52 protein-coding genes (2 of these 52 only partly in view) are annotated in these 55,716 nt (G+C 60.0%); 35 read left to right on the plus strand and 17 right to left on the minus strand.

Features of this window, described 5'->3' with window-relative positions; all coding sequences use genetic code 11:
* Nucleotides 1–306, minus strand: the 5' portion of a protein-coding gene (locus tag ACSAMW_RS18350; protein ID WP_500591500.1) for a PAS domain-containing protein. 150 nt of this gene lie to the left of the window's left edge; 306 of the gene's 456 nt are visible here — the first part of the coding sequence; its start codon is at nt 304–306; its stop codon lies beyond the left edge, outside the window.
* A gap of 123 nt (nt 307–429) precedes the next feature.
* On the opposite strand from ACSAMW_RS18350, the gene ACSAMW_RS18355 reads away from it, so the two are divergent.
* On the plus strand, nt 430–891 hold the full coding sequence (locus ACSAMW_RS18355) for a flavodoxin (protein ID WP_500591501.1): 462 nt from the start codon (nt 430–432) through the stop codon (nt 889–891).
* 224 nt (nt 892–1,115) lie between these two features.
* On the opposite strand, the gene ACSAMW_RS18360 is transcribed toward ACSAMW_RS18355, so the two are convergent.
* Nucleotides 1,116–1,922, minus strand: coding sequence for a SirB1 family protein (locus tag ACSAMW_RS18360; protein WP_500591502.1), 807 nt, complete (start codon nt 1,920–1,922; stop codon nt 1,116–1,118).
* Nucleotides 1,923–2,089: 167 nt separating this feature from the next.
* Here ACSAMW_RS18360 and ACSAMW_RS18365 point away from each other — a divergent pair, with 167 nt between their 5' ends.
* Entirely contained in the window at nt 2,090–3,109 is a 1,020-nt protein-coding gene (locus ACSAMW_RS18365; protein ID WP_500591503.1) for a Glu/Leu/Phe/Val dehydrogenase family protein, read from the plus strand.
* Between the two features lie 7 nt (nt 3,110–3,116).
* On the opposite strand, the gene ACSAMW_RS18370 is transcribed toward ACSAMW_RS18365, so the two are convergent.
* Nucleotides 3,117–3,362, minus strand: coding sequence for a YebG family protein (locus tag ACSAMW_RS18370; protein ID WP_500591504.1), 246 nt, complete (start codon nt 3,360–3,362; stop codon nt 3,117–3,119).
* Between the two features lie 150 nt (nt 3,363–3,512).
* Here ACSAMW_RS18370 and ACSAMW_RS18375 point away from each other — a divergent pair, with 150 nt between their 5' ends.
* Complete coding sequence (locus ACSAMW_RS18375; protein WP_168082515.1) at nt 3,513–4,010, plus strand: phosphate-starvation-inducible PsiE family protein; 498 nt, start codon at nt 3,513–3,515, stop codon at nt 4,008–4,010.
* 1 nt (nt 4,011) lies between these two features.
* Here ACSAMW_RS18375 and ACSAMW_RS18380 read toward each other — a convergent pair whose 3' ends face one another.
* Nucleotides 4,012–4,329 (minus strand): DUF3509 domain-containing protein, encoded by a 318-nt coding sequence (locus tag ACSAMW_RS18380; RefSeq protein ID WP_168082513.1) that lies wholly within the window; start codon nt 4,327–4,329, stop codon nt 4,012–4,014.
* Nucleotides 4,330–4,666: 337 nt separating this feature from the next.
* Here ACSAMW_RS18380 and ACSAMW_RS18385 point away from each other — a divergent pair, with 337 nt between their 5' ends.
* From ACSAMW_RS18385 to ACSAMW_RS18395, 3 genes are read left to right on the plus strand one after another with little or no spacing between them, the layout of a single operon-like run.
* Nucleotides 4,667–4,969, plus strand: coding sequence for a DUF3649 domain-containing protein (locus ACSAMW_RS18385; RefSeq protein WP_500591505.1), 303 nt, complete (start codon nt 4,667–4,669; stop codon nt 4,967–4,969).
* Complete coding sequence (locus ACSAMW_RS18390) at nt 4,966–6,519, plus strand: PepSY domain-containing protein (RefSeq protein WP_500591506.1); 1,554 nt, start codon at nt 4,966–4,968, stop codon at nt 6,517–6,519. The genes ACSAMW_RS18385 and ACSAMW_RS18390 overlap by 4 nt, the downstream gene beginning before the upstream one ends.
* Complete coding sequence (locus tag ACSAMW_RS18395) at nt 6,519–6,839, plus strand: DUF3325 domain-containing protein (protein ID WP_500591507.1); 321 nt, start codon at nt 6,519–6,521, stop codon at nt 6,837–6,839. Before ACSAMW_RS18390 ends, ACSAMW_RS18395 begins: the two co-directional genes overlap by 1 nt.
* Here the strand turns inward: ACSAMW_RS18395 and ACSAMW_RS18400 are convergent.
* Nucleotides 6,836–7,723 (minus strand): helix-turn-helix domain-containing protein, encoded by an 888-nt coding sequence (locus ACSAMW_RS18400; protein ID WP_500591508.1) that lies wholly within the window; start codon nt 7,721–7,723, stop codon nt 6,836–6,838. The two genes, ACSAMW_RS18395 and ACSAMW_RS18400, sit on opposite strands and share 4 nt — an antisense overlap.
* A gap of 139 nt (nt 7,724–7,862) precedes the next feature.
* Between ACSAMW_RS18400 and ACSAMW_RS18405 the strand changes: the two genes are divergently transcribed.
* A complete protein-coding gene (locus ACSAMW_RS18405) occupies nt 7,863–8,768 on the plus strand; it encodes a DMT family transporter (protein WP_500591509.1) in 906 nt (301 codons plus the stop codon).
* Here the strand turns inward: ACSAMW_RS18405 and ACSAMW_RS18410 are convergent.
* On the minus strand, nt 8,765–9,739 hold the full coding sequence (locus ACSAMW_RS18410) for a 2-hydroxyacid dehydrogenase (RefSeq protein ID WP_500591510.1): 975 nt from the start codon (nt 9,737–9,739) through the stop codon (nt 8,765–8,767). The two genes, ACSAMW_RS18405 and ACSAMW_RS18410, sit on opposite strands and share 4 nt — an antisense overlap.
* Before the next feature lie 122 nt (nt 9,740–9,861).
* A complete protein-coding gene (locus ACSAMW_RS18415; RefSeq protein WP_500591511.1) occupies nt 9,862–10,815 on the minus strand; it encodes a LysR family transcriptional regulator in 954 nt (317 codons plus the stop codon).
* A 245-nt stretch (nt 10,816–11,060) separates the two neighbouring features.
* On the opposite strand from ACSAMW_RS18415, the gene ACSAMW_RS18420 reads away from it, so the two are divergent.
* From ACSAMW_RS18420 to ACSAMW_RS18435, 4 genes are read left to right on the plus strand one after another with little or no spacing between them, the layout of a single operon-like run.
* A complete protein-coding gene (locus ACSAMW_RS18420) occupies nt 11,061–12,593 on the plus strand; it encodes an efflux transporter outer membrane subunit (protein WP_500591512.1) in 1,533 nt (510 codons plus the stop codon).
* Nucleotides 12,590–14,758, plus strand: a complete 2,169-nt coding sequence (locus ACSAMW_RS18425) for an FUSC family protein (protein WP_500591513.1) — start codon at nt 12,590–12,592, stop codon at nt 14,756–14,758. Before ACSAMW_RS18420 ends, ACSAMW_RS18425 begins: the two co-directional genes overlap by 4 nt.
* Nucleotides 14,748–14,948: a DUF1656 domain-containing protein gene (locus ACSAMW_RS18430; RefSeq protein WP_500591514.1), complete on the plus strand. Its 201-nt coding sequence runs from the start codon at nt 14,748–14,750 to the stop codon at nt 14,946–14,948. Before ACSAMW_RS18425 ends, ACSAMW_RS18430 begins: the two co-directional genes overlap by 11 nt.
* A 10-nt stretch (nt 14,949–14,958) precedes the next feature.
* Nucleotides 14,959–15,807: an efflux RND transporter periplasmic adaptor subunit gene (locus ACSAMW_RS18435; RefSeq protein WP_500591515.1), complete on the plus strand. Its 849-nt coding sequence runs from the start codon at nt 14,959–14,961 to the stop codon at nt 15,805–15,807.
* Nucleotides 15,808–15,871: 64 nt separating this feature from the next.
* Here the strand turns inward: ACSAMW_RS18435 and ACSAMW_RS18440 are convergent, their stop codons facing one another.
* Nucleotides 15,872–17,266, minus strand: a complete 1,395-nt coding sequence (locus ACSAMW_RS18440) for a PhoH family protein (protein WP_168082489.1) — start codon at nt 17,264–17,266, stop codon at nt 15,872–15,874.
* Nucleotides 17,267–17,547: 281 nt separating this feature from the next.
* Complete coding sequence (locus tag ACSAMW_RS18445) at nt 17,548–18,651, minus strand: polysaccharide deacetylase family protein (protein ID WP_500591516.1); 1,104 nt, start codon at nt 18,649–18,651, stop codon at nt 17,548–17,550.
* Nucleotides 18,652–18,937: 286 nt separating this feature from the next.
* On the opposite strand from ACSAMW_RS18445, the gene yaaA reads away from it, so the two are divergent.
* The 16 genes from yaaA (at nt 18,938) to moaE (ending at nt 38,392) form a co-directional block, all read left to right on the plus strand.
* Entirely contained in the window at nt 18,938–19,708 is a 771-nt protein-coding gene (gene yaaA, locus ACSAMW_RS18450; protein ID WP_500591517.1) for a peroxide stress protein YaaA, read from the plus strand.
* Nucleotides 19,709–20,552: 844 nt separating this feature from the next.
* The gene (locus ACSAMW_RS18455) at nt 20,553–21,872 is read left to right on the plus strand and encodes a nucleotide sugar dehydrogenase (protein ID WP_168082483.1); all 1,320 of its coding nucleotides are present in this window, start codon (nt 20,553–20,555) and stop codon (nt 21,870–21,872) included.
* 103 nt (nt 21,873–21,975) lie between these two features.
* Nucleotides 21,976–23,457 (plus strand): mannuronan synthase, encoded by a 1,482-nt coding sequence (gene alg8, locus ACSAMW_RS18460; protein ID WP_500591518.1) that lies wholly within the window; start codon nt 21,976–21,978, stop codon nt 23,455–23,457.
* A gap of 36 nt (nt 23,458–23,493) precedes the next feature.
* Nucleotides 23,494–24,657 (plus strand): alginate biosynthesis protein Alg44, encoded by a 1,164-nt coding sequence (locus ACSAMW_RS18465; protein ID WP_168082479.1) that lies wholly within the window; start codon nt 23,494–23,496, stop codon nt 24,655–24,657.
* 15 nt (nt 24,658–24,672) lie between these two features.
* Nucleotides 24,673–26,127: an alginate biosynthesis protein AlgK gene (locus ACSAMW_RS18470; protein ID WP_500591519.1), complete on the plus strand. Its 1,455-nt coding sequence runs from the start codon at nt 24,673–24,675 to the stop codon at nt 26,125–26,127.
* Entirely contained in the window at nt 26,124–27,614 is a 1,491-nt protein-coding gene (locus ACSAMW_RS18475) for an alginate export family protein (RefSeq protein WP_500591520.1), read from the plus strand. The genes ACSAMW_RS18470 and ACSAMW_RS18475 overlap by 4 nt, the downstream gene beginning before the upstream one ends.
* A 27-nt stretch (nt 27,615–27,641) precedes the next feature.
* On the plus strand, nt 27,642–29,246 hold the full coding sequence (gene algG, locus ACSAMW_RS18480; RefSeq protein WP_500591521.1) for a mannuronan 5-epimerase AlgG: 1,605 nt from the start codon (nt 27,642–27,644) through the stop codon (nt 29,244–29,246).
* 11 nt (nt 29,247–29,257) lie between these two features.
* On the plus strand, nt 29,258–30,700 hold the full coding sequence (locus tag ACSAMW_RS18485) for an alginate O-acetyltransferase (RefSeq protein ID WP_168082449.1): 1,443 nt from the start codon (nt 29,258–29,260) through the stop codon (nt 30,698–30,700).
* A 13-nt stretch (nt 30,701–30,713) separates the two neighbouring features.
* Nucleotides 30,714–31,895, plus strand: a complete 1,182-nt coding sequence (locus ACSAMW_RS18490) for a mannuronate-specific alginate lyase (protein WP_500591522.1) — start codon at nt 30,714–30,716, stop codon at nt 31,893–31,895.
* 152 nt (nt 31,896–32,047) lie between these two features.
* Nucleotides 32,048–33,610 (plus strand): MBOAT family O-acyltransferase, encoded by a 1,563-nt coding sequence (locus tag ACSAMW_RS18495; protein ID WP_168082445.1) that lies wholly within the window; start codon nt 32,048–32,050, stop codon nt 33,608–33,610.
* Nucleotides 33,611–33,621: 11 nt separating this feature from the next.
* Nucleotides 33,622–34,770, plus strand: a complete 1,149-nt coding sequence (locus ACSAMW_RS18500; protein ID WP_500591523.1) for an alginate O-acetyltransferase — start codon at nt 33,622–33,624, stop codon at nt 34,768–34,770.
* A 50-nt stretch (nt 34,771–34,820) separates the two neighbouring features.
* A complete protein-coding gene (locus ACSAMW_RS18505; protein ID WP_500591524.1) occupies nt 34,821–35,489 on the plus strand; it encodes an alginate O-acetyltransferase AlgF in 669 nt (222 codons plus the stop codon).
* A gap of 112 nt (nt 35,490–35,601) precedes the next feature.
* Nucleotides 35,602–37,053 (plus strand): mannose-1-phosphate guanylyltransferase/mannose-6-phosphate isomerase, encoded by a 1,452-nt coding sequence (locus ACSAMW_RS18510; RefSeq protein WP_500591525.1) that lies wholly within the window; start codon nt 35,602–35,604, stop codon nt 37,051–37,053.
* A gap of 178 nt (nt 37,054–37,231) precedes the next feature.
* Nucleotides 37,232–37,705, plus strand: coding sequence for a cyclic pyranopterin monophosphate synthase MoaC (gene moaC / locus ACSAMW_RS18515; RefSeq protein ID WP_500591526.1), 474 nt, complete (start codon nt 37,232–37,234; stop codon nt 37,703–37,705).
* Nucleotides 37,702–37,944: a MoaD/ThiS family protein gene (locus ACSAMW_RS18520; protein ID WP_500591527.1), complete on the plus strand. Its 243-nt coding sequence runs from the start codon at nt 37,702–37,704 to the stop codon at nt 37,942–37,944. Before moaC ends, ACSAMW_RS18520 begins: the two co-directional genes overlap by 4 nt.
* Before the next feature lies 1 nt (nt 37,945).
* Complete coding sequence (moaE, locus tag ACSAMW_RS18525) at nt 37,946–38,392, plus strand: molybdopterin synthase catalytic subunit MoaE (protein WP_500591528.1); 447 nt, start codon at nt 37,946–37,948, stop codon at nt 38,390–38,392.
* Between the two features lie 141 nt (nt 38,393–38,533).
* On the opposite strand, the gene rhlB is transcribed toward moaE, so the two are convergent.
* Complete coding sequence (gene rhlB / locus ACSAMW_RS18530; protein ID WP_500594073.1) at nt 38,534–39,952, minus strand: ATP-dependent RNA helicase RhlB; 1,419 nt, start codon at nt 39,950–39,952, stop codon at nt 38,534–38,536.
* Between the two features lie 109 nt (nt 39,953–40,061).
* The gene (locus tag ACSAMW_RS18535; RefSeq protein WP_500591529.1) at nt 40,062–40,718 is read right to left on the minus strand and encodes an alpha/beta hydrolase; all 657 of its coding nucleotides are present in this window, start codon (nt 40,716–40,718) and stop codon (nt 40,062–40,064) included.
* A gap of 391 nt (nt 40,719–41,109) precedes the next feature.
* On the opposite strand from ACSAMW_RS18535, the gene ACSAMW_RS18540 reads away from it, so the two are divergent.
* From ACSAMW_RS18540 to ACSAMW_RS18570, 7 genes are all read left to right on the plus strand, one after another.
* On the plus strand, nt 41,110–42,135 hold the full coding sequence (locus ACSAMW_RS18540) for an amino acid ABC transporter substrate-binding protein (protein ID WP_500591530.1): 1,026 nt from the start codon (nt 41,110–41,112) through the stop codon (nt 42,133–42,135).
* Nucleotides 42,136–42,300: 165 nt separating this feature from the next.
* Nucleotides 42,301–43,491 carry an amino acid ABC transporter permease gene (locus tag ACSAMW_RS18545; RefSeq protein ID WP_500591531.1) on the plus strand — a complete coding sequence of 397 codons (1,191 nt, stop codon included), beginning with the start codon at nt 42,301–42,303 and terminating at the stop codon, nt 43,489–43,491.
* 9 nt (nt 43,492–43,500) lie between these two features.
* Entirely contained in the window at nt 43,501–44,598 is a 1,098-nt protein-coding gene (locus tag ACSAMW_RS18550) for an amino acid ABC transporter permease (RefSeq protein ID WP_500591532.1), read from the plus strand.
* A gap of 15 nt (nt 44,599–44,613) precedes the next feature.
* Entirely contained in the window at nt 44,614–45,378 is a 765-nt protein-coding gene (locus ACSAMW_RS18555; RefSeq protein WP_168082421.1) for an amino acid ABC transporter ATP-binding protein, read from the plus strand.
* Between the two features lie 159 nt (nt 45,379–45,537).
* A complete protein-coding gene (locus tag ACSAMW_RS18560; protein WP_500591533.1) occupies nt 45,538–46,761 on the plus strand; it encodes a CynX/NimT family MFS transporter in 1,224 nt (407 codons plus the stop codon).
* The gene (locus ACSAMW_RS18565) at nt 46,754–47,041 is read left to right on the plus strand and encodes a GIY-YIG nuclease family protein (protein WP_500591534.1); all 288 of its coding nucleotides are present in this window, start codon (nt 46,754–46,756) and stop codon (nt 47,039–47,041) included. The genes ACSAMW_RS18560 and ACSAMW_RS18565 overlap by 8 nt, the downstream gene beginning before the upstream one ends.
* An 80-nt stretch (nt 47,042–47,121) precedes the next feature.
* Nucleotides 47,122–48,054, plus strand: a complete 933-nt coding sequence (locus tag ACSAMW_RS18570) for a glutathione S-transferase family protein (RefSeq protein WP_500591535.1) — start codon at nt 47,122–47,124, stop codon at nt 48,052–48,054.
* A 96-nt stretch (nt 48,055–48,150) separates the two neighbouring features.
* Here the strand turns inward: ACSAMW_RS18570 and yejK are convergent, their stop codons facing one another.
* Nucleotides 48,151–49,161 (minus strand): nucleoid-associated protein YejK, encoded by a 1,011-nt coding sequence (gene yejK, locus ACSAMW_RS18575; protein WP_500591536.1) that lies wholly within the window; start codon nt 49,159–49,161, stop codon nt 48,151–48,153.
* A gap of 411 nt (nt 49,162–49,572) precedes the next feature.
* On the opposite strand from yejK, the gene ACSAMW_RS18580 reads away from it, so the two are divergent.
* On the plus strand, nt 49,573–49,854 hold the full coding sequence (locus ACSAMW_RS18580; RefSeq protein WP_500591537.1) for an HU family DNA-binding protein: 282 nt from the start codon (nt 49,573–49,575) through the stop codon (nt 49,852–49,854).
* 53 nt (nt 49,855–49,907) lie between these two features.
* On the opposite strand, the gene rlmF is transcribed toward ACSAMW_RS18580, so the two are convergent.
* The 5 genes from rlmF to ACSAMW_RS18605 form a co-directional block, all read right to left on the minus strand.
* A complete protein-coding gene (gene rlmF / locus ACSAMW_RS18585; RefSeq protein WP_500591538.1) occupies nt 49,908–50,828 on the minus strand; it encodes a 23S rRNA (adenine(1618)-N(6))-methyltransferase RlmF in 921 nt (306 codons plus the stop codon).
* 76 nt (nt 50,829–50,904) lie between these two features.
* Entirely contained in the window at nt 50,905–53,751 is a 2,847-nt protein-coding gene (locus tag ACSAMW_RS18590) for a valine--tRNA ligase (protein WP_500591539.1), read from the minus strand.
* A gap of 99 nt (nt 53,752–53,850) precedes the next feature.
* Nucleotides 53,851–54,240, minus strand: a complete 390-nt coding sequence (locus tag ACSAMW_RS18595; RefSeq protein ID WP_500591540.1) for a DNA polymerase III subunit chi — start codon at nt 54,238–54,240, stop codon at nt 53,851–53,853.
* A 10-nt stretch (nt 54,241–54,250) separates the two neighbouring features.
* Entirely contained in the window at nt 54,251–54,679 is a 429-nt protein-coding gene (locus tag ACSAMW_RS18600) for a DNA polymerase III subunit chi (RefSeq protein WP_500591541.1), read from the minus strand.
* A gap of 43 nt (nt 54,680–54,722) precedes the next feature.
* Nucleotides 54,723–55,716: the 3' portion of a leucyl aminopeptidase gene (locus ACSAMW_RS18605; RefSeq protein ID WP_500591542.1), read on the minus strand. It continues 494 nt past the right edge of the window; the window shows 994 of its 1,488 coding nt (coding positions 495–1,488); the start codon falls outside the window, past its right edge; the stop codon is at nt 54,723–54,725.

A 55,716-nucleotide genomic window follows, 5' to 3' on the forward strand; every position in this document is an offset into this window, starting at 1 on the left:
TACAGGTGCAATGGCCAGCTCGTTCCAGAACGGGGTGCCATCCTTTCGAAAATTCAGCATCACCTGCCGGCAAGGCAGCCCGTTGTCGATGGCCATGCGCAAGGCCTTGCGGGTTGCCTCGCTGGCTTGGCCGTTCTGTAGAAAACGGCAGTCCCGATAGAGAATGTCCTCGGATGCATAGCCGGTCATCCGCTCGAAGGCAGGGTTGACATAGATGAGAATGTTATCCGAGCCTTCTCGCTCCGCGATGACAATTCCGTCATTGGACGCATTGACGACCAGTTGCAACAGATTGGGGTTGATCATGAGCCCTCCGCCGGCCCACGTGACAAGGTGGCATTTTAACCCACCCTGAAGCGTTCTGGCTGTCCTAAGTTGAACAGCGTTCAGGCTGTTAGACTGCCTGCCTGTATCCATTGAGGCCCTGACATGAAAGTTGCCCTGTTTTCCGGTTCGGTCTACGGCGCCGCCGAAGAGGTCGCACACCACGCTGTAGCGCATCTTGAAGCGGCAGGCCATGCGTGCTACTACAACCCGAGAGAGGACTTGGCAGCGTTGCTGGCCGCAGAGCCAGAGGCATTGCTTGGCATCACCTCTACAACAGGCATGGGTGAACTGCCTGATAGCCTTATGCCGTTGTATGGCGAGCTTCGCGACCGGTTACCTGGCGCGCTGCGTGGCTTGCCGGGCGGAGTGATTGCCTTGGGCGATTCGAGCTATAGCGACAGCTACTGCGGGGGAGGGATGTTGATCGCAGAGCTGTTCGATGAGCTGGGTGTCCAACAGGTACAGCCTATGCTGCGCCTTGATGCCAGCGAAAGCGTAACGCCCGAGACTGATGCCATGCCTTGGCTGGAGAGGTTTGCCAAAGCGCTTGAGCAGCAGGCCTGAGCAAAAAAAGGCCGCTGCGCACACAGCGGCCAAGCAGGACGTTGGTTCAGGAGCTACCAAACAACGTCAGGGGTTTGTTGAACACCACGAAGACGACAAAGGCCATGAACGGCCCGTATCGATTGAACAATGTTCGACCTGCAGAAGGATACGGGGCGCTGCAGCGAGGGTAAATGAGAACGTCTGACATTCACCCTTGCAAGCGGTGTAATAATCCAGAGGCGTCAATGCAGCAGCGGTAAGGTTGAAGGCCATTGTTGCAGGCGTTCGGTCAGTTGCAACCGCTGCAAAGGGTCGTCGGTGAGCAACAGTGCGTGTTCGATATCGAACCGCTCGGCCTGTGGGCAATCCAGGCGCCTGTACAAGCTGGCCCTTGCCAGGTAATCCGCTGCAGTGCCGGGGCCAAGCGCCAATACACGCTCTGCATCGCTGAGCGCCGCCATATAGTCATCATGGCCACCATGCAAATGACGCAGGTTACGGGATAGCCGTTGCAGCATTTGGGACGGCGTCGCTATGGCAAAGTGTTCTGCCCGCAGCGCTTGCGAAGGGCCATACTGGCGTAACAGCAATTCACGGCAATCTTTCGGGTAAAGCCGCCGCCCGCCGCAAGGGTCTAGCCAATGGTCAGCGCTGGGCACCTGTAACAGAAAATGGCCGGGGAAATTCACGCCAGCCAGTGGGATGTCCAGCCGGCGCGCCAGCTCAAGAGCCAACAGGCCTAACGTCAGAGGCTGCCCTCGTTTTCTGGACAGCACCTTATGGAACAAAGCTGATTCAGGCCGTAGGGGGTGCTGTTCGTCCTGCACATACCCCAGTGCATTGAGCAGCCGAAGCAGAGGCTGGGCGAGCTCTCGCACTGGCAACGGGGGTAGCCGCGCGCTGATAGTGGCCGCCAGGTCCCTGACACACGCTAGCCATGGAGCAGGCTCGACGGTCGGGTCATGCTCAACTGCCACCCATAGCGCCGCCTCGAGTAGCGCCGGCGGCTGGCGGTTCAAGCACTCAAGGCAGGCCTGGCGTGGGTTCATGGCATAAGGCTCCGTTGGCCTGGCGCTGCAACCGCGTGGGCAGCGCTTGCAGGCTTATGCTCCTTGTAGCCCCGTAGTGACGTTTCGTCCAGTAATGGTGATACACCAGGCGCACCGCTGAGGCCCGCCTATACTTAGCCTGTCCCTGCCTAATCGGAAGCTGCCACATGCTCGCGCTGATGCAACGCACCCGCGTGCACACTGTTCACATGATGGTGGATGAAGCCAGCGGCCTGCGCGCAATCATTGCGATTCATGCAGGTCGCGCTCTGCCTGCCATCGGTGGATGTCGCTACCTAGCGTACCCCGATGATGACGCTGCCTTGAATGACGCCATCGCTTTGGCAGAAATCATGAGTTACAAAACCGCATTGGCGGGCTTGCCGTTCAACGGAGGCAAGGCCGTGATACTGCGGGGGCCTCACGTGCAAGATCGCGGCCGACTGTTCGAAGCCCTTGGGCGCTTTATCGATAGTTTGCAAGGGCGCTACATTGCAGCAGTGGACAGTGGCACCACGCCCATGGACATGGACTGCGTGGCACACGCCACCTGCCATGTCACCAGTACCACCCAGGCCGGAGACCCATCAGCCAATACGGCCCTGGGCGTTTTCGAAGGTATTCGCAGTACCGCCATGGCGCGCCTTGGCAGCGATAACCTGGAAGGGTTAAGGGTGGCCATCCAGGGCCTGGGGCAAGTGGGCTACAGCCTGGGAGAACATTTGCACGCAGCCGGGGCTGAACTGCTGGTAAGCGACACTGACCCTGCCCGGGTGCAATTGGCAGTCGAACGGCTCAATGCGCGGCCCATTGTCAGCGACAGTTTGCCTACCACCCCCTGCGATATTTTTGCACCTTGTGCCTATGGCGGCATACTCGACCCAAAGACCGTGGCACAACTGCGCTGTGCAGCAGTAGCAGGCTCTGCCAATGCACAGCTCACTGGCCTGGACGCCGCCGATCAATTGGAAAGCCGAGGCATTCTTTACGCACCTGACTATGTCATCAATGCAGGCGGATTGATCCAGGTAGCGCTCCAGTACCAAGGCATAGGCATCCAAGGTATTGCCGAACACCTGGGTGGAATCGGCAGGCGCCTGACCGATATTTTCGCTCATGCGCAGGCCACGCACCATTCGCCAGCGCGAATAGCTCAAGCCATGGCCGAGCGAATGATACTGGCGTAGCTGCGCCTTACTTCAGGTCCGCCAGCGCTTCGACATTGCTCTTGAATGCTGCCCCGAACACTGAGCGGTTCCGCGCAAGGAAAATGCCGATTTCCTCAGCCTGGTTTTCACTCAAACCAGTGATGTTCTTCTCCAGAACCTGGCCAACCATTTCGGCCAGTTCCAGCATTTGATCGTGAGCGTCTGCGAGTTTCCGATCCAAGAATAGGGTCTCCGGGTCACGAGTACTTCGGTACAGGACTTCAACAGCCATGAGGGCCTCTCAAGCGCGAGTGTATGCGTAAGCTGGTTATTTATACAGTGTCATGACCGCGCAGGCAAGCCCGTGGCCTTGATTCTGCATGAAGGTTCTGGTGTAACGATGCCTGGGCATGTCGCCCAGTAACCTTGTAAGGATAGGGCAGTGAAGAGCAATTGGGCCGACACGTTGCGAGAGCGGGTTCACGGGTGCGCAGAATCCATGGGGAACCTGCTCGTGGAGGGGTTTCATTACCTGTCGCTATTCGCCATCGGCGGCGTGACGGCCTGGGCTGCCGTGCTGGCATTCCTGGAGATGCTGGAGAAAGGATCGATCACGGTAGACGACATTCTATTGCTGTTCATCTACCTGGAGCTGGGCGCCATGGTGGGGATCTATTTCAAGACCAACCACATGCCCGTCCGTTTCCTGATCTACGTGGCCATTACAGCGCTCACACGGCTGCTGATTTCGGACGTGTCACACCATGCGCCGCCTGGGCTGGGCGTGGTGTACCTGTCCGGTGCCATTCTGCTGCTGGCCTTTGCCATTCTTGTGGTGCGCTACGCGTCGTCTCGCTACCCTTCAATCAAGATCGAAGGTCCGCAGCGCAAGCGCGCAGGCAAGGTCGAGGTAGTGGAGCTGGAAAAAGGGGAGACCTGAGTCAGAGCACCGACGCAGGTGCCTGCCATTTTCCGCCAGCGGCCGGAGGGGGCAACCCCTTGTGGCTGTCTGTCATGGCTGCCAGCATGGCGATCGCACTGTCCCCGCGTTCGATGGCAATCCCGAACTTGATGCTCTCGATCAGGCGCTGCAAGCGCTTGGGGTCGTTACGCTGCGCGATGCTGATCATGCGCTTGGCAACCATGCCCTGTTCGTTGGACAGGGTCAGCATGATGGTTCCATCCAGCCCCTGGATACTCAGGTTCACCCGGTAGTCGGGCTGGAAAGCGTCACTGATGATCTGAAAAGGGTTATCCATGTTTCACCTACAGGTCGAGACTGCACCTATGGACTGGGGCGGCCAGTGATAGTTCTCGTGATCCTGACCGTCGGTTCAACACCGCGATCAGCCTGGACAGCTTGAGAAGCAAGCCATCGATTCAGGCATTGCAAGGCTTGTGCCGCATTCTCCAAAACCCATTGGATCGCGCTTTGGCGGGCAGGGTTGTGCCATTTCCAGTGCTTTTTCGTGCTTAGAGGCCTGAACAGTGCAAGCGCGGAATTGCCCCAACACAGTGCACATGCAGTTTCTTTGCGTATGAGAATGTTTATCAATAGAATTGCTACCTTCCCGCTTTGCGGTTGATGGCTGCCCTATGAAAAAGCCGTTGCACATTTCCACCCGCTATCGGCTGGGTGTCGCCTCTCGATGCCTGGCTGCGGGTTTGGGAGGGTATGCATTGGCGTCGGCGGCAGGCAGCTTCATCGCCTTTCTGATGCCCGGAACGCTAGCGCACATGGCAATCGGCGGCATGATGGTCGGGTTTATCGTGTATGTGCTGGCAGTTATCTGGGCGTTTGCCTGCGCCAGTGCGCTTAGGGCTTGGCTCGGCATCGGTGGTACTGCATTGGCCCTGGCCCTGGCCGACCTTGGGCTTTACCGGATGGCTACCCTATGAGAGAAGGTTTTCGTCAAGCGATGGCCTGGCTGCATACGTGGCTGGGGTTGTGCTTCGGCTGGCTGCTCTTTGCTATCTTCTTCACGGGTACGCTCAGCTACTTCAAGGAAGAGCTGTCCCATTGGGCCCAGCCTGAAGTACCCGTACGAGCAGTGGATATTCGCACAGCACTTGGAAATGCCCAGGCTTACCTGGCGCAACAGGCAGCCCAGGCCGATACCTGGTACATCATGCCGCCCACGTCGCGGCAAGCCGCCCTTGAGGTGATGTGGCAGGCGCCACCAGGCGCCGGGAGCCGGTTTATCAGCAAACCGCTGGACCCAGCCAGTGGGGCCTTGGTAGCGGCAAGAGACAGCAAGGGCGGCGACTTCTTCTACCGTTTCCACTATGAGCTGGAGCTGAACTACCCATTTGGTCGATGGCTGGCGAGCGCCGCAGCCTTGGTCATGTTGATTGCATTGGTCAGCGGCATCATTACTCACAAGAAAATCTTCAAGGAATTCTTTACCTTCCGCCCAGGCAAGGGGCAACGCTCTTGGCTGGATGGCCATAACGCCGTAGCCGTACTGGCGCTGCCGTTTCACGTGATGATCACGTACAGCGGGTTGGTGATCTTCATGGCCATGCTGCTGCCCGCCACGCTGATGACCGTTTACAAAGGCGAGCCTGCCGGCTTCTACCAGGCCCTGTTCCCCAACGCATTTCCTGCGCCCGCCAAGGGCGAACCCGGCACTTTGGTGGCCTTGCCTGACCTGTACGATCAAGCACAGCGCCAATGGCCTGGCGCACGCTTCAGCAGGGTGGAAGTTCAGCACCCCGGTGACCAAGGCGCACGGGTCGTGTTTTATCGTCATGGAGGCGATCGCGTGGCGTACCTGCCGGGGGCTAGCCTGGCGTTTGACGGTGTGACCGGGCAACTGATTGAAAGCGCCATCCCTGGGGACGGCGCCATGCTGGTGGCGGGTGGGTTCTACGGCCTTCACATGGGGCAATTCGCAGGGCCTGTGGAGCGCTGGCTGTACTTTGTGTTCGGCCTGAGCGGTACAGCCATGGTGGGCACCGGGCTGGTGCTATGGCTGACCAAGCGCCAGCTTAAACATGCCCGCGAGGCCAGGCCCCCTTTTGGGCTGCGGTTGGTCGCCACGCTGAACCTGGCAGGCATGGCCGGCCTGCTGCTGGCGGTGGCCGGTTTCCTGACCGCCAACCGGTTGCTGCCCGTTCACATGGTAGGGCGCGCAGAGTGGGAGGTGCGTGCCTTCTTTCTGACCTGGCTGGTGTCACTGTTGTACGCCGCCTGGCGCCCTACGCGGCAGGGCTGGGTACACCAGTTGAGCGTAGCCGCGGTGCTGTATGCCGTACTGCCCCTGCTCGGTATGGTCACTACCGCCCGCGGCCTACCTCAGGCAATCGCTGTGCAGGATTGGGCCATCGCCGGTGTGGACCTCACCCTCCTGGGCGCGGCCTGCGTGCTGGCCTGGCTTGCGCGCAAGGTAGCGGTGAAGAGCGCGACGCGCGTTGCACCGGCACGGGTCGCGCGGGTGGCCCCCTGATGCTAGTTGCCGCGCTGTTGTGCTATGCCGGCTTCGGGTGCCTGTGCCTGGCCATGGAACGGCATCACCAAGACGTGCTTGGTCGAAAACCAGAGCGTCTGTTGCAGGTGGCGCTGCGAGTGGCGGCAGCCCTGCTGTGGCTTGTAGCGCTTGCGCAGGTTATGTGGGCTGCCGGGTGGGCCATAGGGTTGGCACAGGGTGTCGGGTTGGCAATGGCCAGCGCAGGTATGCTGGTAGGGCTGCTGTCGTACTGGCCCAGGCTTGCACTGGGGTTGGCGGCGTTGGCGATTCCCGGTGCGCTGGTAGCCGGTTTGGCCTAGGGCATCGCCTGTTGAACGCCTAATGCTGCCCGATACGCTGCAGGCGTGGCGCCCATGGCCTGACGGAACCGGCTGCTGAAGTGGCTGGGGCTGGCAAACCCACAGGCCAGCGCAATCTCGCCCAAGGGTTGCTGCCGGTCTGCCAAAAGTCTACGGGCACTACTCAGCCGTCGGGCCAGCACGTACCGGTGAGGCGGCACGCCTAGGCTCAGGCGGAACATGCGCGCAAAGTGAAACGGCGACAGGTGGCACACGGCAGCCAGCTCACCCAAGCTTAAAGGTGCAGCCAGGTGGCTTTCTATATAGTCCAGCACATGGCGGCGCTGGGCCGGTGCCAACCCTCCCTTTACCTGCGGTGCAGCCTTGGGCGCCACTTGGCGAAGCAGCGCCTGGTTCAGCAGTTCATGGGCCAGGCTGCTGGTCAACAAACGCTCGGCGGGTTCATGCCAGTTCAGCCCTATCAGCCGGCTAAAGTGGCCCGCCTGCTCCGGGTCGTCCACATAGGTCTTTTCCTGTAGGGCCAATGCACGAGGCTCGCGGTCGAAGAGCGCGATGCAGCTCAGTGCAAACTGCTCTTCGCTGAAATACAAGTGTGCCAGGCGAATGGGGCCATTGATGACCCAGGCCGAATCATGCCCGGCGGGCAGTACACAGAGTTTGCCCGGCGCGCCATTGAGCCCGGGTTGGCCCCGCCGATGGGTGCCGGTCCCGCCTGCCATGTAGCACGAGAGCGTGTGATGGGCGGGGGCCTGGTAATGGCGAGCATCATTGCGGTTGTTCCACACCGCCGCCGCCAGGCCATCGCCTAGGGCGGCCTGTTGTTCGAGGCGCGCGTGGGGAGACTGTCTCAAGGCTTCGAAAACATCGAGTGCGTGGGCGTTCATCCGGTCTTCCTCCTGGAATACGCACATCCTACCCTCAACCGGCGTGCTTTCCGGCTGCGCTTGAAACAAAAGCGCAGGAATCTGAAAGCGCCGTCTGGGTTCTGCGCACACAGTGGCGGCCTAAAGCCTGGAGGTTGCCATGACGGTTATGCTTTATCTGTTGACAGTAGTGATATGGGGCACCACTTGGATTGCCTTGAAACTGCAACTGGGCGAGGTGGCGATTGCGGCGTCCATCCTCTACCGCTTTGCGCTGGCCGCGGGGGTGCTGTTCATTATCCTGCTGGCCAGCCGCCGGTTGCAGCCGATGGGTCGAAAGAGCCATGGCTTGGCGGTCGCTCAAGGGTTATGCCTGTTTAGCCTGAACTTCGTCTGTTTTCTTCACGCTAGCGAACACATCGCCAGTGGCCTGGTTGCGGTGGTGTTCTCGACGTCCACGGTATGGAACGCCCTCAATGCCCGGCTATGGTTTGGCCAGCGTATACGTCCACAGGTCATGGCCGGTGGCGCCATGGGCCTGCTGGGGTTGGCGTTGCTGTTCTGGCCGGAGCTGTCGCGCCAGCGCGCTGGGGCCGATACGATGCTGGGTGTAGGCCTGGCCCTGCTGGGTACCTTGTGTTTCTCGGCGGGTAACCTGCTCTCCAGCCTGCACCAGAGAAGGGGCATTCGGCCGGCCACCAGCAATGCCTGGGGCATGGGGTACGGTGCTGCCATGTTGGCGGCCTGGTGTGTAGTAAGCGGCACGCCCCTGGGATTCAGCACCTCGCCTGTTTATGTCGGCGCGCTGCTGTACCTAGCCATTCCTGGGTCGGTGATCGCTTTCACTGCGTACCTTACGCTGGTGGGCCGCCTGGGCGCAGAGCGGGCGGCCTATTGCACCGTGCTATTTCCCTTGGTCGCACTGAATGTTTCTGCTGGTTACGAGGGCTATGTATGGAGTGCTCCCGCGCTGTTCGGGCTAGTGCTGGTGCTGGGTGGGAACGTGCTGGTGTTTCGCAAGGGAAGGGCGGCCACACCTGCCGCCCCTTCCTTGAAAGCCGCCTAGCCCTTGAAGGTTTCCGGGTTTACCAGGTCGGTGGGCCGTTGGCCCTTGAGTGCAGCGGTCAGGTTGCTCATGGCCCGTTCCGCCATAGCTGCGCGGGTTTCCCCCGTCGCCGAGCCGATGTGCGGAAGGGTCACGGCGTTCTTGAGCGAGAACAGTGGGGACTCGGCCAGCGGCTCGTGGGTGTACACGTCCAGCCCGGCGCCACGGAGGGTCCCATTCTGCAGCGCTTCGATCAGCGCCGGTTCATCCACGATCGGCCCACGGGCGATGTTGATCAGGAAGGCGGAGGGCTTCATCAGCCCTAGCTCGCGATGGCTGATAAGGTGCCGGGTCTTGTCACTCAAGGGCACCACCAGTACCACGAAGTCTGCCTTGGCCAGCAGGTCGTCTAGCGTACAGAACGTGGCGCCCAGCTCGGCTTCCAACGCTGGCTTGCGGCTATTGCCGCTGTACAGCACCGGCATGTTGAAACCCAGACGGCCACGGCGGGCGATCGCTGCGCCGATGTTGCCCAGGCCAACGATGCCCAGGGTCTTGCCGTTCACGTCGCTGCCGAACAGGTCGGGGCCGACGCTGGCTTTCCAGTGGCCGGCCTTGGTCCAGGCATCCAGCTCGGCCGTACGCCGTGCGCTGGCCATGATCAGCGAAAACCCCAGGTCAGCCGTACTTTCGGTCAGTACGTCCGGGGTGTTGGTCAGTTGGATGCCACGCTGGGTCAGGTAGGCCACATCGTAGTTGTCGTAACCTACCGACACGCTGGAAATGACCTCAAGGTTCGTAGCGGCCTTTAGTTGTGCCTCCCCCAGCGCCCGCCCCGCGCCGATCAGGCCGTGTGCGGTTGGCAGGGCCTCGTTGAACTGCGCCGCCACATCGCCTTGCTTGGGGTTGGGCACAATCACATCGAAGTCCTTTTCCAGGCGTTCGACCATGTCGGGGCTGATGCGGCTGAACGCAAGTACAGTCTTTCTCATCGGGCGCAATTCCATTTCGGGGGAGGGAACAAGCTACAAGCTTCAAGCGGCAAGCGGCAAGCGGCAAGCTAAAAGCAGTACGCGGCGCTCTTGCTTGCAGCTTGCAGCTCCTAACTTGTCGCTCAAAGCTTGCTGCTCAAAGCCAGTTCATGGCTGCGCAAATCGGCATCCTGTGCCGCGAGGATATCGGGCAGCGAGCCACGCAGGTATTCGACCCAGGTTTTGATCTTGGCATCCAGGTATTGGCGGGACGGGTAGATGGCGTACAGGTTCAGCTCCTGCAAACGGTACTCAGGCATCATCCGTACCAGGGTGCCGTTACGCAGGCCTTCAATGGCGGCGTAAATGGGTAACACACCCACGCCCATGCCGCTGGAGATCGCGGTTTTCATGGCGTCGGCCGAATTCACCTGAAAAGGCGCATTGGTGATATTGAGCATTTCCTGGCCTTCAGGCCCGTCGAAGAACCAGCGTTCCAGCTGCACCACAGGGCTCACCAGGCGCAAGCAGGCATGGTTGCGTAGCTCACTGGGCTTGCGCGCCATTCCATGGGCTTTTACGTAATCGGGCGAGGCACAGACAATGCTGTAGGTGATACCAAGGCGTTGGGACACAAAGCCCGAGTCGGGCAGCTCGCTCGCCAGCACGATGGACACGTCATAGCCTTCGTCCAGCAGGTCGGGCACACGGTTGGCCAGAGTCAGGTCGAAGGTGACATCGGGGTGAATCTTGCGGTAGCGAGCGATAGCATCGATTACGAAGTGCTGCCCGATCCCCGTCATCGTATGCACTTTCAATTGCCCGGCAGGCCGTGCATGGGCATCACTGGCTTCTGCTTCGGCTTCCTCCACAAAGGCCAGGATCTGCTCGCAGCGCAGCAGGTAGCGCTTGCCCGCCTCGGTGAGCGCAATGCGTCGCGTGGTGCGATTAAGCAGCCGGGTTTGCAAGTGCGCTTCCAGGTTGGAGATGGCACGTGAAATGTTGGCAGTGGTGGTGTCTAGCTGCACGGCAGCGGCAGTGAAGCTGCCCGCTTCGGCCACGCAGGTAAACGCACGCATGTTTTGCAGGGTGTCCATGGCTCGCTCTCTGAATACACCGGCAAATTGTCTCATGAAGTTACACAGTCGCCATCATTCTCCCGCCGAGTCGCTTGAGTTCATCTACTTTGCTGGGCAAGCCTTATGCATGGGAGGTGCGCTGGAGATTGTCTTCTTTCCTGTAATAAAGAATCACCACAAATCACGCTTATCGACCCGGTGGCAGCCCCCTAGAATGGCCGTGCCAGCCCCCCCGTTACCTTCACTCTTCGGAACCCGCCGCTGTGTTGCGTCGCTTCTCCCGTGCGCTCAAAGCGCTCAGTGCCTGTGCCTTTTATTTCTGTTTAAGCGGCTGTATCGGGACCGGTGGTATCACGCCCACCGCAGCCCTGCCGGCGCCTGACGGGTTGACGACCGATCAGGCCATCCAGGCTGCATCGGAACAAGCCCAATGGCCGAGTGAAACGTGGTGGCGGGCGTACAAGGACCCGCAACTGGACCATTGGGTAGGCTTGGCCGTAGCAGGCAGCCCCAGCCTGGCTATTGCTGCGGCCCGGCTGCGTCAGGCACGCAGTGCTGCCGGCCTTGCTCAGGCACGGGAAACCCCTCAACTGAGTGCAGAGGGCACCTTGCACCGGCGTAATTGGCCCACTGACGGTTTCTATGGCCCGGGTGACCTGGCCAACCAGACCACTTGGGACAACAACGCCGGGCTCAGCCTGAGTTATGACCTGGACCTGTGGCACCGTGATCAGAACGCCAGCGAACGTGCCCTGGACCTAGCCCACGTGGCAGCGGCTGAAATGCGTCAGGCGCAGTTGGTGCTGACCCAGGACGTGGTGCGTGTGTACATCGCCCTGGCGCTGAGCTACGCCCAGCAAGACATTCTGAAAGCTACCCTGGCGCAGCAGTCGCAGGTGTTGGACCTGGCCAACAAGCGGCTTACGGCGGGTATCGGTACTCAACTGGAGGTCAGCCAGGCCCAGACCCTGCTGCCCGAGACCCATCGCCAGCTGGATGACATAGAGGAACAGATTGCCCAAGCCCGCAACCAACTGGCGGCACTGGCAGGCAAGGGGCCAGGGGAGGGCGCTACCATCAAGCGCCCGCAACTGCAATTGGCGGCCGACCCCGGCCTGCCCAGCCATCTGCCGGCACAACTCTTGGGGCAGCGCCCCGATGTGGTCGCCAGCCGCTGGCAGGTGGCGGCCCAGGCCCGCGGTATCGAGGTAGCCCACGCCGGGTTCTACCCCAATGTGGACCTTACGGCCAGCCTTAGCTACATGGCGACCAGTGGCGGGATGCTGGAATTTCTGACAGGGCACAAGCTTGGATACAGCGCAGGCCCGGCGTTCAGCCTGCCGCTGTTCGATGGCGGCCGTCTGCGTAGCGGGCTGGGTGAGGCGGCGGCAGGCTACGACCTGGCCGTGGCCCGCTACCGGCAGGTGCTGGCCGATGCTTTGAAAGAGGTCTCCGACCAACTGATACGCGGTCAATCCCTGGCCCATCAGGCGGCCTTCGCCCAAGAGTCCGTGGCCAGCGCTCAACAGGCCTATGACTTGGCCAAGGTGGGCTGGCAGCGCGGGCTCACGGGTTACCTGGACGTACTGCAAGCGCAGACAGCGCTGTTGCGACAGCGCACTATCGAGGAGCACGTACAGGCCTCACGCCTCGCGGCCCAGGCAGGGCTGATAACCGCGCTGGGGGGTGGCTTGGGCGCGGGCGTCGATGCGCCGGCCAATGGTAGCCTGGCTGCTCCGCCAACACCGCCGGCCCTAAGCCTGATGAACACCCTGCAGGGTGTAGGGCAGCCATGAGCACTCAGGCGATGCACCTTGGCCACCGCTTGCACCGAGGCTGGCGTGAATGGCTCCGTAGCGACGGCGTAACCTGGGTATTTATCTTCAAGGTATTGCTGGCGGCCTTTCTCACACTGTGGCTGGCCATGCGGCTGGAGCTCCCCCAGCCGCGCACGGCCATGATTACCGTTTTTATCGTGATGCAGCCCCAGAGCGGCCCTGTGTTTGCCAAAAGCTTCTACCGGCTGCTGGGCACCTTGGCAGGCGCCGTAGTCACGGTGGCCTTGATCGCACTGTTCCCTCAAAACACTGAGCTGTTTCTGCCTAGCCTGGCCTTGTGGGTAGGGTTGTGTTCGGCAGGCGCCGTGCGCCAGCGCAATTTCCGTGGCTATGGTTTTGTGCTCTCCGGCTACACGGCCGCCATGATCGGCCTGCCGGTGTTGGCCCATCCTGAAGGGGCTCTCTTTGCTGCACTGTGGCGGGTATTGGAAATTGCGTTGGGGTTGTTGATTGCAACTGCCGTCAGCGCCGCCGTATTGCCCCAGTCTGCCAGTGCTGCGATGCGCAACGCCCTGTATCAACGGTTTGGTGTGTTCGCGGCCTTCGTGGTGAGGGGCGTGCGGGGGGAGGGCGACGAGGCTGGTTTTGAAAACAGCAATGTGCGCTTTTTGACTGAAGCCGTAGGCCTGGAGGGGCTACGCAGCGCCACGGCCTTTGAAGACCCCCATATGCGCCAGCGCACCGGCCGGTTGAGCCGGCTCAATAGTGAGTTCATGGCCTTGACGACGCGCTTCAATGCCTTCCATCAATTGCTGGCACGCCTGAGTTCCAGTAGCCCAGTGCGTGCAGCCATAGCGCCGGAACTGGCGCGCTTTACGGCTACCCTGGAGCCGTTTGCAGGGCACCCACTGACTATGGAGGATGCTTCACGGTTGGCCAAGGCCCTTGAGGATTACCGCGACGCCTTTACCGAGCAGGTACGTGCACTGCGCGCCAGCTTCCTCCAGATCCAGCCCACGGACAGTGACCTGCTGGACTTCCACACCGCGTTCGAGCTGCTGTTCCGCTTTGCTGAAAGCCTGCATAGCTATGCACTCACCCACGCCTCGCTGGCCTCGCACCGCCACGCGCGCGAGCAGTGGGACCAGCCCTACACCACCCATACCTCTTGGCTGGCGTCACTGGCCTCTGGTGTACGCGGTATGGTGGTACTGGTGGGGTTGGGCAGCTACTGGCTGGTCACTGCCTGGCCCAGTGGCGGCACCCTTACGCTGGTCGCGGCAGCCACTATCGGGCTGTCAGCGGCCACGCCCAACCCCAGGCGCATGTCGTTCCAGATGGCCTGCGGCACGCTGCTTGGGGCTGTCGCAGGGTTTGTGGAGCAGTTCTTCGTCTATCCACAGATCGACGGCTTTCCTCTGCTGTGCTTTGTTCTAGCGCCCGTTTTTGCGTTTGGTGCCTTTCTGGCATCGCGCCCGCCGTTGGCCGGCTATGGCTTGGGCCTGCTGATTTTCTTCTCCATCGGCTCGGTGCCCGACAACCTCACGGTGTACAACCCTTATGGCTTTATCAACGACTACATTGCCATGGTGGTGGGCATGCTGATCTGCGCAGCCGCGGGGGCGATCATCCTGCCACCTAACGCCGGCTGGATGTGGCGCCGGCTACAGGCCGAACTGCGCCGCCTGATGGTGTTTGCGGTCAGTGGCGAGTCCCGCCGGTTGGCCAGCAGCTTTGAAAGCCGTGCCCGAGACATTGTGCACCAGGCCTATGGCTTGGCCTCGGCACAACCCAGGGTGCAGCGCGACCTGATGCGCTGGATGCTGCTGGTGCTGGAGGTGGGCCACGCCGTGATCGAGATCCGCCTTGAGCAGGACGCGTTATTCGTTCACCCCGCCTACGCCCTGGACCAGCCATGGCGTCAAGCCATTCGCGCCATGGGCCGGGCGTTGATCCGGTTGTTTATCCAGCCTGTGGCGGCAAACCGAGAGCGGGCATTGCAGGCCGTGGACCATGCCATTCACAGTGTGCGTGAAGCCGACGAACCCTTTGCCCGCCATTTCGATACGTCTGTGCTCAGGCGCGTACAAAGCTACCTGCACTTTATCCGCAGCAGCCTGCTGAACCCCCGCTCACCCCTGGCCGAGTTGCCAGCGCTGCCAGGAGCTGCCCATGCCACGTGAAATTGCGTTCCACGGGGTGTACATGCCCGTGCTGACCGTGCTGTTACTGGTTGCCATCGGCCTCGCCTGGGTAGTGGACCGGCTATTGGCCAGCCTGGATGTGTACCGCTTTTTCTGGCACCCGGCCCTGCTGCGCCTGAGCCTGTTCTTCTGCATTTTTGGCGCGCTGGCGCTGACTGTCTACCGGTGAGATCAACCTGATGAAAAAGCTGTTCAGCCTGCTAGGCACGTTAGTGGTGTTCGGCATTGCCCTGTTGCTGGGGCGGTTGCTGTGGGTCGATTACATGGACACCCCCTGGACACGGGATGGCCGCGTACGCGCCGACATCATCAATGTGGCGGCTGATGTGTCGGGCTATGTGGTGGCAGTGCCGGTCAAGGACAACCAGCAGGTGCGCAAGGGCGACCTGCTGATTCAAGTGGACCCGGCCCATTACCAGGTCGCGGTAGACCAGGCCCGCGCGCTGGTGACTGCGCGCAAAGCCACGTGGGATATGCGCAGGCTCAATGCCAAGCGCCGGGCAGACCTGGATGCCTTAGTCATTTCCAAGGAAAACCAGGAGGATGCCGGCAGCGTGGCCAGCCAGGCCCAAGCCCAGTACCAGCAGGCACAGGCGGCCTTGGCAGCGGCAGAGTTGAACCTGGCCCGCACCCGTATAGTGGCCCAGGTGGACGGCTATGTAACCAACCTGAATGTTCACGCCGGTGACTATGCCCGGGCTGGTGACGCCAAGATGGCGGTAGTGGACGAGCACTCGTTCTGGGTGTACGGCTTTTTTGAAGAAACCAAGCTGCCCCATGTACACGTAGGGGACGTGGCCGAGATGCAGATGATGAGCGGTGAAACGCTACACGGCCATGTGGAAAGCATCGCACGTGGCATTTACGACCGTGATAATCCCGAAAGCCGCGAACTGCTGGCGGATGTAAACCCGACGTTCAACTGGGTCCGCCTGGCTCAGCGGGTGCCAGTGCGCATTCACCTGGATGAAGTGCCCCAGGGCATGCTCCTGGCAGCGGGTACGACCTGCACGGTAGTGATTCACTGAACAGGCGCTGTCCTTGGCACGGGCGCCTCCTGCAGAGGAGGCGGCCATGCCAGCAGGCAGAGGGTCAGAGGTGGGATTCGGCGTATTCGGCCAGGATGGAGCGCGGTACGCCCTGCAAGGTGATGTGCACCCCGTGCGGGAAGTCCTTGAAGCGTTCGGTCAGGTAGGTCAGGCCTGAACTGGTGGCGGAAAGGTAAGGGGTATCGATCTGCGCCAGGTTGCCCAAGCAGACCACCTTGGAGCCTGAACCTGCTCGGGTAATGATGGTTTTCATTTGGTGAGGCGTAAGGTTCTGGCACTCGTCGATCAGGATAAGGCTCTGCTGGAAGCTGCGTCCCCGGATGTAGTTGAGGGATTTGAACTGCAAAGGCACTTTGCTGAGGATGTAGTCCACGCTGCCGTGGGTGTTTTCGTCATCCATGTGCAAGGCTTCAAGGTTGTCGGTGATCGCGCCCAGCCAAGGCTCCATTTTCTCGGCTTCGGTACCGGGCAGAAAGCCGATTTCCTGGTCCAGGCCCTGTACGCTGCGGGTAGCGATAATCCGCCGGTAGCGTTTGCTTACCATGGTCTGCTCGATGGCCGCCGCCAGGGCCAGGATGGTCTTGCCTGAACCCGCCGCACCGGACAGGTTCACCAGGTGAATATCCGGGTCCAGCAGGGCGAACAGCGCCAGGGCCTGATGGATGTCCCGAGGCTTGAGCCCCCAGGCTTCCTGATGCATCAAGGGCTCCTGATGCATGTCCAGAATCATCAGCTCGTTGTCGCGCGCTGCCTTGATCCAGCCCACAAAGCCTTGTTCATCAATGATGAACTCGTTCACATGCGCCGACGGCAAGGCTTCGGCCAGTTGTACCCGGTGCCAGGTGCGCCCCCGCTCCTGACGGGTATCGACCTTCTGTACGCGGTCCCAGAATGAACCTGTGACCGTGTGGTAGCCACGGGACAAGAGCGAGACATCGTCCACCAACTGATCAGTGCTGTAGTCTTCCGCAGCAATGCCACAGGCCCGCGCCTTGAGGCGCATGTTGATGTCTTTGGTGACCAGCACCACGTCGATCTCCGGGCGACGGGTATGCAGGTCGATCAACTGGTTGATGATCACATTGTCATTGAGGTGGTCGGGGAGGGGGCTTTCCAGGGCCCCATGCTTGTTCATCAGAATGGACAGAAAACCCTTCGGGTCACCCTTGCCGCGATCGATCGGTACGCCGCGTTCGACGTCCTGGGGTGACGCTTGGCCCAGCACCTTGTCGATCAGGCGAATGGCCTGGCGGCATTCGGCAGCCACAGAGTGTTTACCGGCCTTGAGCTTGTCCAGCTCTTCCAGCACGGTCATGGGGATGGCTACATGATGTTCCTGGAAGTTGAGCAGTGCGTTGGGATCGTGGATCAGGACGTTGGTGTCCAGCACATACAAAATGGGCTGGTGGGCGGAGAGCGTGCGTCCTTGTTCATCCATACTCGGTCACCTTTAGTGGGAGCCAGTGGACGCAATACCTGAACGGTGCTGCGCCTTGAACGGCCGCCTTGCTCCAGCGGGAGGCCTGCGACAACGGGCGAAGTCGGGTATGAAACGCCACCTGTGTCGGCAGGGGTCGGCGGTCTGTTTCTTAGTACTCCAAAACCTGTGACCAGAGAAAGCATTTTGCGCCCTGTTCAGGGTTTATTTTCTGATATGACGAATAGGGCTTGGCGAGCACCTATGGCCCCGTTACAGTCGGAAGTCACCTTGGCAGCGCTTCAGGGAAAATCGTGGCAGTCTTCCCAGCCAATCCCACTCTGGGCCGTTGCGGTAAGCAACGCGGGTACGGCCGTACGGGCCTTCAGTTGCGCATCGTGGAACACGATAATGCCGTGGCGCCAGAGCAGCATCAGGGTCAGCACGCGGTCACCGCTGTCCTCGGCCGTCAACTGGCTGTTGCCATCCTGGGCATCGATGTTCCACAGCACCACGTCCAGTTGCTGGCTTTCAAAGAATTCCCCACTGTCTGATCGCCGCTGACCGTAGGGCGGCCTGAACTGTGGCACATAAGCGTCCGGCAACTGGCTTTGCACCAATGCCACGCTGTCGAGCACGGACTTCTGCCAGTCCACCCACTGGCTGTGAGAACGGTATTGCCAGCCTTGTATGCCTACGCATTGGTCGCGGTAAAGGGCTTCCAGGTCATCCGAGGCGCCGTTCTGGCGCCGTAACTGCACGCTGTTGCCCAGTACGAAGAAGGTCGCGTTCATCTTCTGGCGGCGAAGGTAGTCGGTCATCCAGTCAGTATTACCATCCCCAGGGCTTGGGCCGCCGTCGAACGTCAGCAGGAAGACACGATCCTCCAGGCTGTCGCCGGTGTGTTCGACAGCCGAAAAGGTGACAACCTCGCTGGCGATATCGGGTGACAAGGCGGCCAGGCGCAATTGTTCGTCCAGGTAGGTGCGGCTGAATGCGCGGCCAGGCTCGGCCCACCGCGCATAGAAGGAGTCCCCAGCGACTGCAAATTGCGCCGCCTGGACCTTCAGGTCATCCAGGCTTTCGATCGCGTAGCAGAAGGAGGCATCTTCCTCGCAGCTTTGCTGGGCGTGGTCAAAGGCCGACCACAAGCGCTGCCACAAGTGCTCGCGCAACGTGTTGATGGCTACCAGGTTGATCTGGCGCAAGCCAAGGCGGTCTGCCAAGGCTGGCTCGTCCAGCGCCTCGCTTACCAGAAGCTCTCGGGCGAAGCTCAATATCTGTGCGCGGGAGGCCACGTCGAACAGCGCAGGCGTGCTCAAGGCCTCGGGCCATTCGCCGCGGTCCAGGGTAGCCACTTCAGTCGGCCCGGCCTGAGCCAGGAGGGGGCTAAGGCTTACAGCCATGGCGAGTAACATGGGGAACAAGCGCAATGAATATCCTCCTGGAGACTGGGTCACATTGACTGGGTCACATTGACTGGGTCACATTGACTGGGTCACATTGACTGGGTCACATTGACTGGGTCGCAGTGACTGGGCGCATAGCTGGGGCGCATGATACCGGATGTCGCCTGTGCTGCTTCACCAATGGCACAGGTAGGTAAGGCGGTAGGCAAGGCAGTAGGCCCTCTAGTATTGAAGGCTTGAGGGTAAACGTCCAAGCTGGCGTCCTTTTATAAGGAGCCCTGCCATGCTAATGGTGATTTCGCCTGCCAAGACCCTCGATTATGAAACGCCTTTGGCCACGTCTCGTCATACCCAGCCGGCTTTGATCGAACACGCTAAGGAGCTGATTGCAGCGCTACAAGCGCTGTCCCCCGCTCAGCTAAGCCAGTTGATGGGTATTTCAGACGCACTGGCCGCCCTCAATGTGGCCCGCTTCGGCAGTTGGGTCACGCCTTTTACGCCTGATAACGCCCGGCCTGCCATTCTGGCCTTCAAAGGCGACGTCTACACCGGCCTCCAGGCCGAAGACTTTTCCGAAGCAGAGTTCGATTATGCCCAGCAGCACTTGCGCGTGTTGTCTGGCCTGTATGGCGTACTGCGCCCCTTGGACCTGATGCAACCCTATCGTCTGGAAATGGGCACGGCCTTTAAAAACGCACGAGGGAAGGACCTTTATGCCTTTTGGGGGAACCTTGTAAGCGAGGGGTTGAGCACGGCATTGAAAGCACAAGGGAGCGACATCGTGCTCAACCTGGCTTCCAAAGAATACTTTTCTGCCGTAAAGCGCTCAGCGCTTGAAGCACGTGTGGTGGGGTGCGAGTTTCGGGACTTGAAAAATGGGGAGTACAAGATAATCAGTTTCCATGCCAAGAAAGCTCGAGGGCTAATGGCACGTTTCGTGATCAAGCATCGGGTCGACACCCTGGAGGGCCTGATGGGTTTTTCCGAAGCGGGCTACTACTACGACAAGGGCCGTTCTACCTCCGAAAACCTTGTATTCCTTCGAGAACCCTAGAGTGTGATCTTCGTCACATGGCGGTTGGCCACCCAAATAGGAATGTTTATCACAGAAAAGGCCGTGCAACCTGCAGTTTGACAACTAACAGGCGCCAATAATTAGTCGGTTTCAGTGCATCAAAAGATGGATGGCGCTTGGCCATTGCAAAAAGCCTCAAAAAAGCCAAAATTTTTTGTAATGCTGGCGCATTGGATATTTAGCCTATTAAACCATTGATAATAAAGAGATTTATGGCTGAAATATGGCTCTTTGATATCACTTTTTTCAGGAAAATTCTTGTCGAATTCTGGCTGAACGGTGATGTCACTGAGGAACTTACAGGGGGGTCTGTAGCTCATACGACGCGTACAGAATCTTTCCCGTGTGAGAGAAAGCGTACAAAGCAGGAGATTCAGGCGCCTGAGTGTAGTGATCCAGGCGTATGACTAGATGGTAACTGCCCTGGCAGCCCTAAGGTTATCTCAGGAGAGAACGCACTATTTATTACCCTCAGCACAAGGCCAGTACCCGAGTTTGCGCTGCAAGCTCATGCATGCGGCTTAATGCTTGATTCGCAAGGCACAACAATACCCCGCGAAGGCAAGTAGCGAAAACAAGTGAGCCGTTTTGTCATAAAGGCTGGCTACATTCCAGGGCGAACCTGAAAAAAAGGGTTCATTAATGCCCTTGTTGAGTGCACATATTTCTAGGGCACTCGGACTTATATGCCTGCATTCGCTGGTGCGACAGTTGCAATGGTACGTTCCGTTGCCCTGCACCCGAGTGCCCGAATACTGCTGGTTAATTAACCCCCGGTCTGGCTCCTGAGTGAGCCGGCGTGATAAACACATGAGGTGAAGCGATGCGTATCAGCATCTTTGGTTTGGGCTATGTTGGCGCGGTATGTGCGGGTTGCTTGACAGCTCGTGGTCATGATGTTGTAGGTGTTGACGTTTCGCAGGTCAAAATCGACCTGATCAACGCTGGCAAATCGCCAATCGTCGAACCTGGCCTGGAAGAGCTGCTGTCAAAAGCTGTGAGCCAAGGCAAGCTGAGCGGCACCACCGATTTCGCCCAGGCTGTACGGGACACCACCGTTTCCATGCTCTGCGTACCTACGCCTAGCAAGAAGAACGGCGACCTGGAACTGAACTACATCGAAGCCGTATGCAAAAGCATCGGTGAAGTGCTGAAGGACAAGACCGAGCGCCACACCGTTGTCGTGCGCAGCACCGTCCTGCCGGGCACCGTGAAAAACGTTGTCATTCCGACCCTGGAAAAATACTCCGGCAAGAAGGCCGGTACTGATTTCGGCGTTGCAGTGAACCCTGAGTTCCTGCGCGAAAGCACCGCTATCAAAGACTACGATCACCCACCAATGACCGTCATCGGTGAGTTCGACAAGGCCTCCGGCGACGTGCTGGAAAGCCTGTACAGCGAGCTGGATGCTGAAATCATCCGCAAGCCGGTCGAAGTGGCTGAGATGATCAAGTACACCTGCAACGTATGGCACGCTGCCAAAGTCACCTTCGCTAACGAAATTGGCAACATTGCCAAGGCCGCTGGTGTAGATGGCCGTGAAGTGATGGAAGTGGTCTGCAAGGACAAGGTCCTGAACGTATCGTCCTACTACATGCGCCCAGGTTTCGCCTTCGGCGGCTCCTGCCTGCCCAAGGATGTTCGTGCCCTGACCTACCGTGCCAGCGCCATGGACGTGAAAACCCCTCTGCTCAACTCGCTGATGGTCAGCAACGAGCAGCAGGTGCAGAACGCCTATGAAGTGATCAATGGCTACGGCAAGCGCAAGATTGCCCTGCTGGGCCTGAGCTTCAAGTCCGGCACCGACGACCTGCGTGAAAGCCCGCTGGTAGAGCTGGCCGAGCGTCTGATCGGTAAAGGCTTCGAGCTGAGCATCTTCGACAAGAACGTTGAACACGCTCGTATCCTGGGCGCCAACAAGGAATACATCGAGTCCAAGATCCCTCACGTGTCCTCGCTGCTGAAGTCGGACTTCGACGCGGTGATCAACGAGGCTGACGTGCTGATCCTGGGCAACGGTGACAAGGCCTTCGGCGAGTTGCTGCAGAACCCGCCAGCTGGCAAGCAAGTATTCGACCTGGTCGGCTTCCTGAAGAAAGAAGAGACCGATTCGAACACAAGCTACGAAGGTATCTGCTGGTAACAGCCGTAACCGCAGGCGGCCTTGCGCCGCCTGCGGCTCTTTACGCCTGCCTTAACACTTTCGAACGCCGTTGCAGGCGGTCGATGAAGAGACGGATGCGGATATGTCAAGGCTAAAGCACGGCCTGCTACAGGCTGCTGGATGGCTGTTTTACTTGTGTCTGCTGATGGGCCTGGCGCTTGCGCTACCCCCATCGCTGTTCAATTCAGACTCCAAGGATTTCATTTTCCTGATTGGTGCCGTCGGTATCTGGCGCTACTCAATGGGTGCAACGCACTTCGTGCGCGGCATGCTGTTCCTTTATGTGGTCTATCCCCTGCTGCGCCGCAAGGTTCGCAAGCTGGGTACAGACTCAGACCCGTCACACGTGTTCCTGATGGTCACCAGCTTCCGTATCGACGCCAGCACCACGGCCGCCGTCTACCAGTCGGTGATCCGCGAAGCGATCGAGAGTGGCTACCCCACCACGATCGTGTGCTCGCTGGTGGAAATGTCTGACGAAATGCTGATGAAGTCCCTGTGGGCCAAGATGAACCCGCCTGAGCGGGTGAACCTGGACTTCGTACGTATTGCTGGTACCGGCAAGCGTGACGGCCTGGCTTATGGCTTCCGTGCCATTTCCCGCCATATGCCCGATGAACATGCCGTTGTGGCTGTGATTGACGGCGACACCGTGCTCAACGAGGGCGTGGTGCGCAAAACCGTGCCTTGGTTCGCCTTGTGGCCGAACGTGGGTGGCCTGACCACCAACGAATTCTGCGAAGTGCGCGGCGGATACATCATGAGCGAATGGCACAAGCTGCGGTTCGCCCAGCGCCATATCAACATGTGTTCGATGGCCCTGAGCAAGCGCGTGCTGACCATGACCGGGCGGATGTCCGTATTCCGCGCTTCGGTGGTCACAGACCCGATGTTCATTGCTGACGTGGAAGCCGACTCCCTCAAGCACTGGCGCCTGGGGACCTTCCGGTTCCTGACCGGTGACGACAAGTCGAGCTGGTTCAGCTTGATGCGCCTGGGCTACGACACCTTCTATGTGCCGGATGCAACCATCAACACGGTTGAACACCCGCCAGAGAAGAGCTTTGTCAAAGCCAGCCGCAAACTGATGTACCGCTGGTACGGCAACAACCTGCGTCAGAACTCCCGCGCCCTTGGCCTGGGTATTCGTCGGTTGGGGCTGTTCACCATGGTCGTATTGTTCGACCAGCGTGTGTCCATGTGGACGTCGCTGCTGGGCTTGACCGCCGCGCTGATCGCGACGTTCAAGTACAGCATCACGTTCCTGCTGGCCTACCTGCTGTGGATCGGTATCACCCGCTTGATCCTCACCATCCTGCTGTCACTCAGCGGGCACTCGGTGGGCCCGGCGTACCCGATCATTCTGTATTACAACCAGATCGTTGGCGCACTCATGAAGATCTACGTCTTCTTCCGCCTCGATCGGCAATCCTGGACTCGCCAACCGACGTCGACCAAACGCGACACGGCGAGCTTTCAACAGTGGTTCAACACCTGGTCGTCTCGGACCATGACCTTTGCGGCGGGGAGCATCTTTGTTGCGTTCCTGTTCACGATCGTCTGACCAGCCCTCAATGGATGAAGTAGGAAAAAAATCGCCATGAATACAGCCGTAAACCCCAATGTGGTCCATGAGTCCGAAGCCCAGCGCCAGCATGCACGGGTCCGCCTGCCTGCAAAAATCCGTTTCATCGGCCCAAACCGTGAAACCCAGGAAGCCAAGGTAGACGAGCTGTCTGCCGGTGGTTTCTCGTTCATCCCCAAAAAGCCTGTAGTAGAAGGCGAGATCTATCGCGGCCGCCTGATGTTCGTGATCGACAACCTGGGCCTGGGCATGGACGTAGAGTTCCAGGCACGCTCCGTTGAAGGCGATGGCCGTGTAGGCGCACAGTTCCAGAACCTGGAACAGGCCGACATTTCCACCCTGCGCCACCTGATCACCTCTCACCTGAGCGGCGAGTTGGTCACCATGGGTGATGTACTGGGCACGCTTCAGCGTGACAACTTCACCAAGGCTCGCAAGCGCAAGGGCGCCAGCAGCGACATGAGCTTCTTCGGTCGCCTGCGCGCTATCACCTTCAGCCTGGGGATCTTCCTGATCGGCCTGGTAGCGTTCGGCTACATCTTCAAGTCCGTGTATAACCTGTACTTCGTGACCCATGCCGAATCCGGCATCGTGACTGCACCGGGCATGAACATCACCATGCCACGCGACGGTACGGTATCCAGCCTGGTTGGCGCCAACGGCATAGCGCCTAAAGGTTCGCCGCTGGCTACCTTCAGCACCAGCATGCTGGACGTGCTCAAGGGCCACCTGGAAGAGCAGGACCTGACCCCGCAGAAAGTCACCGAGCTGTTCGGCAAGCAAATGACCGGCACCCTGACGTCGCCATGCGACTGCGTTGTGGCTCAGCAACTGGTTGCCAACGGCCAGTACGCTAGCAAAGGTGACGTGATCTTCAACCTGGTTGCGCGTAACACCACCGCCAACATTGAAGCCCGTTACACCTACCGCCAGATCGACGACGTTCGCCCAGGCAGCAAGGTTGACTTCCGTGTTGCAGGTGACGACCAGGTTCGTTCGGGCCAGATCGTGGACGCTACCGCACTGAAAGTGGACGACCTGTCTACCGACATGCGTGTGACCATCAAGCCTGACCAGCCACTGGACATCAAGTTCGCTGGCCGCCCAGTAGACGTTTCGAGCACCCGCGGCCCTTCGCTGGACTGGCTGATCGACAAAGCCATGGCCCACGGCTTCTAAGTGAGCGCCAGGAGAATGAGCGTGGCTGACACTTTACGACACTTGCACCGGCCTGCCGTGCTGGGCCTGGCCATTGCCCTGGGCCTGGCAGGCTGTGCCGGCCTGCCGGACCAGCGCCTGGCCAACGAAGCCTTGAAAAACGGTGACGTGGCCCTGGCGCAACAGAACTATCAGCAACTGGCAGACCTGGGCTATACCGATGCCCAGGTCGGCCTGGCTGATATCTGGGTGGAAAGCGGTGACCCTGCACAGCTGGCCAAAGCCGAGGCGACCTACCGGGCCGCTGCGGCCACGTCGCCGCGCGCCGCTGCTCGCCTGGGCAAGCTGCTGGCCGCCAAGCCAAACAGCACGGAAGCTGAACGCCACGAAGCTGAAGGCCTGCTCAAGCAGTCCTTCGCCAGCGGGGAGGGCGGTACGCTGATGTCTCTGGCGCTGCTGTACATTCAGTATCCGCAGAGCTTCCCCAACGTCAACGCACAGGACAAGATCAACCAGTGGAAAGCCGCCGGCTATCCTGAGGCGGGCCTGGCCCAGATCATCCTGTACCGCGTAAAGAACACCTATGACCAGAACCTGGCCGAGGTTGAACGCATCTGCAAGGCTGCCTTGGATACCAGCGACCTTTGCTACGTTGAACTGGCAACCGTCTACCAGAAGCAGAACCGTACCGAAGACCAGGCGGCGTTGATCAAGCGCCTGCAGGGCGCTTTTGCAGCAGGCCGTGTTATTCCTGCCCGTGTGGACGCCGTTGCCCGGATCATTGCCAACCCGGAACTGGGAACGCCTGACCCGAAAACCGCTCAGGCACTGCTGGAAAGTGCCGCTGATACCTACCCTGGTGCTTACATCAGCCTGGCTCAGTTGCAATACGATTACCCCGACCTGGGCGATGTGAACCAACTGCTGGGCTACATCGACAAAGGTCATGACGCTGACCCAAGCCGTGCCGAGCTGCTACTAGGCAAGATCTATTACGAAGGCAAAGTGGTATTGCCAGACGCTGCCAAGGCCGAAGTGCACCTGAAAAAGGCCATTCCGGACCAAGTCAGCGCCTACTACTATCTGGGCCAGATCTATCGCCGTGGCTACCTGGGCATGGTCGAGCCGCAAAAGGCTGTGGACAACCTGCTGACTGCGGCCCGTCGTGGCCAGAACAGCGCGGACTTCGCCCTGGCCCAGCTGTATTTCAACGGCCGTGGCACCAAGCCCAACCCCGTCAATGCCTACGTGTTCAGCCAGCTGGCCAAGGCACAAGCCCTGGCCACACCGCAGCCTCGCCCGGAAGTGCTGGACCTGGCCAAGACCATCGAAGAACAACTACCACCGCCACTGTTGGCCCAGGCTCAGCAGCTGCTGCATCAGGAAACTGCCTCTCGTGTCGTAGCGCCCGTTCCAAGCGCGCCTGTGACAGACGTACTGGGCAATGATGATGCGCCACAAGCCCCCGTCGGCGAGGATGAAGACCTATGATTCTGAATAAATGGATGCTGGCCGGTGTGGGCCTTGGCTTTGCCACCCTGTGGTCTTGCCCGACCCTGGCGGCCCTGACGGCTACCAACAACTTTGGTATCGAAGTCAAGGCTACGGGCCAGTCCGAAGACGACCGCGACCTGGGCACGCGCTCTGGTGGCGACGTGGCCGGTGTGGGTATCGACCTGCGCCCGTGGGCCTATGGCGAGTGGGGCAACTGGAGTGCCTATATCATGGGCCAGGCGGTGGCGGCGACCGACACCATCCAGACTGACCCGCTGATCCAGCCGGACGACGACGTTCAAGGCAGCGGCAACAGCCGTTACTACAGCAAGGATCGTGAAGCGGATGACAGCTACTTGGCCCTGCGCGAGTTCTGGGTCGGTTACAGCCGCCTGCTTACGCCGTACCCTGGCGAGCTGGCCAAGTTCGGCCGTCAGCGCCTGCGCCAGGACGACGGCCAGTGGCACGATGCTTACATCGAGTCCCTGACCTGGAACCTGGATACCACGTTGCTCAAGGCAGATGTGGGTGTAGGCCAGCGCTTCAGCGACTACCGCACCGACTATTCACGCCTGTCGCCCAACGACAAAGACCGCATGCACGTGTGGGGCGATGTGTCCTATCAGTGGGCACCCAGCCAATGGGCCGGCCTGCGCGTGCACCACGTGCATGACGACGGTGACCTGGCCAACGCCGGTGAAGAAATCGACGACCTGGACAAGACCAGCAACGGCAACCTGACCTGGGTTGGCCTGGAAGCGACCAGCGATGCCTACAACCATCGCAATACCAACCAGATCAACTACTGGGCCAGCGTGACCGGCCTTACCGGGAACCGCGACAAATTCAACCGTACCACCTCCGGTGGCGTGATCACGGCCGGTGATACGTTCGGTGAAGACGTCAGCGGCTGGGCCACCGACCTGGGCCTGCGCCTGCGCCTGGACCCTCAGTGGCAAGTGGGTGGTGCCTATGCACGCGCCAGCAAGAACTACGAGCAGAACGGCCTGCAGAGCAACCGCTCCAGCTGGACCGGTACCCGTTCGCGTATCAGCCGTTTTGGTGAAGCCTTCCAGGCTGAACTGGCCAACGTGCAGACCGCCTCGGTATTTGCGTCCTGGGAAATGCAGGACAGCTACGACGCCAGCCTGATCTATCACCGCTTCTGGCGCGTGGATGGCAGCTCGCCTATCGGCGGCAGCAATATCAACGCCGCTTACGAGTCGACTGACAACGCAGGCGACCTGTCGCTGTCTACCTTGCCGCTTAACGATGGCGAGAAAGACCTGGGTCAGGAAGTGGACCTGGTCGTGACCAAGTATTTCAAGGAAGGCCTGCTGCCTGCCAGCCTGAGCCAAACGTTCGATGAGCCTTCTGCGCTGGTACGCCTGCGCGCTGGCGTGTTCAAGCCCGGTGATGCGTATGCCGGTGGCGTGGACACCTATATGCACCGGGCCATCGTCGACGTTATCTGGCGTTTCTGATGGGTACCGCCAAGGGAGTGCAATGAGATGAATCATTCATACAGCAAGGTGCGTAAGCACGCCTGGCCAGTTGCCGTTCTGGCCGCAGCGCTGCTGGTGGCCGGCGGCTCCGCCCTGGCCGCCACCGTACCTGCGACCCAGGCGGTGGCCAAGCCCGGTACCACCAAGGAACTGCAGGCTGCCAAGACGTACAGCGTGGCCAGCGCACCGATCGAACCGTTGAACCTGGCGCCGCCCAAGCTGCCAGACCTGAGCGGCTATACGGCGGCTGCCGCCCATGCCAAGGTTGACCGTGCCGTGATAGGCAAGGTCAGCATCCGCCGCATGATGCAGGAGCTTCCTCTGAAGGCCTTCATCGGCGGCGACAACAAGATGATGGCGTGGGTAGGCAAGCAGCGTGGTATTCCAGAAGCCATCTTCATTGACGGTGGCTATGTGAATTTCAGCGACCTGAGCAAGACCGTGCCCAAGCAATACCTGCGCGAAACCTCGCCAGGTGTCTGGCTGGCCCGTATCCCGATCGTGGTCGCCCACAAAGGCATCCTGGAAATCGATGGCAAGGTCAAGGACCTGCGCCTGTCCCAGGAAGGCGGTTCGTTCATCGTCAACGATGGCAAGCTGTTCACCTTCGATACCAAGGTAACCGGCTGGAGCGAAACGGCGAACGACCAGGCATGGTTCAAGACGCCCAACGAGTTCCGTCCGTTCCTGGTGTCCTGGGGCGGCACCGAGACCTACCTCGTCAACACCGAAATGAAGAGTTTCGGTTACAACGAGAGTAAGTCCTACGGTGTGAGTATTTCCCAGTACACCCCAAGCATGAAGGCACAGATGGGCCGCTCCGAGCCAACCGGCTGGATCATCGGTTCTACCTTCTCGGACATGTGGTACGGCTACTACTGCTATGAAACCCAAGGTTTTGTGGTGAAGAGCAATACCTACCACGACAACATCGTTTACGGGATCGACCCACACGACCGTTCCCATGGCCTGATCATCGCCGATAACACGGTGTACGGGACCAAGAAGAAGCACGGGATCATCGTGTCGCGGGAAGTGAACGACAGCTTCATCATCAACAACCGCAGCTACGACAACCACCTTTCCGGCGTGGTGCTGGACCGTAACAGCGTGGGCAACCTGGTGGCTTACAACGAGATCTACCAGAACCACACGGACGGCATCACCCTGTACGAAAGCGGGGACAACCTGCTGTGGGGCAACAAGCTGGTGGCCAACAAGCGACACGGGATTCGCGTGCGTAACAGCACCAACATCCGCCTGTACGACAACATGGCCATGGGTAACGGGTTGACGGGTGTCTACGGTCATATCAAGGACCTGAGCGATACCGACCGTGACGTGGCGATGGACCCCTTCGACGCCGAAGTGTCGATGATTGTGGTAGGTGGCGAGCTGACCGGTAACGGCACTAACCCATTGGCGATCGACTCGCCCCTGAGTATCGAGCTGTACAACGTGGCAATGCTGGCGCCTACCAAATCGGGCGGGATCAGCTTCACCGGTATCCTGGGTGACCACCAGGCAGAAATTCTGGACCTGCTGATTCGCCAGAAAAAAGCAGTGTTGATCGACCCGGTCGAGAAACAGACAGACATGGCGCAGGATTAAGGACCATTTCCATGCATTCACATTTGATCAAGCTGCTCAGCCTGTCCGGCCTGGCCACCGCCTTGTTTGCCGCAGGGAGCGCGCAAGCTGCCGACGTGCAGCCGCCCACCTTCACTGCCCAGCCCTGCTGCCAGCTGTGCCCGGCCGCCGCCGATGCCAAGAATTACGTGACCCGTTACCAGCGTAACTTCACCACCCTGGTACAAGGGGAGGGTGACTGGCTGTTCCGTACCGTGGAAGACCTGCGTACCGAATTCCAGACCTCGCCTGAGGGCTACCGCCGCATGAAAGAACTCCACGACGCCTTCAAGGCCCGTGGGGTGGAAGTAGTGATCGTCTACCAGCCCACCCGTGGCCTGGTTGACCGTGCACACATGTCTCCGGCAGATCGTCAGCGCTTCGATTACGACAAGGCGCTGAAGAACTACAAAGACATGGTTGGCCGCTTCCAGGCCATGGGTTACCACGTACCGGACCTGTCACCGTTGACCAACGAGCAACAGGCCCATGACTTCTACTTCCGCGGTGACCAGCACTGGACGCCCTACGGGGCAGAGCGTACCGCCAAGATCGTGGCCCAGACCATCAAGAAGGTCCCAGGCTACTCGGGCATTCCCAAGAAAGAGTTCGAAACCAAGATCATTGGGCGCATGGGCAAGACCGGTACCTTGCAGAACATGGCTGGCCAGCTGTGCGGCACCAGCTACGCGATCCAGTACATGGACCAGTTTGGCACCGAGCCCAAGGGTGAAGCCGCCGATGGCGACCTGTTTGGTGACACGGCAAGCCCGGATGTCACCCTGGTGGGCACTAGCCACAGCGGCAAGAACTACAACTTTGCCGGCTTCCTTCAACAGTACGCCAACACTGACGTGCTGAACGTGGCCTTCCCAGGCGGCGGCTTCGAAGGTTCGATGCTGCAGTACCTGGGCAGTGAAGAATTCCAGAAAAAGCCACCCAAGATTCTGGTATGGGAATTCTCACCGCTGTACCCGTTGGACCAGGAAACCATCTACCGCCAGATGATGGCGCTGATGGGCAATGGCTGTGAAGGCAAGGTCGCCGAACTGAGCGGTAGCGGCGTGGTCAAGCCAAACCAGGCTACCGAACTGTTGGTCAATGGCCGCAACGGTATCAAGGACCTGGAGAACTGGAATCATCAGGTTGACATCAAGTTCGCCGACCCTTCAGTGAAGGATTTCAAGGCGACCCTCTGGTACATGGATGGCCGCCACGAGGATATCAAGATCGAGAAGCCGACCACTTCCGATACAGACGGGCGCTTCGCATTCGAACTGCGTGACGATGCCGACTGGCCTAAGCGCAACCTGCTGGCTGTGGAAGTTCACGGGCCGGAAGATGCCACGGCCGCGCCGCAGAAAGTCGAGGCGAAGATCTGCAAACGCAACGTGTTCCCCGGTGTTGCTGCACGAAACGCGCAGGCCGGGCTCTGAGGGCTGAATGCTTATGTTGACTTCTCGTCTTACGCCCAAAGCCGCGCGCCGCTTCTTCGCGCCGGCACTCTTGGGACTCGCCATGTTCGGCTCCGTGGCACATGCCGCGGGGCTGGTTCCTCCTCAGGGATATTACGACGGTATCGAGAAGCCAGGGAAAGGCGGGAGTTTCGATTGCCCCGCACCACCAACGCCTTACACCGGCTCGCTGCAGTTCCGCAGCAAGTACGAGGGCTCGGACAAGGCCCGTGCGACCTTCAACGCGTCGTCGGACCAAGCCTTCCGGGACTCCACCAAGGACATCACCACCCTTGAACGTGGTGTAAGCAAGCAAGTCATGCAGTTCATGCGCGATGGCAAGCCGACTGAGCTGGACTGCACCCTGAACTGGTTGGGCGCTTGGGCAGACGCCAATGCGTTGATGTCCAAAGACTTCAACCACACGGGCAAGTCCATGCGTAAGTGGGCCTTGGGCAGCATTTCCTCTTCCTACCTGCGGTTGAAGTTCTCCGAATCTCACCCTTTGCAGGGGCATGAAGCACAAACCCAGAAGATCGAAGCCTGGTTCAGCCGTATGGCCGACCAGGTCGTGAGCGACTGGAGCAACCTGCCGCTGGAGAAGATCAACAACCATTCGTACTGGGCGGCTTGGTCGGTGATGGCCACGTCCGTGGTGACCAACCGCCGTGACCTGTTCGACTGGTCGGTCAAGGAGTTCAAGGTCGCGGCCAACCAGGTTGACGATCAGGGCTTCCTGCCTAACGAGCTCAAGCGCAACCAGCGCGCACTGGCCTACCACAACTATGCCTTGCCGCCGTTGGCCATGATTGCCACGTTCGCCCAAGCCAACGGTGTGGACCTGCGCCCGGAAAACAATGGCGCGCTCAAGCGCCTGGGAGACCGGGTACTGGAAGGTAGCAAGGAGCCAGAAGAGTTCGAGCAGCGAAACGGCGACAAGCAGGACATGACTGACCTGAAGATCGACAGCAAGTACGCCTGGCTTGAACCCTACTGCACGCTCTACAACTGCTCCCCAGACACCGTGGCGCGCAAGCGTGAGATGGAGCCTTTCAAGACCTTCCGCCTGGGCGGCGACTTGACCCGTACCTTCGACCCTCAACATGAAAAGGGTGAGAAGGGCGGCAGAGGCAACAACAAGGCCGACGACCAGGCCGATGACAAGGATGACGAATAACACCCCGGTGTGTTGCCGGTGGGGTTAAGGCAATAACCGATACGCGCCTGTTTCGCCGTCTGGCGCGTGTCGTGCTTCCCCTCGCCCGAGGTGGGGGGGTATGGGGGGGCCATTTCCGGCTCCCGGTGTAGGAAAACCAAGGAGAGATCGGGATGGTTTTTTCATCCAACGTGTTCCTGTTCCTGTTCATGCCGATCTTTTTCGGTTTGTACTATCTGAGCGGAACCCGCTATCGAAACTTGCTGCTGCTGGTAGCGAGCTATGTGTTCTACGCCTGGTGGCGTGTTGACTTCCTCGCGTTGTTTGCAGCCGTGACACTGTGGAACTACTTCATCGGCCTTCGGATCGGCGCCAACGGTGTGCGAACCAAGGCATCCCAAAAATGGCTGTTATTAGGCGTGGCGGTAGACCTGGTGGTGCTGGGCTATTTCAAATACGCCAACTTCGGCGTGGACAGCCTCAACCAGATCATCACCTCGTTTGGGCTTGAGCCGTTCATCCTCACCCATATCATTCTGCCGATCGGTATCTCCTTCTATACCTTCGAGTCCATCAGCTACATCATCGACGTGTACCGTGGCGATACCCCGGCCACACGCAACCTGATCGATTTCGCCGCCTTCGTTGCGATTTTCCCTCACTTGATCGCCGGCCCCGTGCTGCGCTTCAAGGACCTGGTTGACCAGTTCAATCACCGCACCCACACCCTGGACAAATTCTCCGAGGGTGCTACCCGTTTCATGCAGGGGTTCATCAAGAAGGTCTTCATCGCCGATACCATTGCGGTGGTGGCCGACCATTCCTTTGCGCTGACAGACCCCACTACAGGCGATGCCTGGCTGGGGGCGCTGGCCTACACGGCGCAACTGTATTTCGATTTCTCCGGCTACAGCGACATGGCCATCGGCCTTGGCCTGATGATGGGCTTCCGTTTCATGGAGAACTTCAAGCAGCCGTACATCAGCCAGTCCATCACCGAGTTCTGGCGTCGCTGGCACATCAGCCTCTCCACTTGGCTGCGTGACTACCTCTACATCACCTTGGGCGGCAACCGTGGCGGCACCTTCGCCACCTACCGCAACCTGTTCCTGACCATGCTGCTGGGCGGCCTATGGCACGGTGCAAACTTCACCTACATCATCTGGGGTATGTGGCACGGCCTGTGGCTGGCCATCGAACGTGCCTTGGGCATCGATGCTGCACCACGCCGGTTCAACCCGATCAAGTGGATCTTCACCTTCCTGTTGGTGGTGCTGGGCTGGGTCATCTTCCGTGCTGAAAACGTGCACGTGGCCATGCGCATGTACCACGCCATGTTCAGCTTCGGTGAGTGGAGCTTGTCCGAGCTTAATGCCGCCAGCCTGACGGGCTTGCAGGTCGCGACCCTGGTAGTAGCCTATGTGGCCATGGCGTTCTTCGGCCTGCGCGATTTCTACAAGCAGCCGATCAATGCCCGTGCCCAGAAAGCCGCCGCTCAGCAGGGCACTGAAGCCAATGGCCCAGCCACTGCGCAGCCCGGCCAGATCAAGGCCGTGCCAGGCGACCAACCGGCCATCGTGCAAGCCCATGCGGCCGGCCATCAGGTTCAGCCCGCCTACTGGGTGGCTGACTGGCCGCGCTACATCATGCGCGCGATGATTCTGTTGCTGTTTATTGCTTCGATCCTGAAGCTGTCGGCGCAGAGCTTCTCGCCTTTCCTTTACTTCCAGTTCTGAGGGTGCCGACCATGACCCGTTCATTACGCATTCTCTACGTGGCCCTGTTCTTCGGCATTCTGGTGCTGATGGGGCTGTGGTCATTGGTGTCGTTCGGCTCGTTCGAACGCACCGCGCAAATGACCTTCTTCAACGGCAGGCTCACCAAGGCCGTTGAAACCCACTACGACGAAGAGTTTCCCATCAAACGCCTGGGGACCAACCTGTGGGCTGCAGTGGATTACAAGCTCTTCAACGAAGGCCGGCCAGGCGTTGTGCTGGGCAAGGACCAGTGGCTGTTCACCGATGAAGAGTTCAAGCCCGTGGCCAACGGGGACCAGATCGAAAAGGAAAACTTCGACCTGATCCGTGGCGTACGGGACCGCCTGGCTCAGCACAATGTGAAGCTGGTGATGGCGATCATTCCGGCAAAAGCTCGGCTTTACCCTGAGCATTTTGGCGACATGAAACCTGCCACCATGCACCGTGACCTGTACGAGCAATTCCATGCACAGGCCAAGCAGGCAGGCATCTTTGCGCCAGACCTGATGGGGCCGATGCAACAGGCCAAACAGCAGGGGCAAGTGTTCCTGCGTACAGATACACATTGGACGCCATTAGGTGCGGAAGTTGTCGCACGTAATATTGGCGCCGCCATTTCGGCACATACGCCAATTAATGGCACGCCAACTCAATATGTAACCGAAGCGGAAGAAGCCAAACCTTATAAGGGTGACCTCACTTCCTTCCTGCCACTGGATCCTTTGTTCACTAATTTGCTTCCGCCGCCAGATAGTTTGCAACAAAAGACAACTCACGCTGTCGAAGGCGCTGTGGAGAATGATGATGCTCTCTTCAGCGACGCAGAAATCCCGGTTGGCCTGGTAGGCACCAGCTACAGCGCCAACCCGCACTGGAATTTCCTGGGCGCGCTGCGCGAGTCGTTGCACAGCGATGTCGTGAACTATGCCGAGGAAGGCCATGGTCCGATTCTGCCGATGCTTAAGTACTTGCAGAGCGACGGTTTCAAGAACAGTCCGCCGCAAGTTCTGGTTTGGGAGTTCCCCGAACGCTACTTGCCAATGAAGAATGATCTCAGTGGCTTTGACCCAGCTTGGGTTGCAGAACTGAAGAAAAGCCAAGACAGCAATCAGAATCTGGCCGTGGGCCAGAACAACTGAAACCAATTTGATAAACGGCAGTAGTTTTATATCTGCCGAGAGGAACGCACATGACCGCACATACTTTGAAGACTGCCCTGCGTACTTCCCGTATTGCCAAGGCATGCGCCCTGGCTGTGGGTTTTGGCCTGTTGTCCACCCAAGCTTTCGCGGCAGGTGACTCGGCCTTGTACGGCCCGACGGCTCCGAAGGGTTCTGCGTTCGTTCGGGTCTACAACGCCAGCGGCCAGCAAGTGAACTCCACCATTGGCAACAACAAAGCGGCCGACGTTCCGGCTGGCAAAGGCACTGCCTTCGAATTCATGCCTGGCGGCCAGTACACCGCCAAGCTGGGTAGCGAATCCCTGCCGGTGAACCTGGCTGGTGATCACTACTACACCATCGTGAAGACGGCCTCGGGCACGTCCAAGCTGGTGGAAGAGGGTGCGTTCACCAACAAGCAAAAAGCATTGGTACGTGTACAGAACCTGAGCGACAAGCCACTGGCCCTGAAAACCGCTGATGGCAAGGAAGTGATCCCTGCTGTTGCGCCCAACGGCCACGGCGAGCGTGAGATCAACCCGGTAAAGGTCAGCCTGGCCCTGTTCGACGGCGCTAACAAAGTTGCCGACCTCAAGCCGGTCAACCTCGAACGCGGCAAGGCCACTGTACTGTTCGTTACCGGTCAAGGCACCAGCTTGAACCCAGCCTGGGTCGAGCAAACTGATTCTGCTCGCTAACTGCGAGACTTGCGGTCGCCCTTCGGGGCGACCGGCACGGAACAATAAGTAGACGAAGCGGTAGAACAACACTGTCATCTCATTACTACTACGCAATTCTTGGAGAAACACTATGATTCCGGTGATCTTGTCAGGTGGTAGCGGCTCACGTCTGTGGCCGTTGTCGCGCAAGCAGTTCCCGAAGCAATTCCTGGCGCTGACGGGAGAGCACACCCTCTTCCAGCAAACCCTGGAACGTCTGGTGTTCGAAGGCATGGATAAGCCGTTGGTCGTCTGCAACAAGGACCACAAATTCATTGTCAACGAACAACTGTCCGCCCTGAAGCTGGAAACCCAAGGCATCCTGCTGGAGCCGTTCGGCCGTAACACCGCACCTGCCGTTGCCCTGGCGGCAATGAAGCTGGTTAACGAAGGCCGTGACGACCTGATGCTGGTGCTGCCGGCTGACCACGTGATCGAAGACCAGAAAGCCCTTCAGCGCGCCCTGGCCTTGGCTACCGTCGCCGCCGAACGTGGCGAAATGGTGCTGTTCGGTGTGCCGGCTACCCGCCCTGAAACGGGCTATGGCTACATCAAGTCCACCAACGATGCACTGCTGCCGGAAGGCGTCAGCCGCGTTTCACACTTCGTTGAAAAGCCGGACGAAAAACGCGCTCAGGAATTCGTCGATGTCGGCGGCTATTTCTGGAACAGCGGCATGTTCCTGTTCCGCGCCAGCCGCTTCCTGGAAGAACTGAAAAAGCACGATCCGGATATCTACGACAACTGCCTGTTGACCCTGGAGCGCAGCAAGCGCGACGGCGACAACATCGAAATCGAAGAAGCCAGCTTTGCGTGCTGCCCAGACAACTCCATTGACTATGCTGTGATGGAAAAGACCCAGCGCGCCTGCGTGGTTCCGCTGACGGCAGGCTGGAGCGACGTTGGTTGCTGGAACTCCCTGTGGGAAGTGCACGCCAAAGACGCCAACGGCAACGTGACCAAGGGCGACGTGGTTATCCAGGACAGCCGCAATTGCATGATCCACGGCAATGGCAAGCTGGTCTCGGTGATCGGCCTGGACAACATCGTTGTGGTTGAAACCCGCGACGCCATGATGATTGCGCACAAGGACAAGGTCCAGGGCGTGAAGAACATGGTGGCGACCCTGAACGATATGGGCCGCAGCGAAACCCAGAACCACTGTGAAGTGTACCGCCCATGGGGTTCATATGACTCCGTGGACCAGGGTGGCCGCTTCCAGGTCAAGCACATCACTGTCAAGCCAGGCGCTTGCCTGTCGCTGCAGATGCACCACCACCGCGCTGAGCACTGGATCGTGGTATCCGGTACTGCCGAGGTCACCTGCGACGATAACGTGTTCCTGCTGACCGAAAACCAGTCGACCTACATCCCGATCGCGTCGGTTCACCGCCTGCGCAACCCAGGCAAGATCGCTTTGGAACTGATCGAAGTGCAGTCCGGCAGCTACCTGGGTGAAGACGACATCGAGCGCTTCGAAGACGTCTACGGCCGCTCCAATGCGACCATCGCTGGCATTTCGGTGAAGTCGATCACGCAGTAAGCGGCAAGCGTTAAGCGTCACGCTTCAAGAAGAGGCCTTCCGCCAAGCCCCCCGGCTTGCCGGAGGGCCTTTTGCGTTATGGGTTACAGAGCGTTGTAGGAGCGGGCCCAGCCCGCGAACAGGCTTAACTCGATGCCACTTAGGCTACACTGCACTCCTGTTTTCAAAGGAACCCCCCATGCTCACCCACTTGGATTCCCAGGGCCGCGCCAACATGGTCGATGTCACGGCCAAGGCAGTCACCGCGCGCGAAGCGCTGGCCGAAGCTCGTGTACGCATGTTGCCCGCCACGCTCCAAATGATCGTCGATGGCGCTCACCCCAAAGGCGATGTGTTCGCCGTTGCCCGTATCGCTGGTATTCAAGCTGCCAAGAAAACCAGCGACCTGATCCCGCTGTGCCACCCTCTGATGCTCACCAGTGTGAAAGTTGAGCTAAGCGGGGAGGGCGCCGATACCGTGCTGATCCGGGCGCGCTGCAAGCTGGCGGGGCAGACCGGTGTGGAGATGGAAGCGCTCACGGCGGCCAGCGTGGCCGCCTTGACTATTTATGACATGTGCAAAGCGGTGGACAAGGGGATGGTGATCGAAGCGGTACGCCTGCTGGAGAAAAAGGGCGGCAAGAGTGGCGATTTCGAGGCGGCAACCCTATGAAGCTCAAAGTGCTTTACTTTGCGCGTTTTCGAGAAGCCGTGGGGCGCGATAGCGAACAGGTAGAGGGCAGCTTCGCTACCCTCGAAGCGCTGCGTGCCTTTCTGGTGGCCCAGGGCGGGCATGGGGTGTTGGCCGAACCCAACCTGATGTGCGCCCGCAACGAGGAACTGTGTGGCCTTGACGAAGTGCTGGCAGACGGCGACGAGGTGGCGTTCTTTCCTACTGTGACAGGAGGCTGACATGGCCATTCACGTGCAGCCTACCCCCTTCGACCCTGGTGTGGCGCTTAACACTGTTCACCAGCAGCAACTGGGCATTGGCGCAGTCGTCAGCTTTACAGGGTACGTACGAGACTTCAACGATGGCCTGGACGTGGCAGGGCTGTTTCTTGAGCACTACCCTGGCATGACAGAGAAGGCCTTGGGCAAGATCGTGAAGGACGCCGAAGGGCGCTGGCCGCTGCTGGGTGTCGAGGTGATTCACCGGGTGGGCGATCTGCCGCCCGGCGAGCCCATTGTGTTCGTTGCCTGCGCCAGCGCCCACCGTCAGGCCGCGTTCGCAGCCTGCGAATTCATCATGGACTACCTCAAGACCAAGGCGCCCTTCTGGAAGAGAGAGGCCACACCGGATGGCCTGCGGTGGGTAGAGGGCCGAGCGACGGACCAGTACGCAGCTGATCGCTGGTAACACGCGCCGACGCTTGTTCGCCCGCTGCGCAGGCTCCCACACAGGCTATGCCTTATGGAGGGGTTGCGGCCCTGTGGGAGCTGGCGCCAGCCGGCGAAAAGGTTGGTGCGGCCGACCATGTGTTCACGCGCTTTGCGGCGCCTACAGCGCGTTGCCCTTGCGGGGCACTGGCTTGAGCAGGGTTTCCGGCGGCATTTCGCAGCTGATCTTGCGCCCTAGCAAGGTTTCGATCCCAGGCAGCTGATAAGAGTCGTCCTCACCGGCAAAGCTGATGGAAATGCCACTGGTGCCCGCCCGCCCGGTACGGCCGATCCGGTGCACGTAGTCTTCCGGGTCCTCAGGCAGCGTGAAGTTGATCACGTGGCTGATCCCTTCGATATGAATGCCTCGGCCTGCCACGTCGGTAGCTACCATAACTTTTACCTGCCCAGCCCGGAAGGCTTCCAGGGTTTTGATGCGCTTGTGCTGCGGAACGTCCCCTGACAGTTGGGCAGCGCTGATCCCATCGCGCACCAGGCGCTCCTCAATACGGCGTACTTCATCCTTACGGTTGGCAAACACCATCACGCGATCCCAGCCTTCGCTGGTGACCAAGTTATACAACAGCTTGTACTTGTCGCTGCCGGCAACGGCATACACATGTTGCTCAACGGTATCGCTGGCCACCTGTTCGGGTTCGATCTCGACGATGGCAGGGTCCGTGGTCCACTGGCGCGCCAGGTTCATCACGTCTTCGGTAAAGGTGGCCGAGAACAGCAGGGTTTGCCGTTCGCTTTTGGGGGGGGTCTGGCGAATGATCTGGCGCACCTGAGGGATAAAGCCCATGTCCAGCATGCGGTCGGCCTCGTCCAGCACCATCACCTCCACCATGTCCAGGTGCACGTCGCCCCGCTGGTTGAAATCCAGCAGGCGCCCTGGGGTAGCCACAAGGATGTCGCAGTAACGGGATTCCAGCTGCTTGAGCTGCTTGTCGAAGTCCATGCCGCCTACGAATGTCATGACATTCAAAGGGCAGTGTGCTGTCAGCTCGGCCGCATCCTTGGCGATCTGTACCACAAGCTCGCGTGTGGGGGCGATGATCAGCGCACGGGGCTCGCCCATGTAGCGCTCTGCCGGTGGCGGTGTCTGCAGTAACTGGCTGATGGTGGAAATCAGGAATGCAGCGGTCTTGCCTGTACCTGTCTGGGCGCGGCCGATCGCATCGCGGCCTTTGAGGGTAAAGCCCAGTACTTGTGCCTGGATGGGCGTGCAATAAGGGAAGCCCAGGTCCTGGATGGCGTGCATCAGTTCTGGCCGCAAGGCGAAATCGTGGAAGCGGGTTTTTCCTTCCTGAGGCGGCACCTGGAAATCTTCAAGCCTCCAGGGCGCCACGGGCGCTGGCACGGGCTTGGGCTTGCGCTCACGCCGTGGGCGCTCGGCGTTCACAATTGGAGCTGGCGAGGGCGCAGCAGCAGAGGTGGCTGCTTCAGCCGGCTGAACGGGCGCCGGGCGTGGTGGGCGTGCTTGGGAAGGTGAAGCGGGTGCGGCGGCGAGCGGCTCAGCCTCGCTTTTGCCGAACATTTTCTTGAGTGCTTTGAGCACGGTGTTCTCTTCGTCGTTTGTAAGGATCGGTTCGTTTGGCAGTGTAATGCAAGAATCGGGCGCGGCGTAGTGCCGCGCTCGGCCCGTGTCAGGCAAGGCGCTCCATGAGCCAGGCGGCAATGTCTTTTATTTCCTCCTCTACCACTGCATGCTCCATGGGATAGTCCTTCCAGGTGGCCGCTACGCCCGCGTCCTTGAGCTGGTCGTGGGCGGCGCGGCCCATGGGCGGGAGCACTACTCCATCGCGGGTGCCGTGGAGGTTCAGTACGGGTATGGCCTGCTGAACGGTGGTCAACGGCAGCACATCACCAAAGCTCGGTGCGTAGGTGGACAGCGCCATAACACCGGCCAGTGGGCGTGACTGTTCAATGAACGCCGCGTGAAGCACCACGGCCCCACCCTGGGAGAACCCAGCCAGCACAATGCGTTCGTCCCCGATGCCTTGTGCGTTCTGGGCATCCATCAGCCCGTGTACCACGGCGGCTGAAGCGTCCAGTTGGCTACGGTCAATAGCACGCGCCGGGCTCATGGCCTTGATGTCATACCAGCTAGGCATCAGGTACCCGCCATTGATGGTCACGGCTTGGGTGGGCGCCTGGGGCAGGATAAAGCGCGTACTTGGCAGCACCTGCTGCAGCATCTGTGCAACCGGCTGAAAGTCAAAACGATCTGCGCCTAGCCCGTGCAACCAGATTACACACGCGTCTGCAGGCTGGGTGGGCTCTAGGATCAGAGGTTCGGTCATAAGTGCTCCTTCTTGGTGCGATAGGGTTCGATACGGTGCGTCTATTCGGGGCGATAGGTGGCAATTTGCTAACAAAACGTCGCGTGGGTGAAAGTTTCCGTATTGACGCCCACGGAAACGCTCAAGCGTGGCGGTATGGTACGCGCTTTGCTAAACCTATAGGGCAAATGGAAACGCGCCCGTTACCGGTAACACCTGCGGTAGGCGGGGAGGGCCCGAGTGCCGAGCAGTTGGCTTGGCGCCAGGGCGTCTGTCGCAGATCGGCGCGTTTGCTTCATACATGTGCACATGACACCGCTCGACCCAAAACGAAGCCGGCACTGGTCGAGGTCGCCTCACAAAGGTGCGGGTAATACACGCGCGACACAACAAGAGCCTATTGGAGGTTTGAATGATGAAGTTGAAATCCACCCTGGCAGTACTGACAACCGCCGCACTGTTCGGTGCGGCAGGGCTTGCTCAGGCAGGGGCCACACTGGACGGCGTGAAGAAGAAAGGCTTCGTGCAGTGCGGTGTGAGCGACGGCCTTCCAGGTTTCTCCGTGCCAGACAGCAAGGGCGTGATCAAAGGTATCGACGCGGACGTTTGCCGCGCTGTGGCAGCAGCGGTGTTCGGCGATGCTACCAAGGTCAAGTTCAGCCAGTTGAACGCCAAGGAGCGCTTCACTGCGCTGCAATCCGGTGAAATCGACGTATTGTCGCGCAACACCACCTGGACCAGTTCCCGTGACGCGGGCATGGGTATGATCTTCGCGGGCGTTACCTATTACGACGGCGTCGGCTTCCTGGTGAACAACAAGCTGGGCGTGAAAAGTGCCAAGGAACTGGATGGCGCCACTATCTGCATCCAGGCCGGTACGACCACCGAGCTGAACGTGTCGGACTACTTCCGCTCCAATGGCCTGAAATACACCCCCATCACCTTCGATACCTCCGATGAATCAGCCAAGTCCCTTGAAAGCGGCCGTTGCGACGTACTGACCTCGGACAAATCGCAGCTTTACGCACAGCGCTCCAAGCTGGCCTCCAAGGCTGATTTCATCGTGCTGCCTGAAACCATTTCCAAAGAGCCCCTGGGCCCTGTGGTTCGCAAAGGCGACGACGAATGGCTGAACGTGGTCAAGTGGAGCCTGTTCGCAATGCTCAACGCTGAAGAAGCCGGCGTTACTTCGGCTAACGTCGAAGAGCAGGCCAAATCCACCAAGAACCCGGACGTGGCTCGCCTGCTGGGCGCTGACGGCGAGTATGGCAAAGACCTAGGCGTGCCAAAGGATTGGGTCGTGCAGATCGTCAAGCAAGTGGGTAACTACGGCGAAGTGTTCGAGAAGAACCTGGGCAAAGGCTCGCTGGAGATCGACCGTGGCATGAACGCCCTGTGGACCCACGGCGGCATCATGTACGCACCACCGGTACGTTGATCCCGCTTGCGCCAGCCGTGAGAGCCGCTGGCGCAGCAGGAGCAAGGCAGGACACCAGGGCAGGCGCAGTGCGCGATCCATTCGCACCGGTGCCTGCTTTGGCATTTCCAGGACGCTTCGAACAACCCGAACGGCTTTATCCTCCGTTTTATTCCGGGGCATTTCATGCAAAAAAACATCGGCGCACCCAGTGCTAAATCCGGGCGGTTTTCCCTGACCGACCCGCGTGTACGCGCGTGGGTATTCCAGATCATCACCATCGTGGCAGTGGTTTCGCTCGGCTGGTTCCTTTTCGACAATACCCAGACCAACCTGCAGCACCGTGGCATTACCTCAGGGTTTGGCTTCCTGGAGCGCAGTGCAGGCTTCGGTATTGCACAGCACTTGATTCCCTACACCGAGTCCGATTCCTACGCCCGTGTGTTCCTTATAGGCCTGCTCAATACCTTGCTGGTGACCTTCATCGGTATCGTGTTGGCAACGCTGCTGGGGTTCATCGTGGGTGTGGCCAGGCTGTCCAACAACTGGATGATCAACAAGCTGGCTACGGTTTACATCGAGATTTTCCGGAACATTCCGCCGCTGCTGCAGATCCTGTTCTGGTACTTCGCCGTCTTCCTGACGTTGCCCGGCCCTCGTGGCAGCATCAACATCGCCGATCGCTTCTTTATCAGCAACCGCGGCCTGAACATGCCAGGCGCCAATATTGCCGAAGGTTTCTGGCCATTCCTGGCCAGCGTGATCATTGCCTTGATTGCGATATGGGCCATGGTGCGGTGGGCCAACCGCCGGTTTGAAGCCACGGGCGTGCCGTTCCATAAATTCTGGGCCGGCCTTGCGCTGCTGGTCGTCATTCCAGCGCTATGTGCCTTGGTGTTCGGCTCGCCCGTTCACTGGGAAGTGCCTGCCCTGCGCGGCTTCAACTTCGTGGGTGGCTGGGTAATGATTCCCGAACTGCTGGCGCTCACGCTGGCGTTGACGGTGTATACCGCTGCCTTTATCGCTGAAATCGTGCGTTCGGGTATCAAGTCGGTCAGCCATGGCCAAACCGAGGCTGCCCGCTCACTGGGATTGCGCAATGGGCCTACCCTGCGCAAGGTGATCATCCCCCAGGCGCTGCGGGTGATCATTCCGCCCCTGACCAGCCAGTTCCTGAACCTGGCCAAGAACTCCTCCCTTGCCGCGGGTATCGGCTACCCGGAAATGGTCTCACTGTTTGCCGGTACCGTGCTCAACCAGACCGGTCAGGCCATCGAGGTCATCGCCATCACCATGAGCGTGTACCTGGCGATCAGCATCAGCATTTCGCTGCTGATGAACTGGTACAACAAGCGCATCGCGCTGATCGAGCGATAGGAAAACACCATGACTACTCATGTCTTCAAGCCAGACCAGCCGCCACCCGTAAGGGCCGTGGGCGCTGTGGCCTGGATGCGCGCCAACCTGTTCTCGGGCTGGTTCAATACTGTACTTACCCTGCTGGCGCTGTACCTTATCTGGATAATCATACCGCCCCTGCTGAGCTGGGCGATTTTCGATGCCAACTGGGTGGGCACAGTACGCGAGGATTGCACCAAGGCAGGCGCCTGCTGGGTGTTCATCGAGCAGCGTATCGGCCAGTTCATGTATGGCTATTACCCTGGCGAGCTTCGCTGGCGCGTTGACCTTACCGTGTGGCTGGCCGTTATCGGAGCAGCCCCGCTGTTCATTCCCAAGATGCCGAAGAAGGTGAAATACGGCATTGCCTTCATCGTGCTTTATCCCGTCATCGCCTGGTGCCTGCTGCACGGTGGTGTGTTCGGGATGACCACTGTGCCTACCAGCCAGTGGGGCGGGCTGATGCTCACCCTGGTCATTGCCACTGTAGGGATTGCCGGCGCGCTGCCACTGGGCATCGTGCTTGCACTGGGCCGCCGGTCCAAGATGCCCGCCGTGAAGGTAGTGTGCGTCACCTTCATCGAGTTCTGGCGCGGTGTACCTTTGATCACGGTGCTGTTCATGTCCTCGGTAATGCTGCCGCTGTTCCTGCCTGAAGGCATGAACTTCGACAAGCTGCTGCGGGCCTTGATCGGCGTGATCCTGTTCCAGTCGGCCTATGTGGCCGAGGTGGTACGGGGCGGCATGCAGGCCATCCCCAAAGGCCAGTATGAAGCAGCTTCCGCCATGGGGCTGGGCTACTGGCGCAGCATGGGGCTGGTGGTACTGCCACAAGCCCTCAAACTGGTCATTCCAGGCCTGGTGAATACCTTTATCGCACTGTTCAAGGACACCAGCCTGGTGATCATCATCGGCCTGTTCGACCTGCTCAACAGCGTCAAGCAGGCTGCCGCCGACCCCAAGTGGCTTGGCATGGCGACCGAGGGCTACGTATTCGCAGCCCTGGTGTTCTGGATTTTCTGTTTCGGCATGTCCCGCTACTCCATACACCTGGAGCACAAGCTGGACACCGGTCATAAGCGCTAAGCGTCAGGAGAGAATATGAACAACCCCATCAAGCAACCCGCCGGCGCTGAAGGCATTATTCGCATGACCGGTGTGAACAAGTGGTACGGCCAGTTCCACGTGCTCAAGGACATCAACCTGAACGTGCGCCAAGGTGAGCGTATCGTGCTGTGCGGGCCGTCCGGTTCAGGCAAGTCCACCACTATCCGCTGCATCAACCGGTTGGAAGAACACCAGCAGGGCAGCATTGTGGTGGACGGCGTGGAACTGACCAACGACCTGAAGCAGATCGAAACCATCCGCCGCGAAGTGGGCATGGTATTCCAGCATTTCAACCTGTTCCCGCACCTGACCATTTTGCAGAACTGCACCCTGGCGCCTATGTGGGTACGCAAGATGCCCAAGCGCCAGGCCGAGGAAATTGCCATGCATTACCTGGAACGCGTGCGCATTCCAGAGCAGGCGAACAAGTTCCCTGGGCAGCTCTCCGGGGGCCAGCAGCAGCGTGTGGCCATTGCACGTGCACTGTGCATGAAACCTAAGATCATGCTGTTCGACGAGCCCACCTCGGCACTGGACCCGGAGATGGTAAAGGAAGTACTGGATACCATGATCGGCCTGGCCGAAGACGGCATGACCATGCTGTGCGTGACCCACGAAATGGGCTTCGCACGAACTGTGGCCAACCGCGTGATCTTTATGGACAAGGGCGAGATCGTAGAGCAGGCGGCACCGGACGACTTCTTCGACCGGCCGCAGAGCGACCGTACCCGTTTGTTCCTGAGCCAGATCATTCACTAAGGTGCCTGTAGGCGCGGGCGTGCCCGCGCTGTGAACGCTACCGTGCAGGCATAGCCTTGCGCCTGCAGTGCATTAGCCTCACTTCAGTTGATCCTCTTCCAACCACAGGCGTAGAGTACTCGGCTAATTTGTTTCCGAATAAATCCAGCCGAGCCCTGCATGCCCGCCGACCACGCTCCACCTGATGCTGTCGCCTCCACCTCCCGGTGGAAATCTGCCGTTCTGATCGTTGCGCTGGTCCTGGTTGCCCTGAACCTTCGGCCGGCGTTGTCCAGCCTTTCGCCCTTGCTGCATCAGGTATCCGAAGCCGTGGGCATAAGTGCGGCTATGGCCGGGCTGCTGACGACACTGCCCGTGCTGTGCCTGGGGCTGTTCGCCCCGCTGGCACCGCTGCTGTCTCGGCGTTTTGGCGCCGAGCGCACCATAGGGGGCATTTTGCTGTTGCTGGCCGCAGGCATTTTACTGCGCACGCAGTTCGGTGCTGTGGGGCTGTTTGCGGGGAGTGTGGTGGCGGGGGCTAGTATCGGCATCATTGGGGTGTTGTTGCCTGGTATCGTAAAACGTGACTTTTCTGCCCACGCCGGCCTGATGACGGGCGTCTATACCATGGCCCTGTGCCTGGGCGCGGCGACGGCGGCGGGTACCAGTGTGCCGCTCAGCCAAGTGTTCGATGACAGCTGGCGCTGGGGGCTGGGGTTCTGGCTGGTGCCTGCCCTGATCGCTGCCCTGGCCTGGTGGCCCCAAACCCGTACGGGCCACCACGCTCGCCGGGCGGTCTACAAGGTGCATGGGTTGTTGCGCGACCCATTGGCCTGGCAGGTAACGCTGTTCATGGGGCTGCAGTCCTCGCTGGCTTACATTGTCTTCGGCTGGCTTCCCTCGATTCTGATCGATCGCGGGCTTTCTGCTGAAGACGCCGGGCTGGTGACCTCAGGCTCTATCATTGTGCAACTGGCCAGTTCGCTCAGCGCGCCTTGGCTGGCCACACGTAGCCACGACCAACGCATGGCAATCCTGGTGGTAATGGGGCTTACCCTGGTAGGCCTGTTCGGCTGCCTGTATGCCCCGGTAAGTGGCCTGTGGGGTTGGGCCGTCGTACTCGGGCTAGGGCAGGGCGGTGTATTCGCTGTTGCCCTTACGCTGATCGTATTGCGTTCACCCGATGCACACGTGGCAGCTGGCCTTTCAGGTATGGCGCAAGGGTTTGGCTATACGCTGGCGTCCATGGGGCCGCTGGCCGTAGGTATCGTGCATGACCTGACTGGTGGCTGGTCGGCCATGGGCTGGGTGTTTGCCGTAATTGGCATTGGTGCCACAGTGGCAGGCATGGGGGCAGGGCGTTCGCGCCTGGTGAACGTGCGCAGCGAACGTACTGATGACTGACATCCCAGCGACGCCTTGGTCGGTGTACCTGGTGCGAGCGGCCAATGGTTCGCTCTATTGTGGCATCAGCAACGACCCGCACCGTCGCTTTGCAGCCCACCAAAGCGGAAAGGGCGCTCGGTTCTTCCGCTCCAGCCCGGCTGTGGCGCTGGTGTACATCCAGGCCTGCCTGGAGAAGGGCGAGGCTTTGCGAACCGAGCGTGCCATCAAGCGGCTGCCCAAAAAAGTGAAGGAAGCCATGGCCCTGGCTTGGCAAAATGACCATAGCGGCGGTGAATAGCAAAGGATCGGCGGGTATGGGTAGGCTTGGCCTGCAGAGGTCGCTAAGCTGGGCTAATTCTCACCCGCCTGGATGCTGAAATGACCGCACTGATCCTGCATCACTACCCTACCTCGCCCTTCGCTGAGAAGGCTCGCCTGATGCTGGGCTTCAAAGGCCTGGCGTGGCACTCGGTCACTATCCCGCCGATGATGCCCAAGCCAGACCTTATGCCGCTAACCGGTGGCTACCGCAAAACTCCCGTGCTGCAGATCGGGGCTGATGTGTACTGCGATACCGCCCTGATTGCCCGCCAGTTGGACAAGGTGCAGCCCACCCCCGCGCTATTCCCTGCCGGTAAAGAAGCGGTGGTAGCGGCCTTCGCTGGCTGGGTGGACTCGGTCGTGTTCCAGCATGCCGTAAGCTTTGTATTCCAGCCTGAGTCGGCAGCGGTGCGCTTTTCCCGTTTCACCGAAGAGCAACGCAACGCCTTCCTGGCCGACCGTGCCAAGCTGTTCAGTGGCGGGGCGGCCAGCCGTTTGCCGATCGAGATTGCCCGCCATCAATGGCCGGCCATCATGGGCCGCGTTGAACAGCAGCTGAGCGCCGGTGGGGAGTTCCTGTTCGGGGTGCCTAGCCATGCCGATTTCTCCTTGGCCCACATCTGCTGGTTCCTGCTGGCCACGCCGGTGACCTCGCCATTGATCGAGGGCTACCCCAACGTAATGGCATGGTTCAAACGGGTACAGGCGTTTGGCCAGGGTACACCTACGGAGTTGAGCAGCGGTGAAGCCTTGGAGAAAGCCAAGGCCGCTACGCCGGCCGGCTTCCCGGAAATCGATTTCGTGGACCCCAGCGGTTTTAAGGCGGGTGATCAGGTAGTCGTTTCGGCCACCGATTATGGGGTGGACGGAGTAGCGGGTGAGTTGGTCTACACCGACCACGAAGAGATCGTAGTGCGCCGCGAAGATGACCGTGCTGGCACGGTGCAGGTGCATTTCCCTCGGATGGGGTTTGCGATCAAGGCGGTGTGAAGCACATATCTGCTGTGGCTTCTTCCCGGGCTATGCCCGGTCCCACAGGGTTGACGCTGTGGGAGCGGGCGCTAGCCCGCGAATGGCCAGGTGACCTCAAGCGTCCTTCCGACGCTTCAACTGGTCCGTCAGCTGCGTCGGCAGCCCCTTGATAATCAGCGTACCCGCTGCCTCGTCATACTCGACCTTGGAGCCCAGCAAGTGGGCTTCAAAGCTGATGGACAGGCCCTCGGCGCGGCCTGTAAAGCGGCGGAATTGGTTGAGGGTGCGTTTGTCCGCCGGGATTTCCGGCGACAGGCCGTAGTCTTTGTTGCGAATGTGTTCATAGAACGCCCGTGGCCGGTCTTCATCGATCAGGCCAGACAATTCTTCCAGTTCCACAGGCTCTCCATTGCGGCTCTGGCTGGTGGCATAGTCCACCAGTGTCTTGGTCTTCTCGCGGGCGGCTTCTTCGGGCAGGTCTTCGCTTTCAACGTAGTCACTAAAGGCTTTGAGCAACGTGCGGGTTTCACCGGGGCCGTCTACGCCTTCCTGGCAGCCGATGAAATCACGGAAGTACTCTGAAACTTTCTTTCCGTTCTTGCCCTTTATGAACGAGATGTACTGCTTGGACTGCTTGTTGTTCTGCCACTCGGACAGGTTCACCCGTGCCGCCAGGTGTAGCTGGCCCAGGTCCAGATGGCGAGAGGGCGTAACGTCCAGCTCGGCGGTCACCGCCACCCCATCGCTATGGTGCAGTAGCGCAATGGCGAGATAGTCCGTCATGCCTTGGTTGTAGTGGGCGAACAGCACGTGGCCGCCTGCGGACAGGTTGGACTCTTCCATCAGCTTTTGCAGATGCTCGACAGCTACGCGGCTGAACGCTGTGAAATCCTGCTCTTGTTCCAAGTAGGCCTTGAGCCAGCCGCTGAAGGGGTACGCGCCGGACTCGGGATGAAACAGCCCCCACGCCTTGCCTTGCTTGGCGTTGTAGCTTTCATTCAGGTCGGCCAGCATGTCGTCCAGCGCCTGGGAAGGCTCCAGTTCCCGGTCGCGGGCATGGAGCACGGCGGGGGTGCCGTCGGGCTTCTTGTCGATCAGGTGAACAATGCAATGACGGATCGGCATGGGCGCCTCGGGAATCACGGAAAGCAGCAAGTGTACCGTAACTGCTGGGCGGCAGAACGGCTGTATCGCGGTGAGCCAACCGCGACAACCGACCGCAGCCTGCCCTTTTTTTGGCTGTTTTTTAGCCAAAACCTCAATAAAGACGAATATTTACTGCTGGGGTGGCGGATATTTATCTGGCTCTGTGCTAGTTTTGCCGGCTCTTGCGCTGGTACGCCAACGGCTGGCCCGCTGGCCCCGGCGTTAGCCCGCTTTATCGGCCTTCCTTCAGCGCGAACCAAACACCGCTGCGGGCATCTACATTGCCGATTGGCGAGGCTGTATCCAGAGGCCGGGCCCTGCGGGGGGCCGGTTTTGACGGGTGACAATGCTCTGGCAACCCAAACGAATTTGAAAGGGAAGGAACACTACATGGCACTTACCAAAGACCAACTGATCGCTGACATCGCCGAAGCCGTAGACGCGCCCAAGGCCACGGCCAAGAACGCGCTGGAGCAACTGGGCCAGATCGTTGCCGACCAGCTGGAAAACGGCAGCGAAATCACCCTGCCAGGTATTGGCAAGCTGAAGGTTTCCGAGCGTCCTGCACGTACCGGTCGTAACCCGTCCACCGGTGCTGCTATCGAAATCGCTGCAAAGAAAGTTGTAAAGTTCGTGCCTGCCAAGGTACTGACCGACGCTATCAACAAGTAAGTTGAGCGTTATGAAAAACCGCACCTCAGGGTGCGGTTTTTTTTGGCCAGCGTTCAGGCGCCCGTCCGCTGTTCCCGTGTTTGAAAGGTCCACGCCAGGAAGCGGCTCTGCTTCTGGCCCTGGCCCATGGCAACTACCCGTGTTTCCAAGGCACCTGCGCGGGCGATACGCGCCTGCAAAGGGGGCAGGTTGCCCACTTTGGACACTAGGCAGGTAAACCAGCCAATGTAGGGCCCCTGCGCCGCGCTCTCGTCAATCAGGCGGCTTACAAAGCTCAATTCCCCGCCCTCGCACCACAGCTCGGTCTGTTGCCCGCCAAAATTGAGCACAGGCAGCTGCCGAGCGGGGTCGGCCTTGCCCAGGTTTCGCCATTTTCGTTGGCTGCCAGCGATCGCTTCCTGCGCGGACGCATGGAAAGGCGGGTTGCACAAGGTCGCCGTAAAGCGCTCGCCAGGCTGCACAATGCCTTCCAGTACGTGCCGTGGCTGTGTTTGCAGGCGCACCTCGATCGCTTTGCCCAGCCCGTTGGCCTTGGCAATAGTCTGGGCGGATGCCACGGCCACCGGGTCAATGTCGGACCCTGCGAAGCGCCAGCGGTAATCCAGGTGGCCTAGCAATGGGTAGATGCAATTGGCGCCGGTGCCGATGTCCAGCACACGCACCTGGGCACCTGTGGGAGGTGTACCACCGTGGTCTTCGGCGAGCAGATCGGCTACGCCGTGAACGTAGTCCCCACGGCCTGGCACAGGCGGGCACAGGTAGCCCTCGGGAATGTCCCAGAACTTGATCCCGTACAACGCCTTGAGCAAGGCACGGTTGAATACGCGTACAGCCGCTGGGTTGGCAAAGTCGATGCTTTCCTTGCCATAGGGGTTGAGAATGACGTACTCGCCGAGTTCAGGGGTACCCTGGATCAACTTGGGAAAGTCGTAACGGCCTTGGTGGCGGTTACGGGGGTGCAAGGTCGGTTTCATCAATAGGGCCACAGAAAAAGGAACGCGGCTGGCGCCACTCCGGAACCTGGAGCAACGGCCAGCCGCGAGGGTGGCGTTAAAGCGCGCTGATACGGGCGTGCTGTTCGGCCAGTTTGGCCAGGGCTTGCTCGGCTTCGGCGAGCTTGGCGCGTTCCTTGTCGATCACGGCAGGGGGCGCTTTGTCTACGAAGGCCGCATTGGACAGCTTGCCGCCCACACGGTCCACTTCCCCTTGCAGGCGGCCGATTTCCTTGTTCAGGCGGGCCAACTCAGCGTCCTTGTCGATCAAGCCGGCCATGGGCACGAGCACTTCCAGTTCGCCCACCAGCGCCGTGGCGCTCAGCGGGGCTTCGTCGGAAACGGCCAATACCGTAAAGGCCTCGATCTTGGCCAGCTTGCGCAGCAGGTGCTGGTTTTCCTCAAGGCGGCGCCGGTCGTCCTCGCTGGCGTTTTTCAGGTACAGGTGCAACGGCTTACCAGGGCCGATGTTCATTTCGCCACGGATGTTGCGCACACCCAGCATCAGCTCCTTGACCCACTCGATGTCCCGCTCGGCGGCTTCATCAATGCGGCTGTCGTTGGCCACAGGCCAGGGCTGCAGCATGATGGTCTTGCCTTCGATACCCGCCAGCGGCGCCAGGCGCTGCCAGATCTCTTCGGTAATGAACGGCATGAACGGGTGCGCCAGGCGCAAGGCCACTTCCAGTACCCGCACCAGCGTGCGGCGCGTGCCACGCTGACGTTCGACCGGCGCCGTGTCGTCCCAGAGCACGGGTTTGGACAGTTCCAGGTACCAGTCGCAGTACTGGTTCCAGATGAACTCGTACAGGGCCTGGGCGGCCAGGTCGAAACGGAACTGGTCCAGTTGGCGGGTCACTTCGGCTTCGGTACGCTGCAGCTGCGAGATGATCCAGCGGTCGGCCAGTGACAGCTCGAAGGCTTCGCCGTTCTGGCCGCAGTCCTCGCCCTTGTCCAGCACGTAGCGGGCGGCGTTCCAGATCTTGTTGCAGAAGTTGCGGTAGCCTTCCACACGGCCCATGTCGAACTTGATGTCGCGGCCCGTGGATGCCAGGGAGCAGAACGTGAAGCGCAGGGCGTCAGTGCCGTAGCTGTCGATACCCTCCGGGAATTCGGCACGCGTCTGCTTGGCGATCTTGTCGGCCAGCTTGGGCTGCATCAGGCCACTGGTGCGTTTGTCCAGCAGCGCATCCAGCGTAATGCCGTCGACGATGTCCAGTGGGTCCAGCACGTTGCCCTTGGACTTGGACATCTTCTGGCCCTGGCCATCACGCACCAAGCCGTGCACGTAGACCGTCTTGAACGGGACCTGTGGTGTGCCGTCGGGGTTTTTCACCAGATGCATCGTAAGCATGATCATCCGGGCGACCCAGAAGAAGATGATGTCGAAGCCGGTGACCAGCACGTCCGTGGGGTGGAAGGTTTTCAGGAACTCGGTCTGTTCCGGCCAGCCCAAGGTGGAGAACGTCCACAGGCCGGAGCTGAACCAGGTGTCCAGTACGTCGGTGTCCTGCTCCAGCTTCACCTCGGCACCCAACCCATGCTTGGCGCGCACGTCGGCTTCGCTACGGCCTACATACACCTGGCCGCTTTCGTCGTACCAGGCCGGTACCCGATGGCCCCACCACAATTGACGGCTGATGCACCAATCCTGGATGTCCCGCATCCATGAGAAATACATGTTCTCGTACTGCTTGGGCACGAACTGAATGCTGCCGTTTTCCACTGCTTCGATGGCTGGCTCGGCCAATGGCTTGGTGGACACGTACCATTGGTCCGTAAGCCAGGGCTCGATAACGGTGCCGGAGCGGTCGCCCTTGGGCACCTTCAGGGCATGGTCGTTGATGCTGACCAGCAGGCCGGCCGCGTCGAAGTCCGCCACGATGCGCTTGCGTGCCTCGAACCGGTCCAGGCCCGCGTAGGTCGCGGGCAGGGCGGTGTCGATGTGCTCGTTCACCGAGCCGTCCAGGTTGAACGCCTGCACGGCCGAGAGCACCCGGGCATGCTTGTCGAAGATATTGAGCAGCGGCAGGTTGTGGCGCTTGCCCACTTCATAGTCGTTGAAGTCGTGGGCGGTGGTGATTTTCACGCAGCCGGTGCCGAATTCGGGGTCGCAGTAGTCGTCTGCGATGATCGGAATGCGGCGGCCTACCAGGGGCAGGTCCACGAACTTGCCGATCAGGGCCTGGTAGCGCTCGTCATTGGGGTTAACGGCTACGGCCACGTCGCCCAGCATGGTTTCGGGGCGCGTGGTAGCCACTACGAGGAAAGTGTTGCCCTCTGCCGTGGTAGCGCCGTCCGCCAAGGGGTAGCGCAGGTTCCAGAGGGACCCTTTCTCGTCGTGGCTTTCCACTTCCAGGTCGGAAATAGCGGTGTGCAGCTTGGTGTCCCAGTTCACCAGGCGCTTGCCGCGGTAGATCAGGCCGTCTTCATGCAGGCGCACGAAGGCTTCCTTGACAGCCTCGGACAGGCCGTCGTCCATGGTGAAACGCTCGCGGGTCCAGTCTACCGACGAGCCCAGGCGGCGGATCTGGCGGCTGATATTGCCGCCGGACTCGTGTTTCCATTCCCAGATTTTCTCCAGGAAGGCTTCGCGGCCCAGGTCGTGACGGCTCTGGCCCTTGGCTTCGAGCTGGCGCTCTACCAGCATCTGGGTGGCGATACCGGCGTGGTCGGTACCAGGCTGCCATAGCGTGTTGCGGCCCTGCATGCGGCGGAAGCGGATCAGGGCGTCCATGATGGCGTTGTTGAAGCCATGGCCCATGTGCAGGCTGCCGGTCACGTTCGGCGGCGGGATCATGATGGTGTACGGGTCACCAGAACCCTGGGGCGCGAAGTAGTTCTGCGCTTCCCAGGTCTGGTACCAGGACGTTTCGATGGCGTGCGGCTGGTAAGTCTTGTCCATGCGCGGCAGGGCCCTGTTAGGCAAACGATTCGGAAAGCCGAACAGTATAACGGACAGGGCGGCGGGGGTGTAGGCGTGGCAGTAACGGCCTGAATGCTGTCAAGGCGTAAGCAGGCGCTGCATACGGGCTTCGAGGCGGCGTTTGATCTCCGTTTCGATATGCGGGGCAAAGTCATCGATCACGTCTTGCATGATCTTGCGTGCCGCTTCACGTAACTCGGCATCCAGGTGCAGCAACGTGTCCTGGCGGTTCTGGGCGGGTGTGGCCTTGGGCAGCTCAGCCACGTCCAGCAGCAGGGGCGCCTGGTCAATGTCCAATGGCGTTTCGCCGGTGGTCTCAAACAGCAGGGGCACCACTTCTTCAGTGGGTTCGCTTACGGTTTCAGTCAATACCGGTGGTTCCAGGGCATCATCGCCCAGCAACCGACGAATCGATTCCAGGTCGTCCAGCAATTGGTTGGAATCGGGCAAAGGCGTGGGCTTATCCATCAAAGTAGACTCAAAGGCGCGTGAGGCGGTGATCCTGCAAAGGATAGCCCTGTTCGCGATAGAAGCGGAAATTCTCCCGGGCCTGGTCCCGTACGGTAGGGTCCGAGATGACGATCTCTGCCACGCGGTTGAAGCGGCCAACGAATGCGGGTACCGCCAGGGTCAGGTTGATCAGTAACTCGCCGTTCGCATTTTCAGGTTCTGAAAGGCCTAGGGTCACCGGGGCCAGTGTAAGGTCATCCCCTTGGGTATGCGGTACAAAGCTTTCACCCTTGAAGGCCCAAAGGCGGGTGTCCATATCCTGGCATTGGCCAGCGTTTGAACACAGCACATGCACCTGGTGGCCCAGGCGCCAGGCTTTTTCAGCCAGTTTGCAGGCGAAGTCCAGCCGCGCTGAAGGCAGCGCGCTGGGCAGAATATAAAAATCGACCTGGGTCATGGTTCAAGGTGCCCCTGGCGAGCGATCGGCCAGGGGCGGCCCCTCAGCCTGCAGCGCGATCGAGCAGATACTGGGTCAGCAAAGGCACCGGGCGGCCTGTGGCGCCCTTGTCCTTGCCTCCGCTGAGCCAGGCAGTACCGGCAATGTCCAAATGCGCCCAGTCGTAGCTTTTGGCAAAGCGCGACAGGAAGCAAGCGGCCGTGATCGTCCCGGCCTTCGGGCCACCGATGTTGGCAATGTCGGCGAACGGGCTGTCCAGTTGCTCCTGATACTCGTCGAACAACGGCAGTTGCCAGGCGCGGTCATCGGCCCGGCGGCCGGCGTCCAGCAAATCGTTGATCAGGCCATCGTTGTTGCCCAACAGGCCAGAGGTGTGCCCGCCCAGAGCAACCACGCAGGCACCGGTGAGGGTAGCGATGTCCACCACAGCCTTGGGTTTGAAGCGCTCGGCATAGGTCAGGGCGTCGCACAGCACCAGGCGGCCTTCAGCGTCGGTGTTGAGAATCTCGACGGTTTGCCCGCTCATGGTTTCCACGATGTCACCAGGGCGTGTGGCCGTACCGCTGGGCATGTTCTCGGCGCAGGCCATCAGGCAGACGAGGTTGATGGGCAGCTGCAGCTCAAGCACCGCGCGCAGGGTGCCGAACACGCTGGCAGCGCCACACATGTCGAATTTCATTTCATCCATGCCGGCCGATGGCTTGATGCTGATGCCGCCGGTGTCGAACGTGATGCCTTTGCCGATGAGCACATAGGGCTGTTCTGCCTTGGCTCCGCCCTGGTATTGCGCCACGATCAGGCGCGGAGGCTGTGCGCTGCCCTGGGCCACGGCCAGGAACGAGCCCATGCCCAACTGCGCAAGCTTCTTCTCGTCGTGCACGTCCACCTTCAGGTTCTTGTGTTCCTTGGCCAGGCCCTTCGCAAGCTCGCCAAGGAAGGTGGGGTGGCAGATGTTCGGTGGCATGTTGCCTAGGTCCCGCGTCAGGCTCATGCCCAAGGCAATGGCGCGTGCGTGCTGAACGGCGCGTTCGGCCTCT

The organism is Pseudomonas sp. AB39(2026) (genome assembly GCF_059831485.1).

What these genes read in the sequence shown, in the direction of transcription:
- ACSAMW_RS18510 (WP_500591525.1), top strand. Translation starts at nt 35,602, where the DNA reads ATGATTCCGGTGATCTTGTCAGGTGGTAGCGGCTCACGTCTGTGGCCG.
- ACSAMW_RS18590 (WP_500591539.1), bottom strand. Translation starts at nt 53,751, where the DNA reads ATGGACAAGACTTACCAGCCGCACGCCATCGAAACGTCCTGGTACCAG.
- ACSAMW_RS18540 (WP_500591530.1), top strand. Translation starts at nt 41,110, where the DNA reads ATGATGAAGTTGAAATCCACCCTGGCAGTACTGACAACCGCCGCACTG.
- ACSAMW_RS18390 (WP_500591506.1), top strand. Translation starts at nt 4,966, where the DNA reads ATGAGAGAAGGTTTTCGTCAAGCGATGGCCTGGCTGCATACGTGGCTG.
- ACSAMW_RS18570 (WP_500591535.1), top strand. Translation starts at nt 47,122, where the DNA reads ATGACCGCACTGATCCTGCATCACTACCCTACCTCGCCCTTCGCTGAG.
- ACSAMW_RS18500 (WP_500591523.1), top strand. Translation starts at nt 33,622, where the DNA reads ATGACCCGTTCATTACGCATTCTCTACGTGGCCCTGTTCTTCGGCATT.
- ACSAMW_RS18455 (WP_168082483.1), top strand. Translation starts at nt 20,553, where the DNA reads ATGCGTATCAGCATCTTTGGTTTGGGCTATGTTGGCGCGGTATGTGCG.
- moaE (WP_500591528.1), top strand. Translation starts at nt 37,946, where the DNA reads ATGGCCATTCACGTGCAGCCTACCCCCTTCGACCCTGGTGTGGCGCTT.
- ACSAMW_RS18410 (WP_500591510.1), bottom strand. Translation starts at nt 9,739, where the DNA reads ATGAGAAAGACTGTACTTGCGTTCAGCCGCATCAGCCCCGACATGGTC.
- rlmF (WP_500591538.1), bottom strand. Translation starts at nt 50,828, where the DNA reads ATGAAACCGACCTTGCACCCCCGTAACCGCCACCAAGGCCGTTACGAC.
- ACSAMW_RS18385 (WP_500591505.1), top strand. Translation starts at nt 4,667, where the DNA reads ATGAAAAAGCCGTTGCACATTTCCACCCGCTATCGGCTGGGTGTCGCC.
- ACSAMW_RS18405 (WP_500591509.1), top strand. Translation starts at nt 7,863, where the DNA reads ATGACGGTTATGCTTTATCTGTTGACAGTAGTGATATGGGGCACCACT.
- ACSAMW_RS18380 (WP_168082513.1), bottom strand. Translation starts at nt 4,329, where the DNA reads ATGGATAACCCTTTTCAGATCATCAGTGACGCTTTCCAGCCCGACTAC.
- rhlB (WP_500594073.1), bottom strand. Translation starts at nt 39,952, where the DNA reads ATGTTCGGCAAAAGCGAGGCTGAGCCGCTCGCCGCCGCACCCGCTTCA.
- ACSAMW_RS18520 (WP_500591527.1), top strand. Translation starts at nt 37,702, where the DNA reads ATGAAGCTCAAAGTGCTTTACTTTGCGCGTTTTCGAGAAGCCGTGGGG.
- ACSAMW_RS18555 (WP_168082421.1), top strand. Translation starts at nt 44,614, where the DNA reads ATGAACAACCCCATCAAGCAACCCGCCGGCGCTGAAGGCATTATTCGC.
- ACSAMW_RS18485 (WP_168082449.1), top strand. Translation starts at nt 29,258, where the DNA reads ATGCATTCACATTTGATCAAGCTGCTCAGCCTGTCCGGCCTGGCCACC.
- ACSAMW_RS18360 (WP_500591502.1), bottom strand. Translation starts at nt 1,922, where the DNA reads ATGAACCCACGCCAGGCCTGCCTTGAGTGCTTGAACCGCCAGCCGCCG.
- ACSAMW_RS18400 (WP_500591508.1), bottom strand. Translation starts at nt 7,723, where the DNA reads ATGAACGCCCACGCACTCGATGTTTTCGAAGCCTTGAGACAGTCTCCC.
- ACSAMW_RS18395 (WP_500591507.1), top strand. Translation starts at nt 6,519, where the DNA reads ATGCTAGTTGCCGCGCTGTTGTGCTATGCCGGCTTCGGGTGCCTGTGC.
- ACSAMW_RS18495 (WP_168082445.1), top strand. Translation starts at nt 32,048, where the DNA reads ATGGTTTTTTCATCCAACGTGTTCCTGTTCCTGTTCATGCCGATCTTT.
- moaC (WP_500591526.1), top strand. Translation starts at nt 37,232, where the DNA reads ATGCTCACCCACTTGGATTCCCAGGGCCGCGCCAACATGGTCGATGTC.
- ACSAMW_RS18580 (WP_500591537.1), top strand. Translation starts at nt 49,573, where the DNA reads ATGGCACTTACCAAAGACCAACTGATCGCTGACATCGCCGAAGCCGTA.
- ACSAMW_RS18430 (WP_500591514.1), top strand. Translation starts at nt 14,748, where the DNA reads ATGCCACGTGAAATTGCGTTCCACGGGGTGTACATGCCCGTGCTGACC.
- alg8 (WP_500591518.1), top strand. Translation starts at nt 21,976, where the DNA reads ATGTCAAGGCTAAAGCACGGCCTGCTACAGGCTGCTGGATGGCTGTTT.
- yaaA (WP_500591517.1), top strand. Translation starts at nt 18,938, where the DNA reads ATGCTAATGGTGATTTCGCCTGCCAAGACCCTCGATTATGAAACGCCT.
- ACSAMW_RS18355 (WP_500591501.1), top strand. Translation starts at nt 430, where the DNA reads ATGAAAGTTGCCCTGTTTTCCGGTTCGGTCTACGGCGCCGCCGAAGAG.
- ACSAMW_RS18445 (WP_500591516.1), bottom strand. Translation starts at nt 18,651, where the DNA reads ATGGCTGTAAGCCTTAGCCCCCTCCTGGCTCAGGCCGGGCCGACTGAA.
- ACSAMW_RS18565 (WP_500591534.1), top strand. Translation starts at nt 46,754, where the DNA reads ATGACTGACATCCCAGCGACGCCTTGGTCGGTGTACCTGGTGCGAGCG.
- ACSAMW_RS18415 (WP_500591511.1), bottom strand. Translation starts at nt 10,815, where the DNA reads ATGGACACCCTGCAAAACATGCGTGCGTTTACCTGCGTGGCCGAAGCG.
- ACSAMW_RS18545 (WP_500591531.1), top strand. Translation starts at nt 42,301, where the DNA reads ATGCAAAAAAACATCGGCGCACCCAGTGCTAAATCCGGGCGGTTTTCC.
- ACSAMW_RS18435 (WP_500591515.1), top strand. Translation starts at nt 14,959, where the DNA reads ATGAAAAAGCTGTTCAGCCTGCTAGGCACGTTAGTGGTGTTCGGCATT.
- ACSAMW_RS18490 (WP_500591522.1), top strand. Translation starts at nt 30,714, where the DNA reads ATGTTGACTTCTCGTCTTACGCCCAAAGCCGCGCGCCGCTTCTTCGCG.
- ACSAMW_RS18505 (WP_500591524.1), top strand. Translation starts at nt 34,821, where the DNA reads ATGACCGCACATACTTTGAAGACTGCCCTGCGTACTTCCCGTATTGCC.
- algG (WP_500591521.1), top strand. Translation starts at nt 27,642, where the DNA reads ATGAATCATTCATACAGCAAGGTGCGTAAGCACGCCTGGCCAGTTGCC.
- ACSAMW_RS18425 (WP_500591513.1), top strand. Translation starts at nt 12,590, where the DNA reads ATGAGCACTCAGGCGATGCACCTTGGCCACCGCTTGCACCGAGGCTGG.
- ACSAMW_RS18600 (WP_500591541.1), bottom strand. Translation starts at nt 54,679, where the DNA reads ATGACCCAGGTCGATTTTTATATTCTGCCCAGCGCGCTGCCTTCAGCG.
- ACSAMW_RS18595 (WP_500591540.1), bottom strand. Translation starts at nt 54,240, where the DNA reads ATGGATAAGCCCACGCCTTTGCCCGATTCCAACCAATTGCTGGACGAC.
- ACSAMW_RS18475 (WP_500591520.1), top strand. Translation starts at nt 26,124, where the DNA reads ATGATTCTGAATAAATGGATGCTGGCCGGTGTGGGCCTTGGCTTTGCC.
- ACSAMW_RS18535 (WP_500591529.1), bottom strand. Translation starts at nt 40,718, where the DNA reads ATGACCGAACCTCTGATCCTAGAGCCCACCCAGCCTGCAGACGCGTGT.
- ACSAMW_RS18365 (WP_500591503.1), top strand. Translation starts at nt 2,090, where the DNA reads ATGCTCGCGCTGATGCAACGCACCCGCGTGCACACTGTTCACATGATG.
- yejK (WP_500591536.1), bottom strand. Translation starts at nt 49,161, where the DNA reads ATGCCGATCCGTCATTGCATTGTTCACCTGATCGACAAGAAGCCCGAC.
- ACSAMW_RS18550 (WP_500591532.1), top strand. Translation starts at nt 43,501, where the DNA reads ATGACTACTCATGTCTTCAAGCCAGACCAGCCGCCACCCGTAAGGGCC.
- ACSAMW_RS18370 (WP_500591504.1), bottom strand. Translation starts at nt 3,362, where the DNA reads ATGGCTGTTGAAGTCCTGTACCGAAGTACTCGTGACCCGGAGACCCTA.
- ACSAMW_RS18470 (WP_500591519.1), top strand. Translation starts at nt 24,673, where the DNA reads ATGAGCGTGGCTGACACTTTACGACACTTGCACCGGCCTGCCGTGCTG.
- ACSAMW_RS18465 (WP_168082479.1), top strand. Translation starts at nt 23,494, where the DNA reads ATGAATACAGCCGTAAACCCCAATGTGGTCCATGAGTCCGAAGCCCAG.
- ACSAMW_RS18440 (WP_168082489.1), bottom strand. Translation starts at nt 17,266, where the DNA reads ATGGATGAACAAGGACGCACGCTCTCCGCCCACCAGCCCATTTTGTAT.
- ACSAMW_RS18560 (WP_500591533.1), top strand. Translation starts at nt 45,538, where the DNA reads ATGCCCGCCGACCACGCTCCACCTGATGCTGTCGCCTCCACCTCCCGG.